Source organism: Halomonas sp. 3F2F (assembly GCF_014897805.1).
Taxonomy (GTDB): domain Bacteria; phylum Pseudomonadota; class Gammaproteobacteria; order Pseudomonadales; family Halomonadaceae; genus Vreelandella.
In genome coordinates, this window is record NZ_JABUZE010000010.1 from 1 (window position 1) to 46,220 (window position 46,220).

42 protein-coding genes are annotated in these 46,220 nt (G+C 52.8%); 33 read left to right on the forward strand and 9 right to left on the reverse strand.

Features of this window, described 5'->3' with window-relative positions; genetic code table 11:
* Positions 1-420 precede the first annotated feature (420 nt).
* The 11 genes from nrdH to INT21_RS00645 all read left to right on the forward strand — a co-directional run bounded on the left by nrdH (position 421) and on the right by INT21_RS00645 (position 10,062).
* Positions 421-642: a glutaredoxin-like protein NrdH gene (gene nrdH / locus INT21_RS00595; RefSeq protein ID WP_009722061.1), complete on the forward strand. Its 222-nt coding sequence runs from the start codon at positions 421-423 to the stop codon at positions 640-642.
* 9 nt (positions 643-651) lie between these two features.
* Complete coding sequence (gene nrdI, locus INT21_RS00600; protein ID WP_193061339.1) at positions 652-1,101, forward strand: class Ib ribonucleoside-diphosphate reductase assembly flavoprotein NrdI; 450 nt, start codon at positions 652-654, stop codon at positions 1,099-1,101.
* A 56-nt stretch (positions 1,102-1,157) separates the two neighbouring features.
* A complete protein-coding gene (gene nrdE, locus INT21_RS00605) occupies positions 1,158-3,281 on the forward strand; it encodes a class 1b ribonucleoside-diphosphate reductase subunit alpha (RefSeq protein WP_193061387.1) in 2,124 nt (707 codons plus the stop codon).
* Positions 3,282-3,324: 43 nt separating this feature from the next.
* Complete coding sequence (gene nrdF, locus INT21_RS00610; protein ID WP_038485235.1) at positions 3,325-4,296, forward strand: class 1b ribonucleoside-diphosphate reductase subunit beta; 972 nt, start codon at positions 3,325-3,327, stop codon at positions 4,294-4,296.
* A gap of 58 nt (positions 4,297-4,354) precedes the next feature.
* Positions 4,355-4,765 carry an NUDIX hydrolase gene (locus INT21_RS00615; RefSeq protein WP_193061340.1) on the forward strand — a complete coding sequence of 137 codons (411 nt, stop codon included), beginning with the start codon at positions 4,355-4,357 and terminating at the stop codon, positions 4,763-4,765.
* 230 nt (positions 4,766-4,995) lie between these two features.
* Entirely contained in the window at positions 4,996-5,778 is a 783-nt protein-coding gene (locus INT21_RS00620; RefSeq protein ID WP_193061341.1) for a DUF3450 domain-containing protein, read from the forward strand.
* The gene (locus INT21_RS00625; RefSeq protein WP_193067834.1) at positions 5,775-7,145 is read left to right on the forward strand and encodes a MotA/TolQ/ExbB proton channel family protein; all 1,371 of its coding nucleotides are present in this window, start codon (positions 5,775-5,777) and stop codon (positions 7,143-7,145) included. Before INT21_RS00620 ends, INT21_RS00625 begins: the two co-directional genes overlap by 4 nt.
* 1 nt (position 7,146) lies before the next feature.
* Positions 7,147-7,689, forward strand: coding sequence for a MotA/TolQ/ExbB proton channel family protein (locus INT21_RS00630; RefSeq protein WP_089037770.1), 543 nt, complete (start codon positions 7,147-7,149; stop codon positions 7,687-7,689).
* On the forward strand, positions 7,682-8,089 hold the full coding sequence (locus INT21_RS00635; protein ID WP_038485222.1) for an ExbD/TolR family protein: 408 nt from the start codon (positions 7,682-7,684) through the stop codon (positions 8,087-8,089). Before INT21_RS00630 ends, INT21_RS00635 begins: the two co-directional genes overlap by 8 nt.
* Positions 8,086-8,853 carry a TonB family protein gene (locus INT21_RS00640; protein ID WP_193084737.1) on the forward strand — a complete coding sequence of 256 codons (768 nt, stop codon included), beginning with the start codon at positions 8,086-8,088 and terminating at the stop codon, positions 8,851-8,853. The genes INT21_RS00635 and INT21_RS00640 overlap by 4 nt, the downstream gene beginning before the upstream one ends.
* A gap of 69 nt (positions 8,854-8,922) precedes the next feature.
* A complete protein-coding gene (locus INT21_RS00645; RefSeq protein WP_319022019.1) occupies positions 8,923-10,062 on the forward strand; it encodes a hypothetical protein in 1,140 nt (379 codons plus the stop codon).
* 69 nt (positions 10,063-10,131) lie between these two features.
* Here the strand turns inward: INT21_RS00645 and xthA are convergent, their stop codons facing one another.
* Entirely contained in the window at positions 10,132-10,965 is an 834-nt protein-coding gene (xthA, locus tag INT21_RS00650; protein ID WP_193061343.1) for an exodeoxyribonuclease III, read from the reverse strand.
* Positions 10,965-11,213, reverse strand: a complete 249-nt coding sequence (locus tag INT21_RS00655) for a hypothetical protein (RefSeq protein WP_038485210.1) — start codon at positions 11,211-11,213, stop codon at positions 10,965-10,967. Before INT21_RS00655 ends, xthA begins: the two co-directional genes overlap by 1 nt.
* 145 nt (positions 11,214-11,358) lie before the next feature.
* On the opposite strand from INT21_RS00655, the gene rhlB reads away from it, so the two are divergent.
* Positions 11,359-12,633: an ATP-dependent RNA helicase RhlB gene (gene rhlB / locus INT21_RS00660; RefSeq protein WP_193067687.1), complete on the forward strand. Its 1,275-nt coding sequence runs from the start codon at positions 11,359-11,361 to the stop codon at positions 12,631-12,633.
* Between the two features lie 5 nt (positions 12,634-12,638).
* The gene (gene dinG / locus INT21_RS00665) at positions 12,639-14,768 is read left to right on the forward strand and encodes an ATP-dependent DNA helicase DinG (RefSeq protein WP_193061344.1); all 2,130 of its coding nucleotides are present in this window, start codon (positions 12,639-12,641) and stop codon (positions 14,766-14,768) included.
* Between the two features lie 85 nt (positions 14,769-14,853).
* On the opposite strand, the gene INT21_RS00670 is transcribed toward dinG, so the two are convergent.
* A complete protein-coding gene (locus tag INT21_RS00670) occupies positions 14,854-15,930 on the reverse strand; it encodes a 3-deoxy-7-phosphoheptulonate synthase (RefSeq protein WP_193061345.1) in 1,077 nt (358 codons plus the stop codon).
* Between the two features lie 378 nt (positions 15,931-16,308).
* On the opposite strand from INT21_RS00670, the gene rpoE reads away from it, so the two are divergent.
* From rpoE to acpS, 12 genes are all read left to right on the forward strand, one after another.
* The gene (gene rpoE / locus INT21_RS00675) at positions 16,309-16,908 is read left to right on the forward strand and encodes an RNA polymerase sigma factor RpoE (protein ID WP_038485199.1); all 600 of its coding nucleotides are present in this window, start codon (positions 16,309-16,311) and stop codon (positions 16,906-16,908) included.
* Between the two features lie 296 nt (positions 16,909-17,204).
* Entirely contained in the window at positions 17,205-17,945 is a 741-nt protein-coding gene (locus INT21_RS00680; protein WP_193061346.1) for a sigma-E factor negative regulatory protein, read from the forward strand.
* An 89-nt stretch (positions 17,946-18,034) separates the two neighbouring features.
* A complete protein-coding gene (locus INT21_RS00685; RefSeq protein ID WP_226916728.1) occupies positions 18,035-18,952 on the forward strand; it encodes a MucB/RseB C-terminal domain-containing protein in 918 nt (305 codons plus the stop codon).
* 14 nt (positions 18,953-18,966) lie between these two features.
* On the forward strand, positions 18,967-19,413 hold the full coding sequence (locus INT21_RS00690; RefSeq protein ID WP_193061348.1) for a SoxR reducing system RseC family protein: 447 nt from the start codon (positions 18,967-18,969) through the stop codon (positions 19,411-19,413).
* An 80-nt stretch (positions 19,414-19,493) separates the two neighbouring features.
* On the forward strand, positions 19,494-20,912 hold the full coding sequence (locus INT21_RS00695; protein WP_193061349.1) for a DegQ family serine endoprotease: 1,419 nt from the start codon (positions 19,494-19,496) through the stop codon (positions 20,910-20,912).
* Positions 20,913-21,104: 192 nt separating this feature from the next.
* Entirely contained in the window at positions 21,105-22,922 is a 1,818-nt protein-coding gene (lepA, locus tag INT21_RS00700; RefSeq protein ID WP_038485191.1) for a translation elongation factor 4, read from the forward strand.
* A gap of 15 nt (positions 22,923-22,937) precedes the next feature.
* The gene (gene lepB, locus INT21_RS00705) at positions 22,938-23,741 is read left to right on the forward strand and encodes a signal peptidase I (protein WP_193061350.1); all 804 of its coding nucleotides are present in this window, start codon (positions 22,938-22,940) and stop codon (positions 23,739-23,741) included.
* Between the two features lie 61 nt (positions 23,742-23,802).
* A complete protein-coding gene (gene rnc, locus INT21_RS00710) occupies positions 23,803-24,495 on the forward strand; it encodes a ribonuclease III (protein WP_009722084.1) in 693 nt (230 codons plus the stop codon).
* Positions 24,492-25,391, forward strand: coding sequence for a GTPase Era (gene era / locus INT21_RS00715; protein WP_038485185.1), 900 nt, complete (start codon positions 24,492-24,494; stop codon positions 25,389-25,391). The genes rnc and era overlap by 4 nt, the downstream gene beginning before the upstream one ends.
* Positions 25,392-25,399: 8 nt before the next feature.
* Complete coding sequence (gene recO, locus INT21_RS00720; protein WP_193061351.1) at positions 25,400-26,092, forward strand: DNA repair protein RecO; 693 nt, start codon at positions 25,400-25,402, stop codon at positions 26,090-26,092.
* A gap of 35 nt (positions 26,093-26,127) precedes the next feature.
* Positions 26,128-26,946 carry a pyridoxine 5'-phosphate synthase gene (pdxJ, locus tag INT21_RS00725; RefSeq protein ID WP_193061352.1) on the forward strand — a complete coding sequence of 273 codons (819 nt, stop codon included), beginning with the start codon at positions 26,128-26,130 and terminating at the stop codon, positions 26,944-26,946.
* A gap of 1 nt (position 26,947) precedes the next feature.
* Positions 26,948-27,325: a holo-ACP synthase gene (gene acpS / locus INT21_RS00730; protein ID WP_193061389.1), complete on the forward strand. Its 378-nt coding sequence runs from the start codon at positions 26,948-26,950 to the stop codon at positions 27,323-27,325.
* 60 nt (positions 27,326-27,385) lie between these two features.
* Here acpS and INT21_RS00735 read toward each other — a convergent pair whose 3' ends face one another.
* On the reverse strand, positions 27,386-30,085 hold the full coding sequence (locus INT21_RS00735; RefSeq protein ID WP_193061353.1) for an ATP-binding protein: 2,700 nt from the start codon (positions 30,083-30,085) through the stop codon (positions 27,386-27,388).
* A 91-nt stretch (positions 30,086-30,176) separates the two neighbouring features.
* Here INT21_RS00735 and cysM point away from each other — a divergent pair, with 91 nt between their 5' ends.
* From cysM to rluF, 7 genes are all read left to right on the forward strand, one after another.
* A complete protein-coding gene (gene cysM, locus INT21_RS00740; protein WP_193061354.1) occupies positions 30,177-31,073 on the forward strand; it encodes a cysteine synthase CysM in 897 nt (298 codons plus the stop codon).
* On the forward strand, positions 31,074-32,540 hold the full coding sequence (locus INT21_RS00745) for a TRAM domain-containing protein (RefSeq protein WP_193061355.1): 1,467 nt from the start codon (positions 31,074-31,076) through the stop codon (positions 32,538-32,540). It abuts the gene before it with no gap.
* Positions 32,541-32,610: 70 nt separating this feature from the next.
* On the forward strand, positions 32,611-34,887 hold the full coding sequence (gene relA / locus INT21_RS00750; RefSeq protein ID WP_089040838.1) for a GTP diphosphokinase: 2,277 nt from the start codon (positions 32,611-32,613) through the stop codon (positions 34,885-34,887).
* Positions 34,887-35,726 carry a nucleoside triphosphate pyrophosphohydrolase gene (mazG, locus tag INT21_RS00755; RefSeq protein ID WP_193061356.1) on the forward strand — a complete coding sequence of 280 codons (840 nt, stop codon included), beginning with the start codon at positions 34,887-34,889 and terminating at the stop codon, positions 35,724-35,726. Before relA ends, mazG begins: the two co-directional genes overlap by 1 nt.
* A gap of 33 nt (positions 35,727-35,759) precedes the next feature.
* Positions 35,760-38,408, forward strand: coding sequence for a phosphoenolpyruvate carboxylase (gene ppc / locus INT21_RS00760; RefSeq protein WP_193084738.1), 2,649 nt, complete (start codon positions 35,760-35,762; stop codon positions 38,406-38,408).
* A gap of 65 nt (positions 38,409-38,473) precedes the next feature.
* Positions 38,474-39,019 carry a DUF924 family protein gene (locus tag INT21_RS00765; RefSeq protein WP_193067938.1) on the forward strand — a complete coding sequence of 182 codons (546 nt, stop codon included), beginning with the start codon at positions 38,474-38,476 and terminating at the stop codon, positions 39,017-39,019.
* Between the two features lie 68 nt (positions 39,020-39,087).
* Complete coding sequence (gene rluF, locus INT21_RS00770) at positions 39,088-40,143, forward strand: 23S rRNA pseudouridine(2604) synthase RluF (protein WP_193067939.1); 1,056 nt, start codon at positions 39,088-39,090, stop codon at positions 40,141-40,143.
* 69 nt (positions 40,144-40,212) lie between these two features.
* Here the strand turns inward: rluF and INT21_RS00775 are convergent, their stop codons facing one another.
* The 3 genes from INT21_RS00775 to INT21_RS00785 are packed head-to-tail and all read right to left on the reverse strand — an operon-like array spanning position 40,213 to position 42,589.
* Positions 40,213-40,872 carry an anthranilate synthase component II gene (locus INT21_RS00775; protein WP_193061359.1) on the reverse strand — a complete coding sequence of 220 codons (660 nt, stop codon included), beginning with the start codon at positions 40,870-40,872 and terminating at the stop codon, positions 40,213-40,215.
* Positions 40,869-42,293, reverse strand: a complete 1,425-nt coding sequence (locus INT21_RS00780; protein WP_193084739.1) for an anthranilate synthase component I family protein — start codon at positions 42,291-42,293, stop codon at positions 40,869-40,871. Before INT21_RS00780 ends, INT21_RS00775 begins: the two co-directional genes overlap by 4 nt.
* 2 nt (positions 42,294-42,295) lie before the next feature.
* A complete protein-coding gene (locus INT21_RS00785; protein WP_038485152.1) occupies positions 42,296-42,589 on the reverse strand; it encodes a Trp family transcriptional regulator in 294 nt (97 codons plus the stop codon).
* 118 nt (positions 42,590-42,707) lie between these two features.
* Here INT21_RS00785 and INT21_RS00790 point away from each other — a divergent pair, with 118 nt between their 5' ends.
* A complete protein-coding gene (locus INT21_RS00790) occupies positions 42,708-44,606 on the forward strand; it encodes a monovalent cation:proton antiporter-2 (CPA2) family protein (RefSeq protein ID WP_193067941.1) in 1,899 nt (632 codons plus the stop codon).
* Here the strand turns inward: INT21_RS00790 and INT21_RS00795 are convergent.
* Both INT21_RS00795 and INT21_RS00800 read right to left on the reverse strand, forming a co-directional pair.
* Complete coding sequence (locus tag INT21_RS00795; RefSeq protein WP_089037869.1) at positions 44,603-45,172, reverse strand: hypothetical protein; 570 nt, start codon at positions 45,170-45,172, stop codon at positions 44,603-44,605. The two genes, INT21_RS00790 and INT21_RS00795, sit on opposite strands and share 4 nt — an antisense overlap.
* A 44-nt stretch (positions 45,173-45,216) precedes the next feature.
* Positions 45,217-46,041, reverse strand: a complete 825-nt coding sequence (locus INT21_RS00800) for a class I SAM-dependent methyltransferase (RefSeq protein ID WP_193067942.1) — start codon at positions 46,039-46,041, stop codon at positions 45,217-45,219.
* Between the last annotated feature and the right edge of the window lie 179 nt (positions 46,042-46,220).

Sequence of the window (46,220 nt, forward strand, 5' to 3'; positions counted from 1 at the left end):
TCGCCATCTTCGTTTTCAGGTGAGTCTCGTGAATAAGCCGGGCTAAACTCACGCGCTGTGAGAAAGGCGCCAAGCTAGTTGGCGCCTTGGAAAAAAAACCGCTTCCATTGGGAAGCGGTTTTTTTTGTTTTTGGGAGAAGGTTTAGCTGTTTCTGAAATAGCTCTTGTGATGACCCTAATGAGGGCTATTGAGAGCGTGCCTGGGGTGGTTCGGGGAAGCGCGTTTTAGGCGGCTATTGAGAGGCTGCTGGGTATGATATTGGGTGCGAGCTGTCAATAACCTGTGGATGAAAAAATACCATATATGCTTGAGTTGATTTTCTCATGGTCTATATATAGTATGCGTTGTGTCTTCCAGAGAGGGCGAGCACAAGATGTGCTCTACCCGAAAAACACCGCTATGAAAAGGAAAAAATAGCCATGGATATCCAAATTTATAGCAAGCCTGCTTGTGTTCAATGCACTGCTACCTACCGTGCACTGGATAAGCAGGGCCTAGAATATACCGTTATCGATATCACTGCTGAAAGCGGTGCCCAGGAGGAAGTGGAAGCGCTGGGTTATCGTCAGTTACCCGTCGTGGTTGCGGGTGAGGATCATTGGTCTGGTTTTCGTCCTGACCGCATTCAAGCACTAGCGTAAAACGTCGCTATGCAAAACGCTGATGTGAAAGCTGGGCGTAATCGTTCGTTAGTTTATTTTTCAACTAAGTCAGGCAATACCCACCGTTTTATACAAAAGCTTGGCTTAAGCGCCCAGCGGCTGCCACTAAACCGTGAAGAACCAACGCCACGCGTAGAGCAGCCCTACATATTAGTGACACCTACCTATGGTGGCGGCTATGCCGAAGGGGCAGTGCCGGGGCAGGTGATTCGATTTTTAAATGATGAGCACAATCGGCACCTCCTTAGAGGTGTTATTGCCGCTGGTAATACGAATTTTGGTGAGGCATACGGATTGGCAGGGCGAATTATTGCTCAAAAGTGCCAAGTGCCGCTGCTTTATCGATTTGAACTGTTTGGCACTGACGACGATGTCGCCAAGGTCCGCAAAGGAGTAGAAGAGTTTTGGAAACGTCAAGCTCAGTCTCTAGCAACGTAGCCGCTAACAATGGCGCTACAAAAAACTCGGCAGAAACAAAACGGCCTACTGCGGGGGTGTCCGAGGCGCGTACCCTGGATTACCATGCGCTGAACGCGATGTTGAATCTATACGGTGCCAACGGTGAATTGCAGCTCGATAAAGATCGCGAAGCCGCCCGCCAGTATTTCCTGCAGCACGTTAATCAAAACACCGTGTTCTTCCACTCGTTGGAAGAGAAGCTCGATTACCTAGTGGAAGAGCAGTACTACGAGGCAGAAATGCTGGCCCAGTACAGCTTTGCCTTTATTAAGGCGCTGTTTGAGCAGGCATACGCCTATAAATTCCGTTTTCCGAGCTTCTTGGGCGCTTTCAAGTATTACACCAGCTACACGCTGAAAACGTTCGACGGTAAGCGTTACCTTGAGCGCTATGAAGACCGTGTCTGCATGGTGGCGTTGACGCTGGCGCGTGGCGATGAGGCATTGGCTAAGTCACTGGTTGATGAAGTTATTAGCGGCCGTTTTCAGCCAGCTACGCCGACTTTCCTGAACTGTGGTAAACAGCAGCGCGGTGAGCTGGTTTCCTGCTTCCTGCTGCGTATTGAAGACAACATGGAGTCGATTGGTCGCTCGATTAACTCCGCGTTGCAGCTCTCTAAGCGCGGCGGCGGTGTTGCCTTCTTGTTGACTAATATCCGCGAGTCCGGCGCACCCATTAAGCGTATCGAGAACCAGTCCTCGGGTATTATCCCGATTATGAAACTGCTGGAAGATGCCTTCTCCTACGCTAATCAGTTAGGTGCGCGCCAGGGCGCAGGTGCGGTTTATTTAAATGCTCACCACCCGGATATTCTGAGTTTTCTCGACACTAAACGTGAAAATGCCGATGAAAAAATCCGCATTAAAACGCTGTCGCTGGGCGTAACGATTCCGGACATTACCTTTGAGCTGGCCAAGCGCAACGACGATATGTACCTGTTCTCGCCCTACGATGTTGAGCGGGTTTATGGCGTGCCGTTTGGGGATATCAGCGTGACCGAGAAGTACCATGAAATGGTCGCGGATGCGCGTATTCGTAAGCACAAGATCAATGCACGTGCATTCTTCCAAACCCTGGCCGAGCTACAGTTCGAATCGGGCTATCCGTACATCATGTTTGAAGATACGGTTAACCGTGCGAACCCGATTGCCGGTCGTATCAATATGAGCAACCTTTGCTCTGAAATTCTCCAGGTGAATACGCCCACCGAATACGATGACGATCTTGGTTATCGTCAGGTCGGTCAGGACATCTCCTGTAACCTTGGTTCGATGAACATCGCTAAAGTGATGGACTCAGGCGATATTGGCACCAGCGTTGAGATTGCCATTCGTGGTTTGACCGCGGTTTCTGAGATGAGCAACCTGCGCAGTGTACCTTCCATTGCTGAAGGTAACGCCAAGTCTCGCGCCATTGGCCTCGGGCAAATGAACCTGCACGGTTTCCTGGCGCGCGAACACATTTATTATGGTTCGGAAGAGGGCTTGGACTTTACCAATCTCTACTTCTACTGTGTGGCATTCCATGCGATTCGTGCGTCTAACCAGCTGGCGATCGAACACGGCGAAGCCTTTGCAGGGTTTGAAGACTCCACCTACGCATCGGGCGCTTTCTTTGATAAGTACACCGATCAAGCGTGGTTGCCGAAAACTGAGAAAGTGCGTCATTTGTTCGAGCGTAGCGGTATTGCACTACCTACCCAGGAAGAGTGGCAGGCGCTAAAGGCATCGGTAATGGCGCACGGGCTGTATAACCGTAACCTGCAGGCGGTGCCGCCAACGGGTTCTATCTCATATATCAACCACTCCACCTCGAGTATTCACCCGGTGGCAGCGAGAATTGAGATCCGTAAAGAAGGCAAGCTGGGGCGTGTTTACTATCCAGCGCCATTCTTGAATGAGGCGAACTTCGATTATTTCCAGGATGCCTATGAAATTGGCCCTGAGAAAATTATCGATACCTATGCTGAAGCGTCTAAACACGTTGATCAGGGGCTGTCGTTGACGCTGTTCTTCCCTGATACCGCCACCACGCGGGATATCAACAAAGCGCAAATTTACGCGTGGCGTAAGGGCATCAAGACGCTTTACTACATCCGTTTACGCCAGAGCGCGCTTGAAGGTACGGAAGTAGAAGGCTGCGTCTCCTGCTCGCTGTAATCGTATATCGCTTTTATTAGATCATGTTGGTGAGAGAATTCTGATGACCACTATGCAACGCTTATCGCGGGTCGATGCGATCAACTGGAACCGCCTTCAGGACGATAAAGACCTGGAAGTGTGGAACCGCCTGACCAGCAATTTCTGGCTGCCAGAAAAAGTGCCGCTCTCCAACGATATTCAATCGTGGAACACCCTGACACAGCAGGAAAAACAGCTGACGATTCGTGTGTTCACTGGCCTGACGCTGCTCGATACAATCCAGAGCAGCGTGGGAGCGCCGGTATTAATGGAAGATGCACGCACACCCCATGAAGAGGCGGTTTACACCAATATCGCCTTTATGGAGTCGGTGCATGCGCGCTCTTACAGCTCGATTTTCTCAACACTGTGCGCGACGCGGGATGTAGATGATGCGTTTCGCTGGAGTGAAGAAAACCCGACGCTGCAGGCGAAGTCTGAATTGATTCTTGAGCGTTACCGCTCCGACGATCCGTTAATGCGTAAAGTGGCTAGCGTCTTCCTTGAGTCATTTCTGTTCTATTCCGGGTTCTACCTGCCGATGTACTGGTCGAGCCACGCCAAGCTGACTAACACGGCTGATCTGATTCGTTTGATCATTCGCGATGAAGCCGTGCACGGCTACTACATTGGCTACAAGTTCCAGCAAGCGCTGGCAGAAGCCACGCCCGAGCGCCAGCAAGAAGTGAAAGACTACGCTTATGAGCTGCTGCTAGAACTTTACGACAACGAAGTGCGCTACACCGAATCGCTCTATGATGAGGTGGGCTTAACGGAAGACGTGAAGAAATTCCTTCACTACAACGCCAACAAGGCGCTGATGAACCTCGGGTTTGAACCGTTGTTCCCCAGCAGCGTCACCGACGTCGACCCAACCATTATGGCCGCGCTTTCGCCGAGTGCGGATGAAAACCACGACTTCTTCTCCGGTTCTGGTTCTTCCTATGTGATTGGTAAGGCTGTTGCCACCGAAGACGACGACTGGGCGTTTTAAGCTTATCGTTGGCGGCTTTGCAACGTCGTTGATAGCTTGATGAGGCAAGGAGGGAGCAGTGCCAGGCAATACTGATAAGGCGCAGAATTTGCTAAAAATAGCAGCGGCAGTAGTGAGCGACTCTTCAGGGCGCTTGCTATTAGTGCGCAAGCAGGGCACGCGCTTTTTTATGCAGCCAGGCGGTAAAATCGAGCTGGGAGAGGAAGCCATAGCGGCACTCTGCCGTGAGTTAGAGGAAGAAATTGGCTTACGTATAACAGGTGATCAGCTACTTCCTTTGGGCATGCAGCGTGCTTTAGCAGCCAATGAGCCTGATACAGTTATTGAAGCGCAGTTGTTCAGTCTGATGATTGATCAGCCTGTCCATGCTGGGGCAGAGATTGCTGAAACGACTTGGGTAACCCGCGAAGAGGCATTAAAGCTGCCGTTGGCGCCGTTGACCAAGCAGCATGTTGTGGTTGCTGCTTAGAAACGCTTTTCCTGTGTTTTTACTGAAGGGCGCCACTTGGCGCCCTTTTTTTTATGGTGGAGTGACGGTCAGCAGCGAAACACCATTGAATGCTAATGATTAATATTGTCATTTATTCTATTAGTGTTAGGCTATGCACTGCTTAAACGAAACGCAAATCGTTCATTATACCTAATGAGTTTCTAGCGCGCCGTTAATGGCGACGTGCTAATCAGTAACGGAGACGTAACGTGCTGAAAAGGCCTTTCTTTGCCTTGCATGGAGGCTGGCTTGCCGGAGTGCTGGTCAGCGGTACGCTAATGGCAAGTGATGAGACAGTCGATCAAGCGGCCCAGAGTGTCGAGGCCCAGCAAGCGCAGTCCGCACTTCAGCAGCAAATTGATGAGGCTGATGACGCTACGCGTTCAGCGATTGAAGAGCTGCGCCGCCTAGAGCGGGAAACCCGCCAGATGGAAGCATCCAATGCTGCTTTAAGTGGCCGTCTGGCCAGTGAAACTGAGCGCCAGCAGCGCCTTGGCCAGGCGCTCGATACGTTAAGCGACACGCGCGCCGCGCTGCCTGCTGTTGAGCAGGACATGACAGAGCAGCTAATCAGTTGGATCGAGTCTGACCTGCCGTTTCTGAAAACCGAGCGTTTAGCGCGTGTTCAACCCGCTGAGCAGCAACCGTCAGAGAGTGCGGCGCGGATTGCCAATTTGCTGGAAGCTTGGCGTGCCGAGTTAGCGTATGGCCGTGAAGTGGATAGCTGGCGTGGTCGTTTGCAATTAGCAGAAGGTAATCCGCGTGAAGTGGACTATTTGCGCATTGGCCGAATCGGCTTTTATTACCTGACCCCTGATGGTCGAGAAGGTGGTGTGTGGGATAAGGCGAGCGGTGAGTGGCAGGCGCTTGATGAAAGCGCCCGCCGCGAGGTGCGTAACGGTCTACGTATTGCTGACGATCAGCGCACGCCAGAGCTGCTGCGTCTACCGCTTTCCATTAGTGCTAATGACCACGCAGGGGGCCAGCAATGAGTCTGTTAACACGCCAGCGAGGCGCGCGCAGAAGCATCATCTGTTTTGCATTACTGGCCAGCCTTCTGGGCGGCAGTATGGCAATGGCGCAAACTGACAGCGTTGGTTCGTTACGTGAAGCTCGCGAAGCCGCTGAGGCGCGTGACCAAGTGCGCTTGCAGTCGTTCCTTGAAGATCAAGAGGCGCTGGATGAAGTGCTAGCAGAGGCGCGGGCTGAACATCAAGCTGCAGAAGAACAGCAAGTCGCATTAGCCGCGCAGCAGCAGGAACAAGCGCAACAGGCTCAAGCGCTGGCCGCGCGCCAGGAAGAGCAGGGCGAAGCGCTCACCTCGCTACTGGCGGATCTGTCACGGCACAGCGAAGAGGTGCGTAAAGAACTAGGCGGTGATAGCTGGTTAACGCTAGATGCTAATGCGTTGCCACCGCGTCTTAATGAGATCGAGGTGCTGGAGCGTCAACAAATCGAAACTGTCGTGGACAGTTTAGCGATGCTAACGCTGAGCACTGGGCGTGCCGAGCGCCTTGAATTACCGGTGGCCGATGCCAGTGGTGAGATTGAATCGAGAAGCGTTGTGCGCTTGGGTGATTTTGCAGCGTTTACTGACACAGCGTTGCTCAGCAAAGGCCAGGATGATGGTGGCTTGGCGGAAGTACCGCATACTCCTGCTGAAATCAGCGATGTGCTGGCGGCCTATCATCAAGGTGAAAGCCGTGTATTTGCCATTGATCCTACCCAAGGTAGCGTGCTGCAAGCTCTTGCTCAGCAGCCAAGTCTTTGGGAGCGATTCCAGCAGGGCGGTTATGTCGGTTACGTCGTGGTAGCGCTGGGTGGTTTTGGTCTATTAGTGGCATTGGCGCAGTACCTTTACCTGGTCGTCGTCAGTGCGCGGGTGCGACGTCAGCGTAAGACGCTGGATCAACCGAATGCTAATAACCCGCTGGGTCGCGTGCTTCAGCGTTTCCAGGAGTTGGATAAGCACCAAACACCGGAAGCACTGGAGGCGAGGTTAGATGAGTCAGTGTTGGCTGAACTGCCGCGTATCGAGCGTGGCCAGCCGATTGTTAAGCTGCTGGCAGCCGTTGCACCGCTACTGGGTCTGCTGGGTACCGTGACCGGCATGATTGTCACCTTCCAGGCGATTACCGTGTTTGGTACCGGCGACCCGCAGCTAATGGCGGGTGGTATCAGCCAGGCGCTGGTAACAACGGTGTTGGGTCTTGTAACAGCCGTGCCACTACTATTTGCTCAGACGGCCTTGGCGAGTCGGAGTCGCTTGATTACCCAGGCCATTGAAGGTGAAGCCAGTGCCACCTTAGCTGACCATCTTGAAGCGCAGTCGACGGCTAATGCGCAAGCGGTGACCTAATATGCCCACGTTACCTCTTTGGCTTGAGCCCGTTGAGCGGCTGCTTGATGCCGGTGGTGCCGTTTTAGTGGTGCTGGCATTCGTTGCCGTGCTGGTGTTTGGGATGGCAATTGAGCGCTGGTGGTATTACCGCTTTAGTTGGCGGCGTGCCCGTCGCCAACTGATTCGTCGCTGGGCGGCACGCAGTGACCACCGTAGCTGGAGTGCACGCACGCTACGCAATGTCTGGACAGAGGCGCTGGTTGCTAAGCTACGCCGCCCGTTGCCCTGGATCAAACTGCTTGTAGCGTTATGCCCACTGCTAGGCTTACTGGGTACTGTCACCGGTATGATTACCGTGTTCGATAGCCTTTCTCTTAGTGATACTCATCAGGCGCGGGCCATGGCCGACGGTGTTGCCCGTGCCACGCTGCCCACGCTAACCGGCATGGCGATTGCTGTGGTGGGGTTGCTGTTTATTAGTCGTTTAGAGCACGTGATTCGTCGCGAAGACCAGCGGTTACACGACCGCTTAGCCCGTGCCTTGGAGGAGAATGATGCGTAGACGCCGTTCCATAGACACCACGGCTGATAGTAATGAAGTTAACCTAACGCCGATGCTGGACGTTGTCTTTATCATGCTGATCTTCTTTATTGTGACGACCAGCTTCATTAAAGAGAGCGGTGTTGAGATTGAACGCCCCGAAGCGGCAGCGGCAAGCCCGCGCCCCGATGCACAGGTGCTGATTGCTGTGACGCCGGAGGGGGCTGTTTGGGTCGATGGAAAGCCAGTTGATGTGCATCGTATTGGCCAGCAGGTCGCTGGCATGTTGAGTGATGATGGCTCCGTTGTTATCCAGGCCGATCGGGAATCCACGACTGGCTTGTTGATTGAAGTGATGGATCGCCTCAAGCAGGCGGGTGTTGACCAGATCGCCGTGGCAGCGAGCCGGAGTGCACCATGATTCGTCATGTCCTCTCGATACTGGGCGGCATTGCCTTAGCCGTTGGCTTGTTTTGGATGTTAGCGCTACTGGTAACGCCCCCGGAGCGCTCGCCTGAGACGCCGATCATGACCATGTCGATGACCATGATAGAAGCGCCAGAGATGGCGCCAGAGCAGGAGGCACCGCCGCCGGCGCCTTCAGAGGCAGCGCCAGTAACACCGCCGCCGATGCCTATGCCAGCGCCGGCACCTATCGCTGAGAGTGCGATTGCGCTACCTGAGGTAGAGCTTCCTGACGAGCCAGTGGAGCCGGTTGAGTTGGAGAGTGAGTTACCAGAGCTGACTGAGATTACTCCCGAACCCACCCCGCAGCCCGCGCCGAAGCCGTCTCCACGACCAGCGCCGCAACCTGACCCTGCGCCACAGCCAGCAGAAACGGCAGCGCCTTCTCCTGCGCCTTCGACAGCGCAGCGAGAGGCCGCGCCAGTGGCAGAGCCAGCGCCATCGAATGAGCCTGTCAGTGTCGGGCAAGTTGCCCCGACCAGTCGCGTGAATCCTTCTTATCCGCCGCGTGCTCAGCGGCGGGGCATGGAAGGCTTTGTTGAGGTGGAGTTTGTTATTCGCCGAGATGGTAGCGTCGATAACGGCACGATTCGCGTGACGCGGGCGCAGCCGAGGCGAGTGTTTGAAGATGCAGCCCGCGAAGCGATCGCGCGCTGGCAGTTCGAACCCGGTCAGCAGCTTCGTCGCGCCACGCAGCGCATTGAGTTCCAGTTGAGATAGCCCGTTGAGCTAGTCCGTTGGAACAGCTCGTTGGAATAGTTCGTTGAAATGGTTTGTTGGAATGGTTCGTTGAGTCAGTCCATTGAAAATGCCAGTCGAGGAAAGAGTATGCAGCGTTGGGTGGGAATCGTCGTATTAAGCGCGCTAAGCGTCATGGCGCACGCGAACGAACCGCTGCCGGGTGACATTGTTCGCGATCTTAATGGGTTACAAAGCCAATTAGCTGAGCAGCCCAGCGGCGAGGCTGATAGCGATGTGCTCAACCGTATTACGCGACATGCGCGATCTCAGGCGGCGCGCCTCGCTGGCGGCAATCGTGCGGACCAGTGGGCAAGTGCGCTCTATCATCAGCTCGCTGCGAGTGCGTTGGTGCGTCAAGGTGATCACGTTGCGGCAGCTGATGAGTTAGCCAGCGCACGGCAGCGCCCTAGCGTGCCTAGCAGCCAAATTTTGCGCTGGCTGCGTGATGAGGCGTCGCTGCGTCGCGCAGGTAACCAGCGTACTGAAGCCATCACGCTATATGAGCAGTGGCTAACCCAATCCCAGGGCAGTCCTCACTACGATGAATCAGCATGGCGACTGATTCGCTTATTGGCGGAAGTGGAGCGCTGGGATGACGCCGCTGAATGGCTGTTCCCGCTATTGCAAAAAGGTGGATTGACTGACGCGCAGCAGGCACTAACCACGGTGGTGTTACGCAATGCGGGACAAAACGAGCAAGCTCTCGGTTGGCTAGTGGGTGATTTGAATGCGCAGAGCGAGCCTGATGCTTGGCGTCAGGCGGCAGGGCTTGCTCAGCAAGCAGGCCAGGCTGGTGTGGCGGCTGGTGTGTGGGAGATGGCATGGCAGCTGGGGAAGTTCACCACGACTGAAGATCGCTTAACGTTGATTCGTCTGCATTTAGCGGGTGGTACGCCAGCTAGGGCTGGTGAGCACTTAGAAGCGGCTATTCAAGAAGGTGTGTTGGCGCGTGATGAAGAAACGTTACGGCTGCTGGCGAGGGCGTGGCAGCAGGCTAGGCATGTTGATAAGGCGTTAAGCGCTTGGAAAGCACTTGCTGAAAACACTCAGCAAGCGGAAGACTGGCGGCAGTACGGGCAGCTGGCTTACCGCTGGGGGCAAGATGGTCAGGCTGAGGAAGCGCTTATCAAGGCGGCGAATCTTGGTGATGATCAGGCAGAGCAGTGGTTGGCGAATTTTGAGGAGTGAAGTGAAAAGCCCACAGTAGACGCCCCTCGAATAACGTAAGGGGCGTACGTGTGCTTAGCTTGTTTGTGCTTAGTCTGTCTGGGAAAGCGTCAGCGCAAAATCACTCCAGGTAGGAGCGTGATCGGAAGGTCGCTCCATGCCGCGCAGTTCATAATCAATGCCTGCACCGGTGACGCATTCGGCAAGCGGTTTAGTCACCAGAATGTAGTCAATGCGCAGGCCGCGTTTTGGCTCGCGGTCAAAACCTTTTGAGCGATAGTCAAACCAGCTGAACCACTCACTGTTATCTGGGTGGCACAGCCGATAGCTGTCGCTAAGGCCCCACGCTTTTATACCTTCAAGCCATTCTCGCTCGATAGGCTGAAAGCTGGCTTTGCCCTCGCGCAACCAGCGTTTGCGGCTCGGTTCACCAATGCCAATATCCTGATCTTCCGGCGATATGTTGAAATCCCCCATGATCGCCAGTTGCTCTTCAGGATGGTGCTGGTTTTGTAGCAGGCTTGCCAACTGCCGATAGAAGCGCGCTTTATGTGGGAATTTAGTTGGGTGTTCAACGTTTTCACCCTGGGGGAAGTAGCCATTCCAAACAGTGACCGGTTCACCATTATCGGCTAGTAACCGTACGCCAATCATCCGGCGTTGGGCGTCTTCCTCATCATCAGGGAAGCCATAAAATACCGCTTGGGGTTTTTGCCGACACATTAAGGCAACCCCGTAGTGGCCTTTTTGACCGTAATAAAAAACGTGATAGCCCATGGCTTCAACGTCAGCCAGGGGAAACTCGCTGTCTTGTACTTTGGTTTCCTGTAGGCCAATGACGTCTGGCTGCTGCGTATCAATCAGCGCTTGAAGCTGATGAAGCCGTGCCCGAATGCCATTGATATTAAACGAGACCAAACGCATTACGAACGATCTCCTGAAGGGTTGTCTCCTTCTTTATCAGGATGGATGGCAATATTCTGTCCGTCTTGCTGGCGTGCCAATTTACGCACGGCTTGAAGCTTGCGTTGTTGCTGCTTCTTAGCCACAAAGCGGCGTGAAGGAGCCACTTGGTCAGGGTTGTCATGGCGCCATTTTTTGTAATCTTTGCGGCGACCAGTGCGGATAGTTACCTTATCCGCTAGCGAACGAGTTTTTTTCTTACGCGTCATGTCGCGCTCCTTGGGTTAATTTATGCCTCATTCTAACAGGCAAGCGCACTCCTTCGACAGCAGGACGCGCTCTTATCGCCAACCCCTGGTACAATGCGCACTTCGTGATGCCTAACATCCACAGCAATGGACAGATACACAGCCTATGAGCGAGTCGGAACAGACCACAGCATCGGCCCAGAACCGCAAGCCTAAACGCCGCCGTCGGAAGCCGCGTCGTCGTCAATCGAACTGGGATCTTCGTCAGTTTCAGGTGCCCGCCGTTGCCGGCAAGTGGCGCTTCCATGACTTTGATTTGCCGCTGCCTTTAATGCGTGCCATTCATGCCCAAGGGTTTGAATACTGCACGCCTATTCAGTCAGAGGCACTGCGTCACACGTTGCTGGGTGGCGATATTGTCGGCAAGGCGCAGACAGGCACCGGAAAAACCGCCGCCTTTTTGATCTCGGTAATGGCTTATTTTCTGGAAGAGCCGACCCCTGATGGCCAAAAACAAGGCGCACCCCGTGCGTTGATTATTGCGCCTACCCGGGAGCTGGCACTGCAAATTGAAAAAGATGCTAAAGCGCTTGCTCGCTTCACGCAGCTCAATGTGGCCAGTGTTGTCGGCGGCATGGACTATCAAAAGCAGCGCGACAGCTTGGGTAAGAAGATCGATATTCTGGTGGCAACACCCGGTCGCTTACTGGATTTCCACCAGAAGCGCGATATCGACCTTTCCGAAGTTGAAGTGTTTGTATTGGATGAAGCGGATCGCATGCTTTCCATGGGCTTTATTCCCGATGTGAAGCGCATCATTCGCTATACGCCTAAAAAAGAGGAGCGCCAGACGTTTCTGTTCTCGGCAACCTTTACCGACGATATCTTGAACCTAGCGAGTCAATGGACGCTCGATCCTGCTCATGTAGAGATTGAAGTCACCGTTGAGAACCAGGCAGATATCGATCAGCGCGTTTATCTAGTCTCTGATGACGATAAGCAGCGACTGTTGGTGAATCTGCTGACGCAAGAGAGCTTCGAGCGCGTGATGGTGTTTGGTAACCGTCGTGATCTCGTGCGCAAGCTAGATGATTTGCTGAAAAAAGCAGGCGTCAGTGTCGCTATGCTATCTGGCGATGTGCCGCAAAATCAGCGCATCAAAACCTTGGAAAGCTTCCGTGAAGGAGAAATCCAAGTGCTGGTGGCAACTGATGTCGCAGGGCGTGGTATTCATATTGAAGATGTCAGCCACGTGATTAACTACACGTTGCCTGAAGATCCGGAAGATTATGTTCATCGCATTGGACGTACCGGTCGTGCGGGTGCCAAAGGCGTCTCGATTAGTTTTGTTGGCGAAGAAGATGCGTTCTCGCTACCAGAAATTGAGCGCTACATTAACGGTAAGTTGCCCTGCGAACATCCGCCGGAAGGCATGCTGTAACGCGCATGCTCGATAATGCGCTGAAAAGCGATATTCAAGACGCCTATCGTCGCGTGGTGGAGAAGCTTGAGCTGACACCACGCTACGGCCAGCGTCTGATGATCGCAGAAATCGCTCGTACGCTAGGTGGCATTGAGCAGGATAGTGAAGGCAAGCGCACAAACGATAATCATGTATGTGTGCTGGAAGCGGGTACCGGAACCGGTAAAACGCTTGCCTATCTGATTGCCGCATTGCCGATTGCTAAGGCGCAGGGAAAGCGATTGATTGTTTCCACCGCGACGGTGGCACTGCAAGAGCAGGTGCTTAATCAGGACTTGCCTTCGCTTGCCAGTCATAGCGGTATTGCCTTTCGTTACGCCTTGGCAAAAGGGCGCGGCAGGTACGTATGTGTTGCGCGCCTTGATCAGGCGTTAGAAGGCTCTGAGCCAAACCCAACACTGTCGCTGTTTGAGCAGTTACTTCAATCCCACAGTAGTGACTTTTCCCTATTAGCCACGGATCTGGCCGAAGCTTACGGAAAAGGTGAATGGGCAGGTGATCGCGATACGTGGTCGGCGTCGATCGACGACGGTCATTGGCGACAGCTTACGGTGGATCATCGTCAGTGCACCGGGCGTCGTTGTGGTCATTTCGGTGCCTGTGCCTTTTTCCGTTCCCGGCGTGATCTGGAAGATGCCGATATAATCGTGGCCAACCATGACTTGGTTCTTGCTGACCTAGCGCTGGGTGGTGGGGCGATTCTACCCGATCCCGCTGACTGCATTTTTGTCTTTGATGAAGGCCACCACCTGCCGGATAAGGCGCTTTCCCACTTTGCCCATCGCTTTGCGGTGCATGGCTGCCTGCGGTGGTTAAAAACACTGAAAAGCAGCCTAACCGATCTGCATCAAGGGTTAGCAGTTCAGCCGACGATTGCGCGTTTGCTCGCTGGGCTACCTGAGCTGCTGCATAGCTTAGAGCCCGCTTTAGGCGATGTATTTAGCATGGGGCACCAGCTGGCTGGGCGGGAAAACGGCTTGTCGGATGAAGAAGCTAATCATCAACTTCGTTTTGAAAAAGGTCAGGTACCAGAAGCGCTTCGCGAACAAGCTCAGCAACTACTGGTTATGTTCGCCACGCTGTCACGCAGTCTGGAGAGCATTAGCGATATTCTGCGCGAAAGCCTCGACCCTGAGAAGCAAACAGGGTTGGATAGGGATCAAGCCGACACGTGGTTGCCGCTGATTGCACTGCTGCATGGGCGTTCGCTTGATGCCCATTCACTATGGCAAGCGTTCAGTGAGCAGGATGCTGCCAATGCGCCGCCCAGTGCTCGTTGGATCACGCTTAGTCGTGTGGCGGGAGAGCCGGAAATTGAGTTTTCGGCAAGCCCCGTATCCGCAGCGCATACCCTCGCGAAACATTTGTGGGGGCGCTGCCATGGCGCGGTAGTAACATCAGCAACACTAACCGCGCTGGGGCGTTTTGAGCGAATTCAAGAGCGTGCTGGGCTAGCAAACCGCTACCGCTATCAGGCGTTGCCGAGCCCCTTTGATTACGCCAAGGCCATTCTGCGCGTGCCGAAGGAGGCGACCGATCCCAGTGATCGTGATGCCCATGAAAGCGCCATTGTTAATTTCGTGACCCAACTGGGAGACGACGAAGCGGCACTGGTGCTGTTTTCTTCCCGGGCGCAATTGCGAGCAGTGGAAAAAGCCTTGCCTGCGGCGGCTAAGGGGCGCGTGTTAGCGCAGGATGCGTTACCCAAGCATGAATTGCTTGAGCGTCATCGCGCGGCTGTCGACGATGGCAATGGGAGCATCATTTTTGGCTTGGCTAGTTTTGCTGAAGGTATCGACTTGCCTGGCGACTACCTCACCCATGTGGTGATTACCCGACTGCCATTTGCAGTGCCAGATGATCCTGTGGGGGCTACGCTTGCCGAATGGATTGAAAGCCAGGGCGGTAACCCGTTTATGCGGATTAGCGTTCCAGATGCGTCAATCAAGCTAGTGCAGGCCTGTGGGCGATTGATCCGTAAGGAGAGCGACCGCGGTGTTATCACGCTGTTGGACCGCCGGGTGATTACGCGTCGATATGGCCAGGCGTTGCTAGATGCACTGCCGCCGTTCAAACGAGAGATCATGCCGTAATAAAAGGTAGTATTAAAAGGCAGCAATAAAAACGCCCCGCTAAGGCGAATTACCTTGCGGGGCGCTTATGGTTGCTAGCCGTTTTTTACTGTGCGATGCGCTGGGCGAGCACTGGCGCAAGCTTGTCGTTCATGCGGGTAAAGGTCTCAACCGTTGTGTCCCAATCAATGCAGGCGTCGGTGATGGAAACGCCATAGGTTAGCTGGCTAAGGTCGGCAGGAACTTTCTGGTTGCCCCAGCCAATATTTGACTCGACCATCAGGCCAATAATGGACCTGTTGCCTTCTAGGATTTGGTTGGTGACGTTTTCGAGCACCAGCGGCTGTAGGCCAGCATCTTTATTAGAGTTAGCGTGAGAGCAGTCGATCATAATGTTGGCTGAAAGATCAGCTTTCTTAAGCTCTTTTTCTGCCAGAGCAACGCTGACGCTATCGTAATTTGGCTTGCCATTACCGCCGCGCAACACGACGTGGCCGTAAGCGTTACCCCGTGTACGGATAATGGCAACTTGGCCTGCGTTGTTGATACCCAGGAAGTTATGCGGGCTGGCAACAGACTGCAGGGCATTAATAGCGACGTCGAGGCTGCCGTCGGTGCCGTTTTTGAAGCCGACGGGGCAGGAGAGCCCTGATGCCATTTCACGATGGGTTTGCGATTCTGTGGTGCGTGCGCCGATTGCAGACCAGCTAATGCAGTCTTGCATATACTGGGGGGAGATCGGGTCTAACGCTTCCGTTGCGAGCGGCAGGCCAAGCTCAGCCAGATCGACAAGTAGCTTGCGCGCGATATGGAGGCCTTCATCAATTTCGAAAGAGTCGTTAAGATGAGGGTCGTTTATCAGCCCTTTCCAACCTACTGTGGTACGGGGTTTTTCGAAATAGACGCGCATGACAATGAACAGGCTGTCGCTCACTTGGTCTGCCAATTTACGCAGGCGGCGAGCATAGTCCAGTGCGGCATCGACATCATGGATGGAGCATGGACCTACAACGACGAGAAGCCGGTGATCTTTACCATCGAGGATGTTTTGGATGGTATGGCGACCCTCAATAACAGAGCGTTCCGCAGCTTCTGTAAGCGGAATAGTCTGTTTAAGGGCTTCGGGGGTGGTGAGAACATCCTGTGCGAGGACGTTAAGGTTATTAACCTGCTGATCTGACATCGTGCTACCTGTGCATGCGCTATGGACTTAAAAGTGGCTCTACTATGGCGTGTCAGGCAGGTAAAAATCAATTGTTACGGAACTTGATCTTGTCGAAAAGTGTCACGGTCAAGATTTTGTGGGGGCTGTGAAGAAAGTTGAGAGGAATGAGGGGGAGTGTGTGTAAGCGCTTGATGCCTCGCTAAGAACGCGCAACACTAAGCACCACTGAATACTTTTTTACACTGAATGTGGTAGGCGAATCATTCATTATTATCTGTCATCATTAAGATTAACCAATGCCCAAGGGACACTATGCTGCTTGCTGTGAAGGCCCACATGAAAGGGCGAAGAGAAATAGCGCTCGGCGTGCGTCGCACGAGCGGGAGGGGGGTGTGAATGGGCACTCGTGAAACAGACCAGCAGTTGGTTGAACGTGCCCAAAAAGGTGATACACGCGCTTTCGATCTATTGGTCAAAAAATACCAGCACAAAATTATTGGGCTGATCGGTCGTTATGTTCACGATCACTCCGAAGTACAAGACGTGGCGCAAGAAGCCTTTATCAAAGCGTATCGAGCACTGGGGAAATTTCGCTCGGAAAGTGCGTTTTACACATGGATGTACCGTATCGCGATCAACACTGCCAAAAACCATTTAGTGTCTCGGGGGCGTAGACCGCCCGGCAGTGATCTAGATATTGTCGATGCTGAAATGGTTGACCAGAGCGGACGGTTGGCTGACGCTGAGTCGCCAGAGGCATCGATTGCTCGGGATCAGTTGGAGGCAGCCGTTTACGAAGCCATCGAAAATCTGCCAGATGATTTACGCACGGCGATCACGCTGCGTGAACTGGATGGTCTTGCGTATGAGGATATTGCCCAAGTGATGCAGTGCCCCGTAGGAACTGTGCGTTCGCGTATTTTTCGCGCCCGTGAGGCGGTTGATGAGCATATACGCCCATTAGTGACAACGGCCCGGAACAGTCGTGATGAGTAAGGGGCAGATGGTGGTAGGTTTAGGGCGCTAAATTCACATTTGATTACGTTTTTAGATTTTTTGTGAACTGTCTGGAAAGTGAAGCGTCATAGAACCTGACGATCTTAGTTGGGTCGAGTAAGCGCCAAGTGAACGTTCAATGTTCAGTAGTCAAACAGTTTAATCTGCTGATAATTAAGCGTTTAGGAATTGGCGATTTGAAACAAGGTCTTGGCCTGTGGAGTGGCTGTGGTGGTAAACACTGGGTAGCAGTGTCACCGCAGCGCTTCTAACAACACAGTGTGAGGGTGTGAAGTATGAGTCATAACACACGGGAGTCGCTTTCAGCATTGATGGATAGCGAAAGTGACGAGCTTGAATTGCGCCGAGTGTTGAAGTCATTGCCTGACGATTCTGATGCGGCGGAGACATGGCGGCGCTACCATTTGGCGCGCAGCATGATGCAGCGTGAAAGAAATGTCGATGTGAGCATCGATCTTTCTGCTGGCATTATGGATCGATTGCGCGATGAACCTGCTCCAGCCCTTGAAGACGACACCGTGGTTATTCCCACTCGTTCTGGTGGACTTTCCTTTGCCCGTGGTGCCGGGGTAGCGGCTGCCGTTTCACTGATGGTTATTACCGGGGTGCAGTTCTTTAACAACGGCAACACAACGTCTGGTAGCGCGCAGAATGCAGGCGATAGCATTGCTGCCCAGTCCGGCAGTGGTGTGCAGGTTCAGCCTGTTAATCTCGCGGCTTCTAAACCCGCTTCCATGACGCCATCAGAAATGCCGATGTTTGAACAAACGCCGTTTCGTGTGAATGGCCAATCTGGACAAGGCGGCTTTATGAATGTCAGCGACGCTGGGTTCTCAACACCTCATGCGCCCCAAGGGGACATGGCCCAGCAGACACTGGCTATTGATGCTGACCAGATTCGCCTGCTTAAGACGTACCTTGAGCAGCACGCGCAAGGTGCTGCCGGTGGAAGTGGTGATAGCTGGATGCCATTAATGCGCTCTTCTTCAGTAACGGAGCCTTTAGGACAACGTTAATATTAGGTGCGTTGGCCAACTTTTTTAACCAAGTGAGGGCCCGCGTGGCTGGAAACGTGATAGGTAAATATCTATACGGGAGAGGTAAGTTGGTAGTTGGCCTGTGTGTATTGAGCGCCAGTTTACTGCCTCTCCATTTGAAAGCTGATAGCTACCCATCGCTTTCCTGCGCAGATGCTCCCAGCCAAGCCCCTTACACTACTGCTCATGAGTGGCTAGTGGCCAGTGTCTATGCTGGGCACTGCTTTGAGTTTCAAGCGCGTGCGGTTTCTATTGATGCGATAGGGGTGAGAACACTGGCGCTCTCCCACCGTGTTCGAGATGGCGTTCGCCAACAAGTTGTGCAGCACCTGGATGGCCCGTCCGTTAGCGTTGAACGCCGTTCCATCGCTGGGCATTTAGCTTGGTTTCCAGCTGGCGAGTCTGACTCAGTATCTGCACCAGAAGCATGGGCAGAGCATGTTGCCGAGTACTATGACATAACGCTTCAGGATAAAACACGCGTAGCTGAGCGTGATGCTGTAGAGCTTCGCTTTTCGCCTATCGATAGCCAGCGATATCAACATACTTGGTGGATCGATCGAGCGACAGGACTGTTGCTTAAGCATGTGCTTAGCGATGCTCAAGGCCGTGTCCTTGAAACCTTCCAGGTTACCCAGCTTCACTCTCCTACCGCCTATAGTGGTGAAGTGCCCAGCCCCAGCGATGAGCAGATGCTTGACCAGCCTTGGCAAGTAACTTGGCTGCCTGAAGGATTTGTCGAGCAGCCCTTGGAGCCAGGGCAGCAAAGCGGCCAGCGTGTGTATAGCGACGGGTTAGCGGCTGTGAGCGTGTTTGTATCGCCCGCCAGTCAGCCAGCGTTGGAGGAAGGTCTTCATCGAGTCGGTGTATCTAACGCTGCTGTGTCGTTGATTGATGTCGGAGATCAGAGCTGGCAATTAGTGGGCATCGGCGAGCTGCCCGTTGAATTGTTGCAGCGCATTGTTCAGTCAGTGCAATTTGAATAACCAGGTACATCGTTGTGAACACTACAGATTGCAATGCTATCGTACGCTCAGGCACCGTCATTGCTCACTCTAGAGCAGGATTAGTGGTCGATGTGTCGAGCAGTGTCGCTTGTCAGCAGTGTGCTGAAGGGCGTGGGTGTGGCGCAGGGTTGTTAGCTCGCCGTCAACCACGCACCGTCATTGATCCGGGCGGTTTGCCCTCGCAATATTCAAGCCTTTATCCAATAGGTAGCTCAGTTTCGTTCACCGTTACTAAGAGTGATGTAAATATTCTGGCGCTGCTCGTTTATGCATTACCACTCCTATTTGCCATCATCATTTCTGGTACGGCGTCAGGAATGGGGGCGAGTAATGGGGTTTGTGCGATGCTATTTTTTAGTACCTTAATTGGCGCTGTCGTCATCCTGAAATATCTACTACGCGGACGAGTGGAACGCTTCCGCCCGCGTCTGGTCAGTTAATACTCCTGTAACTCGCTGAGAGTTGCACTCCCTTGTGTTTAGTACGTAGTTAGTACTTTTGCTTGATTAGGAGCTGTTGCATGAAGCGCTTGGTTTTTCCTTCCGCACTTTGGTTGTGCTTTATTGTGCTTTTGGTCGTTGGGCAAAATGCCCACGCGCAGAACTTGCCAGACTTTACCAAATTGGTAGAAGACGCTGCCCCTGGTGTGGTCAATATCTCTACTAGCAGGACGATTCAGCGTAGCTCTGGGCCTTCTATTCAAGGGTTCGGTGGCCAGGATATCCCTGAAATATTCCGCCACTTTTTTGGCGATAGTTTTCCTACGCCTCCCCCTGGTCGAGGGCCGAACCGCAGTGAAGAGCGCCAGTCACTTGGTTCTGGTTTCGTCATTAGTGCAGATGGTTACGTGCTGACGAACGCCCACGTGGTTCAAGATGCTGATGAAATTCTTGTGCGATTAAACGACCGTCGAGAACTAACCGCAGAGCTAGTGGGTAGCGATACGCAAACAGATGTTGCGCTACTGAAGGTGGATGCCAACAATTTACCAGTGCTTGATCTGGGCGACTCCGATGAATTAAAAGTCGGTGAGTGGGTGGCTGCCATAGGCTCACCCTTTGGTTTTGACCACTCTGTATCTGCTGGCATTGTAAGTGCTATTAACCGCACGCTGCCCCGTGATGTTTATGTACCTTTTATCCAAACCGACGTTGCTATTAATCCAGGTAATTCCGGTGGCCCCTTATTTAATCTTGAAGGGGAAGTCGTCGGTATTAACTCACAAATACTGACGCGTAGCGGTGGCTTCATGGGGCTCTCTTTTGCTATTCCCATTAACGTAGCCATGGATGTGGCCGATCAGCTACGTGAAGACGGACATGTGAATCGTGGATGGTTGGGCGTAATGATTCAGCCTGTGTCTCGTGATCTTGCTGAGTCGTTTGGCATGGAGGAAGCCATTGGCGCGCTGATTGCTGACCTAGATCCGGATGGGCCTGCGGCGCAAGGTGGTCTTCAAGCAGGGGACGTCATTATTGCAGTGAACGGTGAAGAGGTTGATCGTTCCAGCACGTTACCGCGTCTGATTGGTCGCGTTGCTCCTGGCAGTGATGTGGATTTAACGCTGATGCGCGATGGCGAAGAGGTAACCGAAACGCTTGAACTGGGTAGTTGGCCTGATTTAGAAGCTGGTCATAGCGATAGTTCGAGCAGCAATAATCAGGTTCGTCTGGGTGTGGCTGTGGTAGAAGTTGATGAGGCAACCCGTGAGCGCCTAAATATTGGTGGTGGCGTGGAAGTGCGTCAGGTCGAACCCGACAGTGTTGGCTCGCAAGCGGGGCTGCGTGTGGGCGATATATTAGTCAGTATTGACCATCGCAGCGTTGCTTCGGCAGATGAGCTGTTGAGAATTGTTGAAGAACTGCCAGATGATCGCGCAATTCCATTGCGCTTGTATCGAGATGGACGCTCGCTATTTGTGGCTTTACGTCTAGAGTAATCCACTGATTGTCTCTCCAGTCCGGCGGTTCTCGCCGGACTGCTGTTCCTATCCCCCGCATATCGCTACAATAGCGCTTATCTTTTTGACGAACATTGGCAAAGTAGTCGTGCGGCAATCTTTATTGCCTGCGCACATTGGCTCTATAAAGCCAGCTACAACCTTGCACACCCATAAGGCAGAACACACTCGATGTCTCAAGACGTTTCCAGCGGAAAGCTCAAGCACATACGCAACTTCTCCATCATTGCGCATATTGATCATGGTAAATCGACGCTATCAGATCGTTTGATTCAGACCTGCGGCGGTTTGACCGAGCGAGAGCTTAAGGAGCAAGTGCTCGACTCCATGGATATTGAGCGCGAGCGTGGTATTACCATCAAGGCGCAGTCCGTCACGCTTGACTACACGGCTGCAGACGGTGAAGTCTATCAACTCAACTTCATTGACACGCCTGGGCACGTGGACTTCTCTTACGAGGTGTCGCGTTCTCTTTATGCCTGTGAAGGGGCGTTGTTGGTGGTAGACGCCGCACAAGGTGTGGAGGCTCAATCGGTTGCCAACTGCTACACCGCAATTGAACAAGGCTTGGAAGTACTCCCAGTACTTAACAAGATTGATTTGCCCCAGGCTGACCCTGATCGTGTCGCACAGGAAGTCGAAGAAATTATCGGTTTGGATGCCACCGATGCCTGCCAAGTGTCGGCTAAAAGCGGTATCGGCATCGACGCCTTATTAGAGCGGTTAGTGCGGGATATTCCGCCACCTAAAGGTGACCCGGAAGCACCCTTGCAAGCGCTTATTATCGACTCTTGGTTCGATAACTATCTTGGGGTTGTCTCGCTAGTGCGCTTATTCGACGGAACATTGCGCAAAGGCGACAAAATCCGCATCAAGTCCACAGGGCGTGACTGGGGGGCCACCGAAGTAGGGATCTTTACACCGCTTCGCAAAGAGACCAATATTTTGCGTGCTGGTGAAGTAGGCTTTATTGTCGCTGGCATCAAGGAGATCCACGGAGCACCGGTGGGCGATACAATCACCCACACCAAAACCCCTGATGTTCCCCGCCTGCCTGGTTTCCAAAAAGTGAAGCCGCAGGTATATGCAGGTATGTTCCCGGTTAGTGCCGATGACTACGAAGACTTTCGGGACGCGCTTGAGAAGCTTGCGCTCAATGATGCTTCGCTTGAATATGAGCCGGAAAACTCGGATGCATTGGGCTTTGGTTTCCGCGTCGGCTTCCTGGGTACGCTGCATATGGAGATCATTCAAGAGCGCTTAGAGCGTGAATATGATCTTGATCTGCTGACCACAGCGCCGACGGTGGTGTATGAACTCGCCATGAAAAACGGCGAGATTCAATACGTATCGAACCCCTCGAAATTGCCTGATATGGCAGACGTTGATGAGATGCGTGAACCCATCGTGCGTGCCAGTATTCTGGTTCCTCAGGAGTATGTTGGTAACGTGATTGCTGAGTGTGAGCAGCGTCGCGGTACGCAATTAGATATGCAGTTTCTGGGTAATCAGATCCAGTTAACCTATGAACTGCCCATGTCAGAAGTGGTCATGGATTTCTTTGATCGTTTGAAGTCTATTTCTCGTGGTTATGCATCACTTGAGTACAACTTCGAACGTTTTGAAGCGGCTAAGTTGGTTCGCCTGGACGTGCTGATCAATGGCGATAAAGTTGACGCACTGGCCGTCATTATCCACCGTGACCATGCGCATAACCGTGGTCGCCTGCTAGTGGAAAAAATGAAAGAGCTGATTCCGCGGCAAATGTTTGATGTGGCTATTCAAGCCGCTATTGGTGGCCAGGTTGTCGCGCGCTCAACAGTCAAAGCGCTGCGTAAAAACGTGACGGCCAAATGTTACGGCGGTGATGTAAGCCGTAAGAAGAAACTATTGGAAAAACAGAAGGCCGGTAAGAAACGGATGAAACAGGTGGGGCGTGTTGAAATTCCCCAGGATGCCTTCCTTGCTGTGCTCAAGGTAAACGACTAGGGATACTTACCCCACATGGATTTTTCATTATTACTGGTGATTGCCGTTGCACTTTCTGGGGCAATATATTTGCTGGATGTGCTTTGGCTTAGACCTAAGCGGCGTGAGCGATTGGCCGCTGCTGAAGCAGCTACCACGGAAGGCCTGGATGGAACGACTCGAGAGACGTTGCTCAAAGAGCCATGGCCGATTGACTACTCACGCTCATTTTTTCCAGTTCTGCTGGTGGTGTTGGTCGTACGTAGTTTTATTATTGAGCCGTTTCAAATTCCATCTGGATCAATGAAGCCGACGCTTGAAGTGGGTGACTTTATCTTGGTGAATAAGTTTGCCTATGGCCTGCGATTACCGGTGCTGCACAGCCGTTTTTTAGAAGTTGATGATCCCGAGCGCGGCGACGTGATGGTGTTCCGCTTTCCAGAGGAGCCATCGGTCAACTTTATTAAACGTGTGGTTGGTTTGCCGGGTGACCGTATTCGCTATGAGGGAAAACAGCTGTATGTTAACGGTGAGCCAGTCACTAAAGCATTGATTGAAGAAGGCCCCGAACTTTCGCCGCAACAGCTATTATTGGAAGAGCAATTAGGTAGCATTAGCCACTATATATATAATAACCCCCGCGATCCTGGCCCCCAGATGCGCGAAGTGGTTGTTCCGGATGGGCACTATTTCACGATGGGTGATAACCGTGACCACTCCAACGATAGCCGTTATTGGGGGTTTGTTCCTGAAGATAATATTGTTGGAAGAGCGTTTGCCGTTTGGATGCATTGGGACGGTGGCTTGCCTAGCTTTACCAGCGTGCGGCGTATTGAATGAAAAATAGTTTAGAAATTGTTAATGCTGTCATATTAGTTAACGTCAACGACGTAGGAGCACTGTGAGTAATTCCTTAACCGCTTTTTGCCGACGAATCGGCCATACCTTCGGTGACCCTACGCTGATGGAACTGGCCATGACCCATCGTAGCTACGGTGGTCGTAACAATGAGCGCCTGGAATTTCTGGGTGACTCTATCGTCAATTTTGTAATCGCTGAGGCGCTTTTTCAACGTTTCCCTCAGGCTAGGGAAGGACAATTATCACGTCTTAGAGCGCGTTTGGTAAAAGGCCAGACATTGGCTGAGTTGGCTCGAGAAATGGAGTTCGGCGAATGCTTACGGCTTGGCTCGGGAGAAATGAAGAGCGGCGGGCATCGCCGCGAATCCATTTTGGCTGATGCAGTAGAAGCTGTGATTGGCGCTATTTATTTAGATGCGGGCATGGACGTAGTTCGTCAACGTGTGCTGGCATGGTACGCCGAGCGGCTTGAAAATATTTCGCTACAAGATACCCAGAAAGATCCCAAAACACGTTTGCAAGAATTTTTGCAATCGCGTCAGGCAGCGTTGCCACGCTATGAAGTAGTCTCTGTAAAGGGGGAGGCGCATGCCCAGACCTTTACCGTGGAGTGCTACATTGATTTGCTAACCGAGCATACCACTGGTAAAGGTCCCAGCCGCCGCCATGCTGAACAACAGGCAGCTGAAGAAGCGCTATTCCACCTTGAAAAAACACCTGGAGACAAGTCATGAGTCAAACCTGCGGCTTCGTGGCCATCGTTGGGCGGCCCAACGTAGGCAAATCAACCCTCATGAACCGGATTCTAGGGCAAAAGATCTCTATTACTTCGCGTCGCCCTCAAACCACGCGGCATCAGGTAATGGGTATTAAGACGGTAGAAGAGACACAGTTCATCTATGTTGATACGCCTGGCATGCACATCATGTCCAAAGACCGCAATAAAGCGATCAACCGCTTTATGAATCAAGCCGCAACACAGGCGTTACGTGATGTTGACTGTGTGGTGTTTATTATTGACCGCACTCGTTGGACGGATGAAGACCAAGCCGTGCTAAAGCGGCTTGAGCACGTGAAAGCACCAGTGATTCTAGCGGTCAACAAGGTAGATCGCTTAAACGATAAAGGTGACTTGTTACCCTGGTTAGCTGAAGTAGGTGCACGCCGTGAGTTTGCTGCGGTTGTGCCTATTTCTGCCAAGCATGGCACCCAAGTTGATACGCTCGAGCAGGAAGTTGCCAAATACTTGCCAGAGAGCGTTCACTTTTTCCCGGAAGATCAAATCACTGACAAGAGCTTGCGCTTCATGGCGGCTGAGTTGGTGCGTGAAAAAGTCATGCGTCAGCTTGGTGATGAGCTGCCGTATCAAATGACCGTGGAAATCGAAGAGTTCCGTGAAACCGAGCGTGTGACCCATATCAGTGCCTTAATCCTGGTCGAACGTCAGGGGCAAAAGGTTATCTTGATCGGTGAGAATGGCGAGCGTATTAAAAGCATTGGTCGCGAAGCCCGCCTAGATATGGAGCGCGCCTTGGGTACCAAGGTAATGCTCAATCTATGGGTGAAAGTGAAGCGCGGCTGGTCTGATGATGAGCGGGCATTAAAGAGCTTGGGTTACGATCTCGATTGAGTGCTTCCATGTCGGCAGAGCCAGCGTTTTTACTGCATCGCAGGCCTTACCGTGAAACCAGTGCGCTGGTGGATTTGTTAACCCTTAACCATGGTCGTATCCGCGCCGTTGCCCATGGAGGGCAGCGGCCAGGTTCTAAGTCGCGTCAACGGCTGCAACCCTTTACCCCTTTGTTTGTGTCGTGGCGCGGCGAGCGTGAGCTAAAACGATTAATGCTGATGGAGTCGCGAGGCCAGACGGCATTGCTAGCTGGAGAAGGGTTGCTCTGCGGCTTATATGCGAATGAAATAGCCACGCGTCTACTGCCTTTGGAGCTTGCAGCGCCAGAGGTTTTTGCATTTTATAGCGCGCTGTTAGAGGCATTGCCAACACCGGCGAACCGCGCCTTGGCGCTGCGACGTTTTGAATGGGCGCTGTTGGAGACGTTAGAGGCAACGCCGCGTTTTTGTACTTACGATGGCGGTGCGCTTGATCCCCAAACGCGTTATCGATTTGATGCAGCAAGTCGTGCTTTTGTACCTGCTGAGCAGGGCATCGAAGGTCGCACGCTGCGCTATATTGATCAAGGCGATTGGAAGCCCGTTGGCTTAGCAAGTGCATTAAAAGCGGTGATGCGGGCAGCGCTTGCGCCTCATTTAGGCGCGACTGCTTTACGTTCCCGAGAACTAATGCTCGATTTGGCCCGCCGCCGACAGCGCTAGGTGGGCATTTTGATATCACTTATTGGAGACACGCGATGCATCCTCCGCGGATTTTATTAGGCGTTAACATCGATCACATTGCGACGCTACGCCAAGCGCGTGGTACTCGTTACCCTGATCCCGTTCAAGCGGCACTATTAGCAGAAGAAGCGGGCGCTGACGGCATCACGGTTCACCTGCGTGAAGATCGTCGCCATATTCAGCCTAGAGACGTTCGCCTATTGGCAGAAATGCTTAATACGCGCATGAATTTAGAGATGGCTGTCACTGAAGAAATGCTACTGCTGGCTGAGGAAATACGCCCGGCACACGTGTGTTTAGTACCAGAAAAGCGTGAAGAGCTAACCACCGAAGGTGGCTTGGACGTTGTGGGTGGTTTTGATCTTATTGCCAATGCCTGTCAGCGCTTAAGCGCAGCCGGTTGCGACGTGTCTTTGTTCATCGATCCTGATAACGCGCAAATTGACGCTGCCATTCGTGCAGGGGCACCAACGATTGAGCTGCATACAGGTGCCTATGCAGAAGCAAAACCTGGCAGTGCGGCTGCTATTGCTGAATATGAACGCCTGAGTGCAGCGGCCATTCACGCTGTTTCTGCTGGCTTAGTGGTTAATGCTGGGCATGGCTTGCACTACCACAACGTTGAGGCGATTGCTGCGCTGCCGGGTGTTAATGAGCTCAATATTGGTCACGCAATTATTGCTCGAGCTCTTTTTGTCGGCTTGAAGGGCGCCATTCAAGAAATGAAACGCTTGATCATTGCTGGTCAGGAAGCTGGGTTAATGGCGGCGTTAGATGCTCATGAGCATGAACATGAGCACGAACACAAGCATGACGGTTGCTGTAGCCACTAAGATGATTGTCGGAATTGGGTCGGATATCGCCCGGGTCGAGCGCTTTGCTAAGGCAGTAAAACGCCATGGGCCACGCTTTGCCCAGCGAATTTTAGGCCCTGAAGAGCAAGCTGTGTGGCAGACAAAAGGTCATCCCGCTAGCTATTTGGCAAAGCGTTTTGCAGCAAAAGAAGCGTATGTTAAAGCGCTTGGGCTTGGTTTGCGAAACGGTATGCAATGGGGCGATATTCAGATCCTCAATGATTCGCTGGGCAAGCCAAGCCTGCAGCTAAGTGGTGAGGCGCTTCGTCTATTTCAAGCTAGCGGCGCCTCGGCTACTCATATAACGCTCAGTGATGAAGCAGATTACGCGGTGGCATTTGTGGTACTTGAATGCTAGTACTTGAATGCTAGTACTTGAACGCTAGTACTTGAACGCTAGTACTTGAGCGCTAACGGACTAGCGCTGATTTAACGTGCTCCGCTGCTCCCTGAGGCGTTTGATGGCGGCATACAGCTTATCAAGTAAATTTTCAGCCTGTTCCAAGCCCCCGGTGCGTAAGCGTGTCTCCAACGTTTCGACCGTTAGCGCGAGCTCGGGTGCTCCGCAGTAACGGCTGGCACCATTGAGCGCATGAACATGATCGAGCAAGGCCGTCAGGTTGTTTTCTTCGAAAGCGCTGCGAATTTGCTGTTCGCATTCACTTAGGCTATCGATCAGTCGCTTTAGTTGCTGTTTGGCGAACTCGGGGTTGCCGCCTGCTAGGCGCGTGCCGAGCTCAAGATCAATGACGGATAACGCAGCAGGTGTATATCCAAGAGCAGGGGCTTTTGGGGACGTCTGTAACAGCGGACTGATTGGCAGCGTAATGCCCAAGAAGCGTTGAAATTGCTGTTGCAGTTGAGTTTCATTGATAGGCTTCACTAATACGTCGTCTAAACCCTCCACAAGCCACTGCTGACGTTCATCGCTTAGCACGTGTGCGGTCACGGCAATAATTGGGCAGCGCGCCCAGCTATTATTAATACGCCGCAAAGCCTGGGTGGTTTGAACGCCGTCCATATCAGGCATACGAATATCCATTAGCACCATGTCTGCTTCGTTCTGACGCGCGTAATCCAACGCTTCCTGGCCGCTGGCAGCCAATACAATGTTGATATGCTCATTTTCGAGCATAGCCTTTAATAGCTCGCGGTTGGGCGCATTATCGTCAACGATCAGCACCGTGAATGTTGACGAAGGGAGCGCTTTAACCGTTTGTGCGTTGGCAGAAATAGTGGCTGTGACAGGTTCCAGTAGTTGTTTGAACGTGGCTATCAATTGAGTTCTGGTAAATGGTTTACACAGTATATCCCCCCCATTAGGAAGCTCCCAGTGAGGCAGTTCAAAGCTAGTGGCGTTTGCAAGGATGAGTGTTGGGCAGGGCGCTTGAGCAATTACTGACTGCCAATAGGTCTTTCGCTCACCGCTGAAGTCATCATGATCTAGGCTCAGCAGTAGCAGTTGCTCGTTGCCAGATTCAATGAAAGAGACGGCCGTTGCGCCCCAGCGTTCCATTAAGTGTTCCAACACATTGCGAGTGGGTAGATGGGGCTCATGTAAACGAATAATTGAGCCGTCGAGTGAGAGTTCCTGTGGCCGTTCCTTGCTCATGTCGGCAAGTAGTGGCAACGTAAATGAAAAGGTTGCACCTTCTCCAGGCTCACTATCAACAGAAATCTCTCCCCCCATTCGTTGAACTAATTGCCTGCAAATCGTCAGCCCTAAACCACTGCCGCCAAACTGTCTGGAGTGACTAGGATCTGCCTGGGAAAAGGCGCTAAATAGCTGCTTTTGTTGTTGTTCGTTCAAGCCAATGCCTGTGTCACTAACGCTAATACGCAGCACAACATGCTGGCCCTCCTGACTGTCCAGCATGACACGAATGATGACTTCTCCCTTCTGGGTAAATTTCAGGGCATTGCTGGTCAAATTATTGAGGACTTGATGGATGCGTAGCGGGTCGCCGCAAAGCGTTGACGGCACATCGTCATAAACCATCGCCACTAAATGCAGCCGTTTGCGCTGAGCTTCAGGTGCATGAAGGCCAACAACTTCATCCATCAGCGACACAAGATCGATATCGACTTCTTCTAACGTCAGCCGGTCGGCCTCTAGTTTCGAGAAATCCAACACATCATTGACTAGCATCAACAGGTTATCGCACGCACGGTGCACATGTTCTAGCCATTCTTTCTGCCGAGCGTCGAGAGACGAGCGGCCTAATAAACGGCAAAAACCAATGATGCCATTTAAAGGGGTGCGGATTTCGTGGCTCATATTAGCCAAAAATTCGGACTTCACTGCATTCGCGCGTAGTGCGCTTCGATGAGCAAGGTCGAGTTTGATATTTTGCTCTTCAATCGTCTCCATGGACTCTTGCAGTTCACTGGTCGCTTGCTCGATTTGGCTTTGCATATCATGCTGAGCTTGCCGAAAATGTTCCGCTAACCCATTGATATGTTCTGCCAGTTGCCGAAACTCGGTAGGGCGGGCAGCCGCCATATAAGGCCGGTAGTCCCCCCGGGATAGGCGGTAAAGCGCTTGGTTCGCATCTTCAATTGGGCGAGTAGCGTAGCGGCTGATCGCAAACGCGACTAAAAAAAGCAGCAGCCCAAGCAGCATGCCGCCTAAGCTGAGGCTAGCAATGAGCTTATAGCGCTCCAGTTTAAGCGTGCGTATGTCCATTTCGGCTTCAAGCCAGCCAGTATTAGCGAGATTAAATGGTTGGCCGTAAGACGTGGTTAGAGGTACCTGTAAACGCCAAATAGCTTCATCCATGGTGAGTGTCGTAGCATTGGGGACATTTAGGCGAGGGGGGGGAGGTATCGAATGTCCCAGTACCAATAAGCGACTCCCTTGCTCGTCGAAAAGCGTCACCGCACGTAACCCTTTGTGCTCCAGAAGCTGTCTGGCAATGGCTTCCAAACGAGGCAAGTCGCCATCTATCATGGCGTTACCCAGGCTTGGTGCCAGTAATTCACCAGCGCTAACTAAGCGCTCTTCTAGCATGTCACGGCCGGTGGTCTCGCTTTGCACCACCAGCAATAGTGCCATGACGGCATAGACAAGAAGTGGAAGCCCGAGTAACGCAAAGAGTAAGCGCGTGTTTAAAGACATGAGAGAAGCTCGTTGATTCAATGAGGTTGCCTGTCAAGCTAACGGCAGCGCCGATATAATGCAGCATAATGGTGATGATAAGGAATGTACGATGAATTATCCGACGCTCGAAGATGTGGTTGGCAATACGCCACTGGTTCGTTTAAAGCGCATAACGGCTGGTCGTAATAACACGCTTCTAGCCAAGCTAGAAGGCAATAACCCTGCTGGTTCGGTGAAAGATCGCCCGGCCCTCTCTATGTTAAGTGAAGCTGAAGCACGGGGCGATATTGTTCCAGGCGATACGCTGGTGGAAGCAACCTCGGGTAATACGGGTATTGCCTTGGCCATGGCCGCTGCTATCAAAGGCTACAAAATGACGCTAATCATGCCTGAAAACGCTTCTGAAGAGCGTAAGCAGGCTATGGCGGCTTACGGTGCCACATTGGTGTCAGCGAGCAAAGAAGGTGGGATGGAAGAGGCGCGAGATATTGCCGATGCGATGATTGCAAGAGGCGAAGGTAAACCGCTAAACCAATTTGCCAATCCAGATAACCCGCTTGCGCACTATCGCACAACGGGGCCCGAAGTGTGGCAGCAAACCGGCGGTGAAGTGACGCATTTTGTCAGTTCAATGGGGACAACTGGCACCATCATGGGGGTGTCTCGCTATCTCAAGGAACAAAATCCAGCGATCCAAATTGTCGGTTTACAACCGGCGGATGGTGCGAGCATACCGGGGATTCGTCGTTGGCCAAAAGAGTACCTGCCGTCGATTTTTGAAGCACCAAGGGTTGATATTACCCTTGATATCTCTCAGCAAGAAGCAGAAGCCCACATGCGCCGCCTGGCGCGTGAAGAAGGTATTTTTGCCGGGGTGTCGTCAGGTGGCAGCTTGGCTGGAGCACTGCGTATCGCAGAACAAACTGAGAACGCGGTCATTGTCTTCATCGTTTGTGACCGAGGCGATCGCTACCTTTCCACAGGCTTATTTGCCCCGGAGTTATAGATGGCCATGTTGGGTAAGCGGCGGCCATCTCGCCCCGCCTCGGGACACTCAGGGCTAGTTCGCCAACCTAGCCGTAAAACTGAGTCAAAAGATGATACCTCGACAACGCTGGTGGTTGAGCGTTTAGCTCATGATGGCCGTGGTGTAGCGCACAGTGTCGAGGGAAAAACAGTCTTTATTGACCAAGCGCTTCCTGGTGAACATGTCGATGTCGCGATACACGTGACGCGTAAGCGGTATGACGAAGCGCATATAAAAAACCGGCTCACCTCTTCAGAACAGCGGGTTGAGCCTCCCTGTACTTACTTTGGGCAGTGTGGAGGCTGTGATTTACAGCATCTTAATCTTACTGCACAACGCCAGCATAAGCGCGACGTTGTCACCGAGCTAATGGCGCGTCAGGGCCTTACGCTAGGTCCTATTGCTGCGTTAGATGGTGGTAGCGAGCACTACCGACGTCGCGCCCGTTTGGGGGTTAGGGTAGATGGTCAGGGGAATGTTCTACTGGGATTTCGAGCACCCAACAGCCACCGATTAGTTGATATTGAGCAGTGCCATGTGCTGGTGCCAGCGCTGAACAAATTGATTCTTCCGTTACGGCAACTGCTGGCAACATTAGCCTCGCCCCGTCTCGTTGGCCATGTCGAATTACTGGCGACCGATGAGGCGACAGTAGTGCTAGTGCGTCAGTTAAAAGCCCATGATCAAGATAGGGCTCGCTGGCAGCAGTTTGCGGAACAGCAGCAGGTCTCGCTCGGCACTTGGTTAGGGCGGGAAACGCCTGTTTTGCACTGGAATGGTGCACATGGTGGCGCTACACCCGTTCTACAAGAAGTACTTAATCTTGATGAACTCGGAATTCAAAGAGCGAGTTCACCCACAAGTGAACACTGTTTGCCGGGTGATAAAGCATCCCGCCTAGTGACGTTACGTTTTTCACCAGGTGACTTTTTACAGGTAAATGCTGAGGTTAACCAAAAGATGGTAGCTCAGGTGGTAGCATGGTTAAAGCCAGCGCCAGGGCAACAGCTCGTAGATCTCTTTGCTGGGATTGGTAACTTCAGTTTGCCGTTAGCCGCCGCAGGAGCAAAGGTGCTTGCTGTAGAGGGCAATCCAGCGATGGTGGAGCGAATTACCGCTAACGCTGATGCTAATCTATTGGATGTGCATGCCCAGCAAGCAGACTTAAGTGATGCCAAAAAGGTGCAAATGCTATTGAGCGAGCATCAGCAAATTGATGCGATTGTGCTGGATCCGCCGCGCAGCGGCGCAGAAGCAGTTTGCCAAGTATTAGGTAGTTACAATGTACCCCGGGTGGCCTATATTTCTTGTGACCCGGCAACGCTTGCTCGCGATGCGGCACATCTTGTGCATGCAGGTTATCGCGTCAAGCAAGTAGCAGTGGCCGATATGTTTTTACACACTGCTCACCTGGAAACGCTGATGCTATTTGAATACGAGGGCTAGCCTGCCCATTGCATCAAGCCTCGGTGACGGAAAGTGGCTAGCCGTCACCCTGAAAGGATGAATGATTGTCATGGTGAAAGTGCGTGAAGACCAGCCGCTTACCGAAAGCGGAAAGGTGGACATACAGCAGTGGTTAGCGCGCCTTCAAGAGGATGTGCGCCTACGCGACCCCGAACGACTTTTGCAAGCATGCGAGCTTGCTGAACAGTTGGAGCGAGAGGCGCCGCAAACCCACCGTGTGTGGCTCTCGCCAGGTTCAAGTTTTCGAATGGGGCTGGAAATGGCCGACATTCTGGCCGAACTCAAGCTTGATCAAGCAACCCTTGAGGCTGCCGTGCTGTATCGCGCGGTTCGCGAAGGGCTGCTGAGTATAGACGCCGTTACCAAACGGTTTGGCGAAGAAGTCGCTAAGCTGATTGATGGCGTTTTGCAAATGGCAGCCATTAGCTACCCACTAGCGCCCAACCATGGTATGAGCCAGCATAATCAGCAGGAAAATCTGCGCAAAATGCTGGTTAACATGGTCGGAGATGTGCGCGTTGCACTGATCAAAATTGCTGAACGCACCTGCGCTTTGCGCCAAGTAAAAGATGCGCCCCGTGAAAAGTGCTTACAAGTTGCGCGTGAAGTGGCTGATATTTATGCGCCGCTGGCTCACCGGCTTGGGATAGGCCAAATCAAGTGGGAACTTGAAGACCTATCGTTTCGCTATCTGCATGAAGATGAGTACAAAGCGATTGCTAAGCTGCTGGCGGAAAAGCGCTTAGATCGTGATCGCTATATTCATGACGTGGTGGAAACCATCAAGAGCTTGATGGAAGCCCAGAATATTCACCACTACGACGTCGATGGGCGAGCCAAGCACATTTACTCAATCTGGCGCAAAATGAAGCGCAAACGGATTGATTTTTCCCAGGTGCACGATGTGCGCGCAGTGCGCATCTTAGTGCCTGATGTGGCCGATTGTTATACCGTACTCGGAATTGTTCACTCGCGTTGGCACCATGTACCCAACGAGTTTGATGACTATATCGCCAACCCGAAGAAAAACGGTTACCAGTCACTGCATACCGCGGTGATGGGGCCAGAAAATAAGGTGCTGGAAATCCAGATTCGCACCTTTGCTATGCATGACGAAGCAGAATTAGGCGTGTGCGCACACTGGCGGTATAAAGGGCATGATACCAACGCCAAAAGCCGTAGCTATGAAGAAAAGATTGCCTGGTTGCGCCAAGTGCTTGAGTGGCAGGATGAAGTGGGTGGCTTTGGCGACCTGCGTGAAGGTCTTTCCAGCGACGTTGCGCCAGACCGTATCTATGTGTTCACTCCCGATGGTCATGTCATTGACCTGCCGCGTATTGCCACACCCATCGACTTCGCTTATCGCGTGCATACCGAAATTGGTCACCGCTGCCGTGGTGCCAAGATTAATGGCCGGATAGTACCGCTTACCTATAAGTTAAAAACCGGCCAGCAAGTCGAGATTTTAACGGCCACCAAAGGCGGCCCCAGCCGCGACTGGTTAAACCCCAGTTTGGGCTATGTGCGCACCTCACGCGCGCGGGCGAAGATTCAGGCATGGTTTAAGTACCAAGCACGAGACCAGAACCTAGACGAAGGACGGGCGCTGTTCGAGCGAGAGATGCGCCGTTTGGATGTTGAAGGGCTTGACCTTGCTAAGCTTGCCGCTGCTGTTAACTACCAAAACGCCGACGATATGTATGCGGCGCTTGGCGCGGGCGACCTGCGTATCGGTCAAGTACTTCATCAAGCCCAGCAGCTGTTTGGTGAAACGGACGACCAAGAACAGTTAGATCGGTTGCTGGCGAAGCCACGCCGCCAGCCAAGCAAAGCAACTAAAAGCGACATCACCGTGCTGGGTGTCGGTAACTTAAAAACCAGCATGGCGAATTGCTGTCGGCCAGTGCCCGGCGAACCGATTGTTGGCTTTATTACCCAAGGTCGCGGCGTCACCGTCCATCGCCAGGATTGCAGCAACATCCTTCAATTGCGCATGGAAGAGCCCCAGCGCATTATCGAAGTAGAGTGGGGCGAACGTGCCCACACCCGTTATCCCGTCACGATTGAAATTCAAGCCTGGGATCGCTCCGGCTTACTACGCGACGTAACCGGGCTACTAGGCAACGAGAAGGTTAATGTATTAGCTGTTAATACGCTGACGGATACTGACGAGGGGATCGCGCGACTGCGCATCACGCTGGAAGTCGACGGTCTTGAAGCGCTAGGCCGCTTGTTTTCCCGTATCCAGCAATTGCCCAACGTGACGGAAGTACGTCGCCTGCGCAATGCCGACCCAGAGAAAAACGTCCGTAGAGGAGGCGCCTGATGCGTTATAGCGTAGAGGATCTGCTGACATTGATGTCGGTACTTCGCAATGCGGAACAGGGGTGTCCTTGGGATATTAAGCAAGATTGGGACAGCATCGTGCCCCATACGCTGGAAGAAGCTTACGAAGTCGCTGACGCTATTGAGCGGCGCGCTTTTGATGAATTGCCCGGCGAGTTGGGTGACCTGCTGTTCCAAGTGATCTACTACGCCCAGTTTGGTGCCGAAGAGCAGCGCTTCGACTTTCACGACATCGTCGATACGTTGACCGTAAAGATGTTGCGCCGTCATCCGCATGTATTTCCTGATGGCACGCTAGCGTCACGACGTCCACCTGGGGTGAGTGCCGAGGACGTACAAACCCAGCACGTTAATTCACGTTGGGAAGCGCTCAAGGCCGATGAGCGCGCTGAGCGTTCGCAGCAAAGCACGCCCTCTGTACTTGACGATGTTCCACGTACGCTGCCAGCGCTCAGTCGTGCCGCTAAACTCTCGAAGCGTGCTGCCAGGGTCGGGTTCGACTGGCCGGATGCCAGCGGTGTACTGGACAAAATCCGTGAAGAGCTCGCTGAAGTTGAAGAAGCCCTTGCCGAGGGTAACCAACAGCACGCTCAAGAAGAAGTCGGCGATTTGTTGTTTGCAGTGACTAATTTAGCTCGCACACTGGGTGCTGACCCCGAACAATGCTTGCGTACCACGAATGCCAAATTTGAGCGCCGCTTTCGCTACGTAGAGCGCGAGTTTGCCGCCGCTGCGCGTCCGCTAACCGATGCCTCGCTGGATGAAATGGAAGCACACTGGCAAGCCGCTAAAGCACAAGAAAAAACGCTTATCCCTTAACAACTAATGCGACCCCGCAAGGAGGCCATGCCAATGAGTCACGACCTACACGAATCGCTACGTGATAACGTACGTATTCTCGGTGATAGCCTGGGCCGTACGATCGCCGATGATTTAGGCCAGTCATTTGTTGATAAAATTGAAACGATTCGTGCCCATGCCAAGCGGGGACGTCAGGGCGATTCATTGCAGCAGCGTGAGCTTATTGAGTATCTACGCCAGTTGCCCGAACGCGACCTGCTGCCAGTGACGCGCGCGTTTAACCAGTTTTTGAACCTTGCCAATATTGCTGAGCAGCACTACCGGGCGCGCTTTCGCCGGGTGGAAGACTACAAGCCTGGTACCCAGCCAGTGCTTGGTGAACTGCTAAGCCGTGCACAGCAGGCGGGTAATTCGCCCCGTAAGTTAGTAGAAACCCTGGCCAGTATGCGCGTTGAGCTAGTGCTGACTGCCCACCCCACAGAAGTTATTCGCCGTACGTTGATTCAGAAATATGATGCTATCGACGAGTGCCTAACCGCGATTGAAAGCTCTGAAGACTACCCAGAGCGTGGAACCCGCGCCCAGGGGCGCTTGGAAGAGTTGATCAGTCAAGCGTGGCATACCGATGAGATTCGTCATGAGCGGCCAACCCCTGTTGATGAAGCCAAATGGGGCTTCGCGGTTATCGAAAACTCCTTATGGCAGGCAGTGCCAGACTTCCATCGCGATTTGGATAATTTATTACTCGATACTGCCGGAGAGCGTTTGCCGCTAGATGCCGCGCCTATTCGCTACGCTTCCTGGATGGGCGGTGACCGAGATGGCAATCCCAATGTCACCGCGCGGGTGACGCGAGAGGTGCTGTTATTGGGCCGATGGATGGCCGCCGATCTCTATTTGCGCGATCTTGAGCAGCTGAAAACCGAGCTTTCCATGTGGAAAGCCAACAGCGCCCTGAAGGCAGAGGTGGGAGAAGTTGCTGAGCCTTACCGCGAGCTGCTCAAGCGTCTGCTGCATAAAATGGAAGCCACACGCGACTGGGCAAAAGCAGAGCTAGATGGCCGTAACTATGACGGCGGGCCAATTATTGAAACCCGCGACCAGCTCTATGCGCCGCTGCTGGCATGTTACCGCTCACTGTGTGATGTCGGGCTGGACACCGTCGCAAACGGTGCGCTGCTTGATACCTTGCGCCGCGTGGCAGTGTTCGGTGTCACGCTGACCAAGCTTGACTTGCGCCAGGAGGCCAGTCGCCATGCCCAGGTAATGGAAGAACTCACCAGTGCACTGGGCTTGGGACACTACCAGGACTGGAACGAAGCACAGCGCCAAGAGTTTCTGCTCGCAGAGCTTGAATCAAGGCGGCCGCTAATTCCACGCCGTTGGGAGTGTTCGGCAGAATCCCGCGAAGTGCTCGATACCTTCAAAGTGATTGCTCAAGAGCATGCCGAAGCGTTGGGTACTTATATTATCTCAATGGCTGCCGAGCCTTCGGACGTATTAACCGTTGCGCTATTGATGAAAGAGGTGGGTGGCCAAGTCACGCTGCCTATCGCGCCGCTGTTTGAAACCCTGAACGACCTTGATCATGCGGGCGATGTCATCGACCAATTGCTGGCGCTACCGGGTTACCGCGCTCTGGCGAAAGACCGTCAAGAAGTCATGATTGGCTATTCAGACTCGGCTAAAGACGCCGGGCAGCTTGCTGCTGCCTGGGCACAGTACCGGGCCCAAGAGTCGTTAGTCGATGTATGTGACAAACATGGGGTAGATTTGACGCTGTTCCATGGCCGGGGTGGCACTGTTGGTCGTGGTGGCGGCCCCGCGCATGCGGCGATTCTCTCCCAGCCGCCGGGCTCGGTGAATGGCAGCCTACGGGTGACCGAACAAGGTGAGATGATTCGCTTTAAGTTTGGTCAGCCAGATATCGCGCTGCGCTCTATGGAAATTTACGCTTGTGCGGTCATGGAAGCGACGCTATTGCCACCGCCCGCACCGGAGCCTCAGTGGCGTGAAGAGATGGACCAGCTGGCGAAAGTGGCCCATGCCGCCTATGTTGGCGTAGTGCGTGAAGACCCCGATTTTGTTCCGTATTTCCGTGCGGTCACGCCGGAAGGGGCGCTGGGTAGGCTGCCGCTCGGTTCGCGGCCAACCAAGCGTCGCCAGGATGGTGGCGTGGAAACCTTACGAGCGATTCCGTGGATTTTTGCCTGGACGCAGATTCGCTTGATGCTACCCGCTTGGTTGGGCAGTGGTGAGGCGTTCTCGCGACGCCTAGAACAGCCAGGTGGCCGGGAAGTGTTGCAAGAAATGCGCAGCCAGTGGCCGTTCTTTGGCACTTATCTCGATATGTTAGAGATGCTGCTGGCCAAAGCGGACGTAGCGATTGCGGCCTACTATGAGCATCGCTTAGTCGATGAGCCTTCGCTGAAAGCGCTGGGCAAGAAGCTACGTGAGCGTTTTGAACGGCTGGAAAACGTCGTGCTGGATATCCTTCAGCAAGAGAAGCTGCTTGAAAACACCCCGCTTATTCGCCAAGCAATTGATGTGCGCAACCCTTACATCGACCCGCTTCATGGCTTGCAAGCGGAGCTTCTGCAGCGTAATCGGGACGCCGACGGCGCCATTAGTGCAGATCTCTCTCGTGCGCTCATGGTGACCATGGCAGGTATTGCAGCAGGGTTACGCAATACAGGCTAACAAAGGGTGCGCCGCCACTGCGTGTGGCGGCGCCGTCATCACCTTACTAGGAATTGGGGGGCGCGATGATACAGGATGCTCAGTCAGTACTGTCGTTTTGGTTCAATGAATTGACGCCAGTGCAGTGGTTTAAAAAAGACACATCGATGGATCAGCAGATTACCCAGCGGTTCGGCTCACTGCTGACCAAAGCAGCTGCCTGCGAGTGCTATGAGTGGCGCAGTACCGCCCAGGGTAGGCTGGCCGAAATTATTGTGTTGGACCAGTTTTCGCGAAATATCTACCGTGACCACCCGCAAGCCTTCGCCAGTGACGCGTTAGCCTTAGCGCTTGCACAGGAAGCGGTTGCTTTAGCGGTGGATAACGAACTGGCTCCCGTCGAGCGTAGTTTTTTATACATGCCTTATATGCACAGTGAGTCTGCCGCTATTCATGAGGTGGCAATGCAGCTGTTTGATCAGCCTGGGTTAGAGAACAACCTGGATTTCGAGATTCGTCACAAAGCGATCATTGACCGCTTTGGTCGTTATCCCCACCGCAACGACGTGTTGGGCCGGGTATCTACGCCAGCCGAAATAGAGTTCCTTAAACAACCTGGATCCGGCTTCTAGTTAGGCTTTTAACGTTAGCGTTTGAATTTTGCTTAATCACTTCACCACACTTTTGCCTATGGCGTTTTATGTCGTTACGAAAATCTACCCGCATCAATAAATACATCAGCGAAAGCGGTTTGTGTTCTCGCCGAGAGGCTGACCGCTATGTTGAACAAGGCAACGTTTGGATTAATGGGCGTCGGGCAACGACAGGCGACCAAGTGGTGCCGGGTGATCGGGTTAAGGTCAACGGTCAAGAGATTGAGCCTCAGGAAGAAGAGGATTTAGTGCTTATTGCGCTAAATAAGCCGGTGGGGATTGTCAGTACCACCGAGTCCAGCGAAAAAGACAATATTGTTGAATTCGTGAAACACGGGACGCGCATCTTTCCCATCGGGCGTCTGGATAAAGACTCCCAGGGACTGATCTTTCTAACCAATAATGGCGACTTGGTTAATAAGATCCTGCGCGCTAATAATAATCATGAAAAAGAGTATGTGGTGACGGTCAACAAGCCGATTACCGATGAATTTGTTGCCGGCATGCAAAAGGGTGTACCGATCCTTGGGCAGGTGACTAAAAAGTGTAAAGTGACCAAAGCGTCGACGTTTGTGTTCACTATTACGCTGGTGCAAGGGTTGAACCGCCAGATTCGCCGTATGTGCGAGTACTTTGGCTACGAGGTCACCCAGCTTGTTCGCACACGGATAATGAATGTTTCCCTGCAAGGGTTGGCTCTGGGCGATTGGCGGGATCTAACCCCTAAAGAGATTGATACGATTGTTGCGCTGACAGAAAGCTCTGAGGCAGTGCCTGAAAAGCGCCAGACAGCAAGGCCGGATTACAATTCGGGGTCAGGCGCTAACAAACCGAAAAAAACAGCCACCAAGGCGCGACAGAAACAGGAGCGGCAGAAACAGGGTCGCCAGAAACCGGCTAAGCCGGGTGCTAAAACGGTTGGCAATAAACCGCCGCCCAAGGGTAAAAGAACCGCCAGCGGTAAAGTGAGAACTGGCCCAAAAGCCAGTGCTTCGGGTAAACCGCAGCCCAGGGGCAAAACCGCTGGCGCAGGAAAAAACAGCAAGGCAGGGGCCAAGCCGGTGGGAAAAGGCCGTGTTGGTCGCCCGAAAGGGAAGCGTTAGAGAGTAGGGCGGGCAGCTCTGAGTGCCCGCCGTTAGTCGCTAAGTTATCTCAACGCTAAGCCTGATGGGTCAGGCAAATAAGAAGTTAGCAATGAGTTCTTTGCCACCTTCTGTGGCAAACGATTCGGGGTGAAACTGAATGCCGTGAATGGGGTAATCACGGTGCTTTACGCCCATCAATTCAAACTCACCTACTGCTTGCCAGTGGCTGCGTTGCTCAAACTTGTCAGCACCTAGCGCGCCCACTGTTGCGGTTACTTCCAGGCAGTCAGGCAGGGTGAACGCGTCGGCAATCAATGAGTGATAGCGCATCACCTCAAGCTGGTCAGGCACGCCATTAAATACCGAGCGATTGTTGTGGTTGATCGGACTGATTTTGCCATGCATCGGTAGAGGCGCTTTTACCACTTTGCCGCCAAAAACGTGAACAATGCCCTGCATGCCCAGGCAAACGCCCAACAGTGGCGTGGTTTTGCCGAGTTTCTCGATAACGTCGGCACAGACGCCAAAGTAACGCGGATCATCCGGCGAGCCTGGGCCCGGCGAGATAATAATCCGATCAGGCGCCATGGCTTCTATCGCTTTGAAGTCGATTTGATTGTTGCGCTTAACAATAATCTCGAAATGAGGCAGTTCGCCGCGATTCTTCTCGGTGGTTAAAATCTCACCAATAAACTGATACAAGTTATAGGTGAAGGAGTCGTAGTTATCGATAATTAGCACCTTCATGCTTGGCTCTCCATGTCCATATCCGCGCTCATAAAAGGAGCAAGGGCTTTGCGGGTGCCTGCAAATTTGCGGCGTATTTCCTCGTACTCATCTTCGGCGTTACTATCAAACACGTTGCCGCCACAAGTTTGCACGTAAGCACTTTCACCGTTTACAAAGACGGTACGAATGGGAATCGCAAAGGTGCAATCGCCGTTAAATGAGAATTGACCAACCGCGCCGCCGTAAGGGCCGCGACCGTCAGTTTCCAAGTCATCGATAATTTTCATTGCTTCGATTTTTGGCGCGCCCGTCAGTGTGCCCGCAGGGAAGTTGCTGGCAAGCGATGTAAACATGTCTTCGCCTTCGGCAATAATGCCAACAATTTCACTGGAGATATGCTGTACGTGGCTAAAGCGTTTGATGTCCATCAGGCTACGTACTTTCACCGTGCCAAATTGCGCCACTCGGCCAATATCATTGCGGTGTAGGTCCACAATCATATTGTGCTCGGCAATCTCTTTGGGATCGTTGAGTAGCGCACGAGCTAGCTGCGTGTCTTCTTGCGGGGTTTTGCCACGTGTAGTGGTGCCTGCCAGTGGGAATGTCTCCATCTCGCCTTGGCGAAGCCTGAATAGAAGCTCGGGGCTTGCGCCAATCAGCTTCTGCTCGCCGAATTTCACGTAGTACATCTGTGGCGATGGGTTAATGGTGCGTAGCTGATCGTAGAGCGCTAGCGTATCGCCTTTAATGCTAAAGCGCTTTTTAAAGCCGACTTCGCACTGGAAAACCTTACCGTCGATGATGTCCTGCTTCACCTTGGCCACCGCTTCGGCGTGCTCTTCGCGGCTCATGGTGTCGCCCAGCGCAGTAATATGCAGCTCGCCTGGGGAGATATCATCAGCGTCGATCAAGGTTTGCAGAAACGCGTAGCGACTGTTGTCGTAATAAAAATAGGTCACCTCCCCGGTCATTTTGTCGAGGATCAAACCATCTTTATAAAGGCCAAATCGAAACGTGTCGAAATCGTCGCTAGCTTTCAACGATAACGAAGGCTCAAAGTATTGCATGGCGTCATAACCAAGATAACCACTTAGCCCACCCGCATACTTACGAGAAATAATATTCTGCGGAATCAAGCTGCGCAGCAGCTCATAAGGGTTATCGCTTGGATAGTGGTTTGAATTACCGTCACGATCTTCAATAGTTAACGTGCCGCCATTGGCGTAAAGCGTGTACTCAGGGTCAAAGCCAATAATCGAGTGGCGCGCCATATGGCTATCTTCGCCTAGTGATTCCAGCATGTAGCAGGTATCAAATTGGCGTTCAATTTTTTGAAATAGAGCAAAAAAGTCACAGTCCGCCGCCAGGGTGACATAGTGAGGCTTGCGCGACAGCGTAAAAGGCTGTGGGCCTGATGAAGCAGGCGTAGTCGTCGTCATGATTAATCGGTCCGTGAAGTGGGTGACGGTAGTGATGAAGGTAACGTTGAAGAGGGTAACGTGGTTAAAGCGCGCGAACCGCGGGATACCGTGGCAATACCGACGCCCAGGATTTCCGCGATTTTTCGATGGGGGACTCCTTCACGCAAAAGCTTAAAAATCTGTAGGCGTTTGCAGATTTCTTGGTACTCTGCGGGCGTTAACAGGCTGGCTAGTGCTTCGTCCATTGCTTCTGGCGAATCAATGGCAAGTAAATAGCGTACTAAATCAGCCTGATGGTCATCATCAAATGACATAAAGTGAGTTCACCGTATTGCCACAAAAGTAAGGAAATAAGTTGCTGTACTAACGTACTAGTACGGTACCCTATTACGCAATGAAGTCAAGCCATTCGTGTTAATTTGAGGAAGCCCGATGACCGACTATTTTATTCAAGCGTTTATCTATCTCATTGCAGCGGTAATCGCTGTCCCCCTTGCCAAGCGGTTTGGGCTTGGTTCGGTGCTCGGTTATTTGGTCGCTGGGGTGGTGATAGGCCCAATGCTGGGATTAGTCGGTCAGGAAACTACGACGATTCAGCACTTCGCCGAGTTTGGTGTGGTGATGATGCTGTTTTTAGTCGGTATGGAGCTCGACCCAAAAGGGCTGTGGGCCATGCGGGTAAGCTTGATAGGGATGGGTGGTTTACAGGTGCTGATAACAGCCGCTGCAGGTACCGCTGTTGCTTGGTGGCTGGGACTTGCCTGGCAAACATCCTTGGCCGTCGGTTTGATTTTCGCGCTTTCCTCAACGGCTATTGTGCTGCAAACCCTAAACGAAAAAGGACTCACGAAAACTGAAGGCGGACGCAGCGCGTTTTCGGTGCTGCTATTTCAAGACATCGCGGTGATCCTGATGTTGGCGTTGATCCCACTATTGGCGCTGCCCGAACTAATGGGAGAAGGTGGTAGTTACGCTGAACATAGCAGCCTTAGCCTTGTCGAGGATATGCCTGGATGGCTCCACGGGCTGGTGGTGGTTGGGGCTATCGGGATCGTCATTATTAGTGGGCATTACCTTGGACCGATGCTGTTTCGCTACGTGGTTTCTTCTGGCTTGAGAGAGGTGTTTACAGCTGCCGCTTTAATGCTGGTTATTGGCATTGCAGCGCTGATGGGGGGTGTCAATTTATCTCCAGCGCTTGGCGCGTTTCTAGCCGGTATCGTACTCGCTAATAGCGAATTCAAGCACGAAATTGAGGCCAATATCGAACCGTTTAAAGGGCTTTTGCTCGGACTGTTTTTTATCACGGTTGGGGCTGGCATCGACTTTCAGGTATTCGCGTCGCAGTGGCCAACCGTATTGGTATTAGTGCTTGGCGTAATTGTCGTAAAGGGCACTATCCTGTTCGGGTTAGCCATGTTGTTCCGGGTTCGTAATAGCAATGGCTGGTTGTTTACGTTAAGCCTTGCGCAGGCAGGGGAATTTGGCTTTGTGCTGTTAACTTACAGCGTGCAGAGCAACGTTATTCCTGTTGATGTGTCGCAATTACTTTCGCTGGTTGTCGCGTTTTCCATGTTTGCGACGCCGCTGTTGTTTATTGCCTACGACCGCTTAGTACTGCCGCGCTACCAAACAGCTAAAAACGCTACGCGCGATGCCGATAAGATCGAAGAGCAAGCGCCAGTGATCATCGCCGGTGTCGGTCGTTTTGGACAGATTGTATGTCGTTTGTTGCGCGCCAATAACATTCCCATCGTGGCTTTGGACCTCGAAATTGAGCAAATTGAACTCCTCCGCCATATTCGGATTAAAAGCTACTTTGGCGATGCCAGTCGTTCAGATCTTCTAGAAACCGCGGGTATTGCGCATGCGCGAGTGATGGTGGTAGCGATTGATGATCGCGATCGCGCTGTTGATATGGTGAAGCACGTCAAACATTACCATCCCAACGTTTGGGTATTAGCGCGTGCATTTGACCGTGGCCATGGATATCAGCTTCGCGAAGCAGGGGCTGACGATGTAACCAGAGAGGTTTATCACTCTGCGCTAGAGCTGGGCGGCCATACGTTAACGGCTATGGGCGTACACCCTATGCGTGCTAAGCAGATGATCGACTCGTTTGAGCAACACGAAAGTGCCCATGAAGATGAGCTGTTTGAGGCCTGGAAAGAGATTGAGGAGGGGATTAGCTTTAGCCCACGTTACGGCGAACTGTTTATGAAACTGGAAGAAGCGCTGAGTAGGTCAATGCGCTACGGTTGGGATGAGTCAAATCAAGCTGAAGAACCCGTATGGACGCCGCCTGAACAGGCATCCGCAGAAAACCGCTAAAACGGTAAGTGCAGGGAAGCGCTCAACATATTGAGGTGGCTGAGGGTCGGGGCATCGATGCGTTCGTACTCTACGCGGCTTACCAAACGATTGATGGTCATGGTGGCGCCAAAGCCTTGCAGGAAGGCGGTGCCGCCGTCGTCGGCCAGTGGCTGATCGGTTTCGCCACGCCACTCGGTGAGGCCAGACTTAGCGTAAACGCTGAAGGCGCCCATTCGCACGCCTGCGACGATCGCTCCGCCTAAGCTGAGAGTATCCATGATGAGGGGGTCAGCACTGGAGGTGATGGGAACTTCTTCACTTTCGCGGTAGGCAATTTCAGCACCAATATCCAGCTGCGGTAATTGCCATGGGCTAAAACCTGCCGAAAAGCGGAAACCTGTAGTGTAGCTATCGAGGCTGCTTAAGTCACTGCCTTCTAGAACAACACCGTTGCGCAGGGCCATAAACTCGCTGTTCGGAGCTGCATAGGCGAGGTCGGTCTCTCCGCTGCTGGCTAAACAGCCCATCAATGGCAGCATGGAGCCAGCAAAACTACACAACAGGGTGCTTGCCAAGCGTTTCATTGGCGTTCCTCGTGTCCCTGGCTAAGGAAGTTATCTTAATCAGCCTAGCAACGGGCGCTGATTTCTACCACATTAATTGCGTTATTTGATAAGTTTTCTAGCAGATTTTTACCCATTTGCAAAAAGCGCTCGCCAAATACCCATTGGGGTGAGAGCACAGCGATGGTGTCAGCTTGCTCTTTTTGGCGCTGCCGCTGACGCCACTCAAGCGCAGTGCTGCTCCAATTTTCACTGTGCTGAAGCTGAAAGCCATTTGCCGCCAGCAAGTCCGTCAGTTCTGTCCTCGAAAGCAAGTGTGAATGCTCTGGCGATGCTGCCCAAGGAACCGGGTAGCGCAATTCGGCAAAGTTTTTACCACTAACGACTTCATGCATGACAAGCTTGCCGCCTGGACGGAGCACACGTCGGCTTTCGGCAATAACGCGGGCGGGGTCGGGCATGTTCATCAGGCTGTGCTGAAATAGTACGGCATCAAATGTGCGCTCTGGAAAAGGCAGTGCGCAGGCATCTCCGGTAACCCAGCTAAGTGACGAATTTGCCGGAGAAGCCGACAAGTCAGTCAGTGCCTGATTAAGTACGTTAAAGCGGTGGGTGATATCTAAACCGGTAAGTTGAAAACCTAGCGCTGCCCCTTGGCGCATTAATCCGCCTAAGCCTGAGCCTATATCAAGCACCTTTGTATGTTGTGAAGGATCAAGTAGGTTAAGCAGCTTTTTAGAGGCGGCAATACCACCGATATGTAGCTGGTCTAGCGGGGCAAGTTGGTGAAGCGTTGGGCCATCGGGGTAGTGGGTACGGATTTGGTTAAGGATAGCGTCATCGCGCAACCCTTGGTGGTAGTGCTCGGCTAGCCGCTGTTGAGTGGACATGTTGGTGTCTCAATACCTTACAAAAATTAACGCCGACCATTAGCCGGTGGGCTGGGTTTTTTGTTTAATAAGTGCTTGACGATGACTCCACCCCAGCCCTCCGAGCCGACCTCGTCATTCCCGCAGGCCCTGCCTCTTCGTCATTCCCGCAGGCCCTTAGCGGGAATCCATGTTGACCT

Bases quoted from the DNA above. Each gene is read 5' to 3' on its own strand.
- nrdH (WP_009722061.1), top strand. From the start codon at position 421: ATGGATATCCAAATTTATAGCAAGCCTGCTTGTGTTCAATGCACTGCT.
- nrdI (WP_193061339.1), top strand. From the start codon at position 652: ATGCAAAACGCTGATGTGAAAGCTGGGCGTAATCGTTCGTTAGTTTAT.
- nrdF (WP_038485235.1), top strand. From the start codon at position 3,325: ATGACCACTATGCAACGCTTATCGCGGGTCGATGCGATCAACTGGAAC.
- INT21_RS00625 (WP_193067834.1), top strand. From the start codon at position 5,775: ATGAGTCTGTTAACACGCCAGCGAGGCGCGCGCAGAAGCATCATCTGT.
- INT21_RS00630 (WP_089037770.1), top strand. From the start codon at position 7,147: ATGCCCACGTTACCTCTTTGGCTTGAGCCCGTTGAGCGGCTGCTTGAT.
- INT21_RS00635 (WP_038485222.1), top strand. From the start codon at position 7,682: ATGCGTAGACGCCGTTCCATAGACACCACGGCTGATAGTAATGAAGTT.
- INT21_RS00640 (WP_193084737.1), top strand. From the start codon at position 8,086: ATGATTCGTCATGTCCTCTCGATACTGGGCGGCATTGCCTTAGCCGTT.
- xthA (WP_193061343.1), bottom strand. From the start codon at position 10,965: ATGCGTTTGGTCTCGTTTAATATCAATGGCATTCGGGCACGGCTTCAT.
- INT21_RS00655 (WP_038485210.1), bottom strand. From the start codon at position 11,213: ATGACGCGTAAGAAAAAAACTCGTTCGCTAGCGGATAAGGTAACTATC.
- rhlB (WP_193067687.1), top strand. From the start codon at position 11,359: ATGAGCGAGTCGGAACAGACCACAGCATCGGCCCAGAACCGCAAGCCT.
- dinG (WP_193061344.1), top strand. From the start codon at position 12,639: ATGCTCGATAATGCGCTGAAAAGCGATATTCAAGACGCCTATCGTCGC.
- INT21_RS00670 (WP_193061345.1), bottom strand. From the start codon at position 15,930: ATGTCAGATCAGCAGGTTAATAACCTTAACGTCCTCGCACAGGATGTT.
- rpoE (WP_038485199.1), top strand. From the start codon at position 16,309: ATGGGCACTCGTGAAACAGACCAGCAGTTGGTTGAACGTGCCCAAAAA.
- INT21_RS00680 (WP_193061346.1), top strand. From the start codon at position 17,205: ATGAGTCATAACACACGGGAGTCGCTTTCAGCATTGATGGATAGCGAA.
- INT21_RS00695 (WP_193061349.1), top strand. From the start codon at position 19,494: ATGAAGCGCTTGGTTTTTCCTTCCGCACTTTGGTTGTGCTTTATTGTG.
- lepA (WP_038485191.1), top strand. From the start codon at position 21,105: ATGTCTCAAGACGTTTCCAGCGGAAAGCTCAAGCACATACGCAACTTC.
- lepB (WP_193061350.1), top strand. From the start codon at position 22,938: ATGGATTTTTCATTATTACTGGTGATTGCCGTTGCACTTTCTGGGGCA.
- era (WP_038485185.1), top strand. From the start codon at position 24,492: ATGAGTCAAACCTGCGGCTTCGTGGCCATCGTTGGGCGGCCCAACGTA.
- recO (WP_193061351.1), top strand. From the start codon at position 25,400: ATGTCGGCAGAGCCAGCGTTTTTACTGCATCGCAGGCCTTACCGTGAA.
- pdxJ (WP_193061352.1), top strand. From the start codon at position 26,128: ATGCATCCTCCGCGGATTTTATTAGGCGTTAACATCGATCACATTGCG.
- acpS (WP_193061389.1), top strand. From the start codon at position 26,948: ATGATTGTCGGAATTGGGTCGGATATCGCCCGGGTCGAGCGCTTTGCT.
- INT21_RS00735 (WP_193061353.1), bottom strand. From the start codon at position 30,085: ATGTCTTTAAACACGCGCTTACTCTTTGCGTTACTCGGGCTTCCACTT.
- cysM (WP_193061354.1), top strand. From the start codon at position 30,177: ATGAATTATCCGACGCTCGAAGATGTGGTTGGCAATACGCCACTGGTT.
- INT21_RS00745 (WP_193061355.1), top strand. From the start codon at position 31,074: ATGGCCATGTTGGGTAAGCGGCGGCCATCTCGCCCCGCCTCGGGACAC.
- relA (WP_089040838.1), top strand. From the start codon at position 32,611: ATGGTGAAAGTGCGTGAAGACCAGCCGCTTACCGAAAGCGGAAAGGTG.
- mazG (WP_193061356.1), top strand. From the start codon at position 34,887: ATGCGTTATAGCGTAGAGGATCTGCTGACATTGATGTCGGTACTTCGC.
- ppc (WP_193084738.1), top strand. From the start codon at position 35,760: ATGAGTCACGACCTACACGAATCGCTACGTGATAACGTACGTATTCTC.
- INT21_RS00765 (WP_193067938.1), top strand. From the start codon at position 38,474: ATGATACAGGATGCTCAGTCAGTACTGTCGTTTTGGTTCAATGAATTG.
- rluF (WP_193067939.1), top strand. From the start codon at position 39,088: ATGTCGTTACGAAAATCTACCCGCATCAATAAATACATCAGCGAAAGC.
- INT21_RS00775 (WP_193061359.1), bottom strand. From the start codon at position 40,872: ATGAAGGTGCTAATTATCGATAACTACGACTCCTTCACCTATAACTTG.
- INT21_RS00780 (WP_193084739.1), bottom strand. From the start codon at position 42,293: ATGACGACGACTACGCCTGCTTCATCAGGCCCACAGCCTTTTACGCTG.
- INT21_RS00785 (WP_038485152.1), bottom strand. From the start codon at position 42,589: ATGTCATTTGATGATGACCATCAGGCTGATTTAGTACGCTATTTACTT.
- INT21_RS00790 (WP_193067941.1), top strand. From the start codon at position 42,708: ATGACCGACTATTTTATTCAAGCGTTTATCTATCTCATTGCAGCGGTA.
- INT21_RS00795 (WP_089037869.1), bottom strand. From the start codon at position 45,172: ATGAAACGCTTGGCAAGCACCCTGTTGTGTAGTTTTGCTGGCTCCATG.
- INT21_RS00800 (WP_193067942.1), bottom strand. From the start codon at position 46,041: ATGTCCACTCAACAGCGGCTAGCCGAGCACTACCACCAAGGGTTGCGC.